Below are 57,671 nucleotides of genomic sequence, written 5' to 3'. Positions count from 1 at the left end.
GGTGCGGGTCGGTGCGTCCTCGCTGAGCAAAAATTCCACCGCCGGGGTGATCGCCTCGGGGCGCATCAGCGCCAGCGCCTGCGGCGGCAGCAGTTCCTCGGTCATGCGCGTCGCCGCGGTCGGCGAGATGGTGTTGACGCGGATATTGTTCTTGCGGCCCTCCTCGGCCAGCACGTTCATCAGGCCGACCATGCCGGCTTTGGCGGCGCCGTAATTGGCCTGGCCGAAATTGCCGAACAGGCCCGATGACGAGGTCGTCAGCACGATGCGCCCATAGTTGCGCTCGCGCATGCCGTCCCACACCGCCTTGCAGCAGTAAAACGTACCGACGAGATGAACATCGAGCACCTTGGCAAAGTCGGCTATGTCCATTTTTGCGAACGACTTGTCGCGCAGGATGCCGGCGTTGGCGCACAACAGATCGACGCTGCCCCACTCCTTCGTGGCCCGCTCGACCATCGCCGTGACTTGTCCGAACTTCGAGACGTCGGCGCCGTCGGCCATCGCGGTGCCGCCGGCTTTGCGGATTTCCTCGACCACGGTTTCGGCCGGGGTCAGCGAGCCGCCGGTGCCGTCGCGCGCGCCGCCGAAATCATTGACCACCACCTTGGCGCCGCGGCTGGCCAGCCCCAGCGCATGCGCCCGTCCCAGACCATTGCCCGCCCCGGTGACGATTGCGACGCGTCCGTCAAACCTGATTGTCATGCGTAAGATTCCTGGATGTGGGTTTTCTCGTCATGCCCGGCCTTGTGCCGGGCATCCACGTCTTGTTCGGTGCTGCATAGCAAGACGTGGATGGCCGGGACAAGCCCGGCCATGACGACGGAGGTACTAAGCGAAATAGATCAGTCCGAGCCAGTTGGCGACCAAAGCGGGCTTTGCTTCACCCTCGATCTCGACAGTGACATTGGTACGCGACTGCAGTTCCTTCGGTTTGCGTAACGTTGCCTCCAGCAGCGTGAAACGGCCGCGGACGCGGGAGCCCGCGCGCACCGGCGACATGAAGCGCAGCCGATCGAACCCGTAGTTGACTCCCATCGTCGTGCCTTCGATGACCGGCATCACCTCATAGGACATGATCGACAGCAGCGACATCGTCAGAAAACCGTGCGCCACGGTGGTGCCGTAAGCGGTTTCCTTCTTGGCGCGCTCGGGATCGACATGGATGAACTGGTGGTCCTCGATCACGTCGGCATAGACGTTGATCCTTGCCTGATCGACCAGGTGCCAGGACGAGACGCCGATCTCCTTGCCGACCATGGCCTGATAGGCTTCAAACGACACCGGCGGCTTCTTCCAGACTTCATTCATTACTCAGGTCTCCAATCCGGCGGTCCGCACCTTCTGCAGTTCCGGAAACTGTTCTTCGCGGAATTCCGTTCCACGCAGCGCATCACTGCGGTTGTCGTCATGCTCCAGCCGGCGCAATTGCACGCGGCGGATTTTTCCCGAGATCGTCTTCGGCAGCTCGGTCACCAGCTCAATGCGGCGGATTCGCTTGAATGGCGCAAGGCGGGTGTGCAGGTGGTTGAAGATCGACAGCGCGGTCTCCGGCGTGCGATCGACGCCCGCGACCAGCAGCACATAGGCCTTCGGTATCGCCAGCCGGATCGGATCGGGGCTGGGAACGACGGCGGCCTCCGCCACCGATTCATGCTCCAGCAGCACGCTTTCGAGTTCGAACGGACTGATGCGGTAGTCGGAGGATTTGAACACGTCGTCGGAGCGGCCGACGAAGGTCAGATAGCCCTCGTCATCGGCGAACACCACGTCGCCGCTGCGATAGAGATCGCCATCGGCGCCGCTCAGCCTGCCGTCCTCGCCTTGATAGCCCTGCATCAGGCCGGCCGGACGGTCGGCGCCGAGCACCAGCGTCACCTCGCCCTCCTTGGTGGCGTGGCCGTCATTGTCCGTGATCTGCACGCGATAGCCGGGCAATGGACGGCCCATCGATCCGATTTTGACCTTCTGGCCCGGCGAATTGCCGGCGAGCGCCGTGGTTTCGGTCTGGCCATAGCCGTCGCGGATGGTCAGGCCCCACGCGGTGCGGACCTGATCGATGACCTCAGGGTTGAGCGGCTCGCCGGCACCGCAGACCTCGCGCAAGGAGACCTTGAAGTCGGCGAGCTTCTCCTGGATGAACAGCCGCCACACCGTCGGCGGCGCGCACAGCGTTGTGACGCCGCAACGGCCGATGGTGGCGAGCAATGACTTGGCGTCGAAGCGCGGCTGGTTGACCACGAACACGGTGGCGCCGGCATTCCATGGCGCGAACAAGCAGCTCCAGGCATGCTTGGCCCAGCCCGGCGAGGAAATGTTGAGATGCACATCGCCGGGCTGCAGCCCGAGCCAGAACATCGTCGATAACGCGCCGACCGGATAGCTGCGCTGGCTGTGCCGCACCAGCTTTGGCTTTGCCGTGGTGCCCGAGGTGAAATAGAGCAGCATCGGGTCGTCGGCGTTGGTAGGCCCGTCGGCTGCGAAAGTTTCGGAGGCGCTGGATGCCTCTTCGAACGGCAACCAGCCGTCGTGCTTTGCCGTCGCGCCGACCACGATGCGCACCAGGCCCTCGGCGCCAAGGCTCGCGAATTTCGCGACCTGATCCTGCGAGGCCACTACGACCTTGGCGCGGCCGCGGTCGAGCCGGTCGCGCAACTCATCGGGGGTCAGAAGCGTGGTCGCTGGAATCACGACCACGCCGAGCTTCATCGCCGCCAGCATGGTCTCCCACAGCGGCACGACATTGCCGAGCAGCAGCAGCAAATGGTCACCGCGCTTCAGCCCCTGCGCGCGCAGGAAATTGGCGACCTGGTTGGAGCGGCGCGACAGCGCGGAAAACGAGAGCTTTGTTTCCTTGTCGCTGGCGGCATCGACGATCCACAGCGCCGCACGGTCCTTGCTGTCGGCATTGCGGGCCAGCTCGGCGTCGAACCAGTCCAGCGCCCAGTTGAACGGAACCGGGTCCGGCCAGCGGAACCCCTTTACCGCGGTGTCGTAGTCAGTGCGGTGCTTGAGCAGAAAGGCGCGCGCTTCCTGGAAACTCGTCATCGGCTCTCCGTTATTTCCCGGCGAGACTCCGAACGTGCTGGATAATCCCGGAAAAATCCACCCCGCCATGGCCGGCGGCGTCGAACGCCTTGTAGATCTCCTGCGCGTGCTTGCCCAGAGGAGTCGCGGCGCCCGCGGCGTTGGCGGCGTCCTGCGCCAGCGTCAAATCCTTCACCATCAGATTGGAGGCGAAACCGGGCTTGTAGCCGTTATTGGCCGGAGAGGTTGGAACCGGGCCCGGCACCGGGCAATAGGTCGTCAGCGACCAGCATTGCCCTGACGAGGTCGAGGCGACATCGAACAACGCCTGGTGCGACAGGCCGAGCTTTTCGGCGAGCGCGAAGGCCTCGCCGACCGCGATCATGGAAATGCCCAAAATCATGTTGTTGCAGATCTTGGCCGCCTGCCCTGCGCCGGCGCCGCCACAATGCACGATCTTCTTGCCCATGTTTTCCAGCACCGGCTTAGCCCCGGAAAACGCCTTGTCCTCGCCGCCGCACATGAAGGTCAGCGTCGCGCCCTTGGCGCCGCCGGTGCCGCCGGACACCGGCGCATCCACCGAAGCCATGCCGTGCCTGGCGGCCAGCGCATGCGCCTGTTTTGCGCTTTCGACGTCGATGGTCGAGCAATCGATGATCAGCGCCCCCTTGGCCATCGCCGGAACCACGTCGGTCCAGACCGAGACCACGTGCTTGCCCGCGGGCAGCATGGTGATGACGGTGTCGGCACCCTTCACCGCGGCCGCGGCGCTCTCAGCGATGGTGGCGCCGTCGCTCCTGGCCTGGTTCTTCGAGGCCTCGACCAGATCGAAGGCGATGACCTTGTGGCCGGCCCTGACCAGATTGGCCGCCATCGGCCCGCCCATATTGCCGAGGCCAATGAATGCGATACTTGCCATCTCGAATCCTCCGCGTGAGCTGTTCTTGTTGTTCAGTTGAACTTCAGTTCGTCGGCGCCAATCTCGGCGAAATAAGGCGCCTGCATCGCCGGCGTCACATCCTCGATCCGCGGCGGCGACCATTTTGGACTGCGGTCCTTGTCGATCACGGCGGCGCGCACGCCCTCGCGGAAATCGTCGCTGGCAAAGACTTCCAGCGCGGCGCGATATTCGCGCACCAGGCATTCTTCCAGCGAGGACGACGCCCGCGCCAGCCGCAACAGCTTTAGCGTGACCACCATGCCGCGCGGCGATTTTTCGCTAAGCGTCTTCAGCGTCGCCAGCGCCAATTCCGACCCATCGCGCTGCAGCGCGGCGACGATATCTTCCATCCGGTCATGGGCGAACCAATCGTCGATTTTTGCCTGCATCGCGGCGACGGGGCCTGCGGTCTCGCCGGTCGCAAAGCCATCAATAAGGGTCTTGATTTCGGCTGATGTTGCTCCGGGCCGGACCTTGGTCAGCGCCTCGCGCAGCGCGGCCAATTTGGCCGACGGCACCACCGCATCGGCAAAGCGGGCGTTGACAGCGTCGGGGCCGTTCATGGTCTGGCCGGTCAGGCCAAAATAGGTTCCGATCTCGCCCGGCGAATGCGAGAGCAGCCAAGTGCCGCCGACATCCGGGAAAAAGCCGAGGCCGACTTCGGGCATTGCGAGTTTTGTCCGCTCGGTCACGACGCGATGGCTGCTATGGGCGGATAGCCCGACGCCGCCGCCCATCACGATGCCGTCCATGAAGGCGACATAGGGCTTTGGGAACTTCTTGATGCGGGCGTTGAGGATGTATTCCTCGCGCCACAATATCTTGCCGAGATCGCCGGCGACTTTTGAGCTCTCCCAGAGCGCGCGAATATCGCCGCCGGCGCAGAGGCCGCGTTCGCCCGCGCCTTCCAGCAGGATCACGGCTACGGCCGGATCGGCCTCGAACTGATCGAGCGCCTTGTCGACGTCGCGAAACATCTCCAGCGTCACGGCATTGATCGCCTTCGGCCGGTTCAGCCGGATCACGCCGCAAGACCCCTCGCGCCGGGCGATCAGGTCGCCCTCCGGCACCTCGGTAGCCGATGTCATCGCGCGCCCTCGATCAGTTTCCGCGACACGATCAGCCGCATGATTTCGTTGGTCCCTTCCAGGATCTGATGCACGCGCAAATCGCGCACGATCTTCTCGATGCCGTATTCGCTGAGGTAACCGTAGCCGCCGTGCAGTTGCAGCGCCTGGTTGGCGACCTCGAAACCGACGTCAGTACCAAAACGCTTGGCCATCGCGCACAGCATGGTCGCATCGGCATCCTTGCGGTCGAGTGCGGCGGCGGCACGCCACACAAAGGTCCGCGCCGCCTCCAGTTCGGTCGCCATATCGGCAAGGCGGAACTGCAGCGCCTGAAATTCGTCGAGGCGCTTGCCGAAGGCCTTGCGCTCCTTCATGTAGGCGAGCGATTTGTCGAGCGCGTTCTGCGCGCCGCCGAGCGAGCACGCCGCGATGTTGATGCGGCCGCCGTCGAGCCCGGCCATCGCGATCTTGAAGCCGATGCCCTCGTCGCCGAGACGATTTTCAACGGGCACCCGGGCGTTCTCGAAGATCACCGCGCGGGTCGGCTGCGCGTTCCAACCCATCTTGCGCTCATTGGCGCCGAACGACAGGCCGGGCGTATCGCCCTCGATCACCAGCGTCGAGATGCCACCCGGGCCATCGGCGCCGGTGCGCACCATCACGACATAGAGATCGCCCTTGCCGGCGCCTGAAATGAACTGCTTCTGGCCGTTCAGCACGTAATGATCGCCGTCGCGCACCGCGCGGGTGCGGAGCGCCGCTGCGTCCGAGCCGGAGCCCGGCTCGGTCAGGCAATAGCTCGCCAAGAGCTCCATGGTGCAGAGCTTTGGTAGCCATTTCTGGCGCTGGGTGTCGTTGCCATAGGCATCGATCATCCAGGACGCCATGTTGTGGATCGAGATGAACGCCGATACCGTCGGGCAGCCCTGCGCCAGCGCCTCGAAGATCAACGCAGCGTCGAACCGCGTCAGATCAGAGCCGCCGACGTCGTCGCGGATATAGACCCCGCCGATGCCGAGCGTTGCCGCCTCGCGCATCACATCGACGGGAAAATGCTTTTCCTCGTCCCAGCGGATCGCATGCGGCGCGATTTTCTCCGCGGCGAATTCCCGCGCCATGTCGCGAACCGCAATCTGGTCCTCGTTGAGAGCGAAATGCATCTCGTTGCCCGCGCTTGTCCTCGGAGTATCACCGTCATGGCCGGGCTTGTCCCGGCCATCCACGTCTTTTCCGCTGCACCTTCAAGTCGTGGATGCCCGGGTCACCTGCGCGAAGACGCGCTTCGCGCTTTTGCCCGGGCATGACGACCTCAGGAGATCACGGCGGTCAGTTCATCGTCGGGATGGAAAACTCCGCGCCCTCCTTCACGCCCGACGGCCAGCGCGAGGTGATGGTCTTGGTCTTGGTGTAGAAGCGGATCGAATCCGGGCCGTGCTGGTTGAGATCGCCGAAGCCGGACTTCTTCCAGCCACCAAACGTGTAATAGGCGATCGGCACCGGGATCGGCACGTTGATGCCGACCATGCCGACTTCGACCTTGGCGGCGAAATCGCGCGCGGCGTCGCCGTCGCGGGTGAAGATCGCAACGCCATTGCCGTAGTCATGATCCGACGGCAGCGCCAGCGCTTCCTTGTAGTCGTGCGCGCGCACCACCGACAGCACCGGGCCGAAGATCTCTTCCTTGTAGATCCGCATGTCCTTGGTGACGTTGTCGAACAGCGAACCGCCGAGATAGAATCCCTTCTCGTAGCCCTGCATCTTGAAGCCACGGCCATCGACGGCGAGCGTCGCCCCCTCCTTGACGCCGATATCGATGTAGCTCTTCACCTTCTCGACGGCATCGCGCGTCACCAGCGGGCCGTAATCGGCCGAGGGATCGACCGAGGTGCCGATCTTGAGCGACTCCACGCGCGGGATCAGTTTTTCCATGAGGCGGTCGGCGGTGGTCTTGCCGACGGGGACCACGACCGAAATCGCCATGCAGCGCTCGCCGGCCGAGCCGTAGCCGGCGCCGATCAGGGCATCGACGGCCTGATCCATGTCGGCGTCGGGCATGACGATGGCGTGGTTCTTGGCACCGCCAAAACACTGGCAACGCTTGCCCGTCTGCGCAGCGCGCTCATAGATGTACTGCGCAATCGGAGTCGAGCCGACAAAGCCGATCGCCTTGATATCGGGATCATCGAGAATGGCGTCGACCGCTTCCTTGTCGCCGTTGACGACGTTGAGGATGCCGGCCGGCAGGCCCGCTTCGATCATCAGCGCCGCCAGCATCATCGGCACGCCGGGATCCCGCTCGGAAGGCTTGAGGATGAAGGCGTTGCCGCAGGCGATCGCCGGCGCAAATTTCCACATCGGGATCATCGCCGGGAAATTGAACGGCGTGATGCCGGCGACGACGCCGAGCGGTTGCCGCATCGAATAGATGTCGATGCCGGGACCGGCGCCTTCGGTGTATTCGCCTTTCATGAGATGCGGAATGCCGCAGGCGAATTCGGCGACTTCAAGTCCGCGCTGGATATCGCCCTTGGCGTCGGGAACGGTTTTGCCATGCTCACGCGCAAGGCAATCAGCGAGCTTGTCGTAATCACGCTGGACCAGTTCGACGAATTTCATCATCACGCGCGCGCGGCGCTGCGGGTTGGTGGCGGCCCATTCCGGCTGAGCTGCCCTGGCGTTCTCGACGGCGGCGCGAACCTCGGCCTTGGAGGCCAGCGCCACCTTGGCCTGGACGTCGCCGGTCATCGGCTCGAATACGTCGGCCGTCCGGCCCGAATTGCCCTTGACCTCTTTGCCGCCGATGAAATGTCCGATTGAACGCATGAATCTTCTCCCTGGGGCCCGGCGAGCCTCGGTCCAGAACCGAGGCTCCACTCCTTGTTTTGACGCGTTTTCTTCACGCGAACCGGTATCCACTTCGCTTGAAAACGCTATGGTTCGCTTTGAAGTCTTTTTGACCCGCATTTCCTAGGATACAAGTCTGATAAATTGCACCATAGATGTGCGGAAATGCTGGATCAAGGCGGCGGTACGATCGATTGGGATGACTTCCGTTTTCTGCTGGCGATTGCGCGCGGCGGAACGGTATCCGCTGCCGCAAAACAGCTTGGGGTCGATCATGCCACAGTGATCCGGCGTGTCGACCGGCTGGAGCGGCATCTGTCCGCAAAACTGTTTGATCGCCGCAAGACCGGCTATTTGCTGACCGAAGCCGGCCAGCGCGTCGCCGACAGCGCGGAGGCGATGGAATCGACCATCGTCGCCAACCAGGAGGCGGTCGGCGGCTCCCGCGCGCATCTGACCGGCACCGTGCGGATCGGTGCCCCCGACGGCTTTGGCAGCCACTTCCTGGCCTCGCGCCTCGTAAAATTCGTCGAGCGCTACCCGGACCTCGACCTGCAGCTGGTCGCCACCGCGCGGCTGTTCAGCCTGTCCAAGCGCGAGGCCGACATTGCGATCAGCCTGACGATGCCGAAGGAAGGCCGGATCGTCGGGCGCAAGCTGCTCGATTACAGCCTCGGACTTTATGCCGCCCCCGCCTATCTCGACCGCGCGCCCGGGATTACCGGGCGCGGCGACCTCGCCGCACATCGCTTCGTCGGCTACATCGAGGAACTGCTGTTCACGCCGGAACTGGATTATCTGCCGCAGGTCAGCCCAAAGATCTCCGCAAAATTCCGCAGCGCCAATCTGATCGCGCAGCTCAACGCCACCATCGCCGGCTTCGGCATCGCGGTGCTGCCGCATTTCATGGCGACGGCGCATCCCGAGTTGCGCCCGGTGCTGCCGGACGAGATCACGATCTCGCGGACCTTCTGGCTGTTGATGCACGCCGACAGCAAGGATCTGGCGCGGATCCGCGCGGTGGCGGATTACATTTATGAGACGGTGGAGAACGAGCGCGCGCTGTTTAGCGGGCGGTGATTTGTAGCGGTGATGCGTAGGGTGGGCAAAGCGCAGCGTGCCCACCATTCCGGATGAATGCCTGGATAGATGGTGGGCACGGCGCAAGTGCGCCTTTGCCCACCCTACGAAGCTAATTCGCCTTCGACTTCACCGCGGGCTTCTTCGCCGCCGCCGCGCGACCGAGCACGGCCTCGCGCCCGGCGGAAAGAATTTCGTCGGAAAACTCGCCATTGCCGGCGATCCGCGACAGCACCAGCGTCCCCATCATGGTCGCGAGCGCCGCGACCGCCTGCTTGCGCGCGACTTTGCGCGGGACGTCGAGAATCTGATCGGCCATCATGTCGATCATCGCTTCCAGCTTGGTCGCAAAAGCCTTCCGCGTCTTCGCGCTCTCACGCGCGATTTCGGCGCCGAGCGTCGGAATCGCGCAGCCATGGCCGGGATCGTCGCGATGAACGGGCGTCAGATAGTTCTCGACGATGGTTGCGAGACGCTTGTCCGGCGGGGTCTCGTCGGCGACCTTGCGCCAGCGCTCGGTCGAACGGTCCATCGCATAGGCAAAGGCTTCGATGACAAGCGCCTCGCGGGAATCGAAATGGGCGTAGAAGCCGCCGTGAGTCAGGCCGGCCTCCTTCATCAGGTCGGCGACGCCGATGCCATGCGCGCCCTTTTCGCGAAGCCGCACGGACGCCTTCTTCACGATCCGCGCGTGGGTTTCCTGCTTGTGCTCCTTGGAATAACGCATCGCAATCCCGTAACCATTAGATGTTTGCAGTCATATAATAGCAGTTGCGCGTAAAAATAGCTGCAACTATTTCGTCTTGGCCTCGCCGCCGATCATCGAGAAGGTGGCGGTCGCGTGCACTGCAAGATTGCCGGCGCCGTCGCGGACAAAGCCTTCGGTATAGCTGGTCTGGCGGCCGAGTTTTATGATCTTGCCTTCGGCCGAGATCTTGCCCGACCTGACCGAGAGCGGCCGCAGATAGGTCAGCTTGAGATCCAGCGTCACCGCGCCCTGCCCGGCCGGCAGCATGGTCGAGATCGCACAGCCCATGGCGGTATCGAGCAGAGCCGCCGCAGTCGCGCCGTGCAACAGACCGATGGTATTTTCCAGGCTTTCATGCGGCTCGAGTTCCATCACGATCCGGCCCTCCTCGACAACGCGCATCTGGAACCCGATCAGCCGCGCCATCGGCGGCGGCGGCAGGATGCCATCGCGGATCGCGCGCATCGCCTCGATCCCGGACATCCCAAACGCCGCCTTCGCGGCCGGGATCGGCGCTTGCCAGTCCACCACCCTCTCCCGGCGCATCGCAGGCGAAAACAGGTCGGCGGTGTCGAGTACGGTCATGGCGGCTCCCTTTAAATGACAGGCATCATATTATACTGGCAGGCTTCCTAGCGCAACGGCTCTTCCCCGGCTCTTGACAAGCCGGCGCATTGTCCGGGAAGTGGGACTAACCGCCTCAACTGAACGAGAGAAATCAGATGGAAATGCTCAATCCCCATTGCGGCGTCGACCGCGATTCCCGCGGCGTGGTGCGGCTGTCGATCTGCAATGCCGGTTCGCTCAACATCCTGAGTTCCGCCGTCACATCAGGCGTGCGCGAAGGCTTTGAGAAACTCGCCACCGATCGGACCATTCGCGTGGTGATCCTGGCCGGCCAGAGCGAGAAGAGCATGATCGGCGGCGCCGACATCAAGGAAATGGCCAAACTCGACCAGAAATCCGCCGAAGCCTTCATCATGCGGCTGCGCGATCTCTGCGAAGCCGTGCGCCAATTCCCGGCGCCGGTAATCGCGCGGCTGCCCGGCTGGTGCCTCGGCGGCGGGCTTGAGGTTGCCGCTGCCTGCGATTTCCGGATTGCCGCGCACGACGCCCATTTCGGCATGCCCGAGGTCAAGGTCGGCATTCCCTCGGTGATCCATGCAGCGCTGTTGCCGCGGCTGATCGGCTGGGGCCGCGCCCGCTGGCTGGTGATGACCGCGGAGAATATCGATGCCCCGACCGCGCTGGCGTGGGGGCTGGTCGACAGGGTCGCGCCGGCCGGCGGCCTCGATGCCGCGGTCGAGCATACGGTCAAGGCGCTGCTCGAATGCGGACCGGAAGCGCTGCGCTCGCAGAAGGCGCTGCTGCGGCAATGGGAGGAATTGCCGCTCAAGGAGTCCGTCAATCTCAGCGTCGGCGTGTTCGGGCAATCCTTTCTGACCGGCGAGCCGCAGCGGATGATGCAAGGCTTCCTAGACCGCAAGCGATAGCGCAGGAGAACAAATGGAAAGGTCGTTCGACGCAATCGTACTCGGTTTGGGAGCAATGGGCTCCGCCGCGACTTACCAGTTGGCCAGTCGAGGCGCCTCCGTTCTCGGGATCGATCAGCTCAAGCCGCCTCATGAGCTGGGTTCGACGCACGGCGATACCCGAATTACGCGCATTGCCTGCGGCGAGGGTCCCGAGTACTCGCCTTTTGCCAAGCGGTCGCACGAGATATGGCGCGACATCGAAAGCCGGACCGGTCGGGATCTTCTCACCCAAAATGGATTGCTGGTGATCTCCGGCAAGGGCAAGCGTGCCGCTGGACATGAAAATCCGGAATTCCTCAAGACCACGGTGGCAGCGGCCGACGAGGCCAATATCCGCTACGAAATTCTGGATGGCAAAACGATCAGGGAGCGTTTTCCCGCCTTCAATGTCAACGACGACGACGAAGCCTATTTCGACGAAGTCAGCGGCTTTGTGCGACCTGAATCATGCATCGAGGCACAGCTTCAGCTCGCGGCCACCTCGGGCGCCATGCTGCGCTTTTACGAGAAGGTGCTGAAATTCGAACCCGATGGCGACGGCATGCAGGTGACGACAGGCGTCAGCACCTATCGCGCCAAAAAACTCATTATAACCGCCGGCCCATGGATCAACCAGGTATTGGGCCTTGATCGGCAATTCAGCATAACGCGGCAGGTGCTTTACTGGTTTGGCCTGAAAAACCAGAACCAATACGCCGAATTTCTTCCAAGCCGATTCCCGGTCTACATCTGGCAGCTTCCGGCACCCCAGAGCATCTACGGCTTTCCCTTGATTGGCCATCCCGAGCAAGGGGTGAAGATCGCCACCGAGCAGTATGTGGATACGACGACGCCCGACACGGTTCGCCGGAGCGTTGGTCAGGACGAAATCACCGAGATGTTCAGGACCTATGTCGGGCCGTTCTTCCCTGGCCTCGACGAAAATTGCGTGAAGACCAAGGTGTGTCTCTACACCTGTGTGAAGAACGCCCGGTTTATCATTGATCACCACCCCGACATCAAGAACGTCATCATCGCCTCGCCGTGCTCGGGGCACGGCTTCAAGCATTCCGCCGCTGTCGGAGAAACCCTTGCGCAGATGGCGCTTGGTCAATCACATCTGGACGTCAGCAAGTTCTCGTTCTCAGGCGCGATCTGAAATCCCGGCGCGCTTTGCAGCAAAAACATGCTGCCTTGCCATCCCGCTTCTTTCAAGCTGTAGTCGGCGCTATCAAGCAACCGGATCGCCACCGGATCAACATAACGGGAAACGCATGAGACCTGCCGGCAAGGGGCCGCTGGATTCGCTCTACTTCAACTATCCGATCTTTCCGGCGCGGCGCGTGCCCGAGCTCGACGGCGTGGCCGTTCGCCATCCCGTTGCGATCGTCGGCGCCGGCCCGATCGGGATGACGGCAGCGCTGGTGTTGGCGCGGTACGGCGTTCGCAGCGTGCTGATCGATCGCAAGGATACCTTTAACGACGGCAGCCGGGCGCTCTGCATCGCGCGGCCGAGCATGCATATCCTGGAGCGGATCGGCGCGGTGGCGCCCTTCCTCCAGAAATCACTGGGATGGCGCTACGGCCGCAGCTACTACCGCGGCGAACAGATCTTCCGGCTCGAAATGCCGCATCCGCCGAATGAAAAATACCTGCCGATGTATAATCTGCAGCAGCAGTATATCGAGCAATATCTCCATGACGCGGTCGCGGCGTGCGACCTCATCGACATGCGCTGGCAGAGCGAGCTTTCCGACATCAAGCCGGACGCGGATGGCGTTTCGATCGGTGTCACCTCGCCCGCCGGCAACTACCGCCTCGACGCTGATTATGTTCTCGCCGCCGACGGCGCGCGTTCGCCGATCCGATCACAGCTCGGCTTGCGGATGAAGGGCGACAATTACGAAGGTCGCTACGTGATCGCGGACATCCGCATGGACCACGACTTCCCGACCGAACGCCGCGCCTTCTTCGAGCCGAGCGGCAACCCCGGCGGCACGGTGCTGATCCACAAGCAGCCGGAAAGGATCTGGCGCGTCGACTACCAGCTCCGCGAAGGCGAAAGCGAACAGGAGGCCATGCGCGAGGAAAACATCCGTGCGCGCGTCGGCGCCATCCTTGGTGACATCGGCCACGACAGACCGTGGGAACTGGAATGGTGGAGCGTCTATTCCGCCAACACGCTCTGCCTCGACGACTACCGGCACGGCCGGGTGTTCTTCATCGGCGACGCCGCGCATATCGTGCCGATTTTTGGCGTGCGCGGACTCAACAACGGGCTCGCGGATTCTGAAAATCTCGGCTGGAAGCTGGCGCTCGTCCTCAACGGCGAGGCTGACGAAACGCTGCTCGACAGCTATTCGCCGGAGCGCCGCGGCGCCACCTTGGACGTGTTCGCCAACGCCACCAAGAGCACGCGCTTCATGACGCCGCCGACCCGTGGCTGGCGGCTGGCGCGCGAGGCGGCGCTGTCGCTGAGCCTGAAGCACGAATTTCCGCGCGGCCTCGCCAATCCCAGGCAGATGCAGCCCTACACCTATTCCGAGAGCCCGCTGACACCCTATGCCATCAGAGATGCCGAGTTTAGGGGCGGCCCCGTCTGCGGCAGCGTTGCGCCGAACGCGAAGCTCCCTGACGGTAGTCATTTGCTGGATCAGGTTGGCATTGGCCTGACTGCCATCCTGTTCTGCCGGGGCGCGCCGTCCACCGACGACATCATGCTCCTCGACCGGCTTCGCAACACGGACAAGCGCCTTGCCGCACTCTTGATCGGAACCAGTCACGTCAGCGACGCCGACGGCGAGATTGCTCGCCTGTACGCGGCGGCTCCCGGCACGCTTTATCTGCTGCGTCCCGACCTGCATGTCGCCGGGCGATGGAAAGCGATCGCCGCAAATGAGGTGCTGCGGACCGCCGCCTTGTGCCTCGGGAGGGCCAGAGCATGAGCACGATGCCACCAGCGGATTTCGAAACCGCCTATGAGACGCTCGCAATGGCCATCGATTCGGCCGGGCCCGAGCGCGAGGCGCTGTTCCTGACCCGGCTGGCGCTGGTGCTCGGCCATGAACTCGGCGACATCGCCGTGTTCCAGAACGCCATCCGGACAGCGCTCGACGGGCTGGAATAGCGCGACGCGGCTCCACACCGCCTGCCCCGATCAACGGATCAATTCAGCTCATCCGAACGCGAGATTTTCTCATGGAATGATCCACTCATTTTCACGAGATCATCCGTTGCAATTTTTGCAGCGCATCATATGATGTTCATAATCTTATTATCCGAACATCCCTGGGAGTTCCGCCATGGCCGCCTCCGATCCCGTCGTCATCCTGTCCGCCGCCCGCACGCCGCTTGGCCGCTTCATGGGCGAATTGTCGCCGTTCAGCGCCCACAAGCTCGGCTCGCATGTGATCGGCGCGGCGCTGGAACGCGCAAAACTGGCGCCGGAGCGGATCGACGAAGTGTTCATGGGCAATGTGCTGCCGGCCGGCCAGGGCCAGGCGCCGGCGCGCCAGGCCGCACGCGGCGCCAAGCTGCCGGATGCCACCGGCGCCACCACCGTCAACAAGGTTTGCGGCTCCGGCATGAAGGCCACCATGCTGGGCCACGACATCATCAAGGCCGGTTCGGCCGAGATCGTGCTGTCGGGCGGAATGGAGAGCATGTCGAACGCGCCCTATCTGCTGAGCAAGGCGCGCGCGGGTTATCGCGCCGGCCATGACCGGATCATCGACCACATGATGATGGACGGGCTCGAGGACGCCTACGAGACCGGCCGCTCGATGGGCGATTTCGGCGAGGCCACCGCGGAAGCCTATCAATTCACCCGCGCCGATCAGGACGCCTACGCGATCGAGACGCTGACGCGCGCCCGCAAGGCGGTGGAAGGCGGAGCGTTCAAGGCCGAGATCGTACCGATCACGGTAGCTGAGAAAGCAGGGCCGCGCCTGATCGCCAATGACGAGCATCCGCTCAAGGTAGATCCCGCCAAAATTCCCGGGCTGAAAGCGGCGTTCCGCGCCAACGGCACCATTACGCCGGCCGCCTCCTCCGCCAATGCCGACGGCGCCGCAGCGCTGATCCTGGCGCGGCGCTCACTCGCTGATCGCGAAGGCCTGCGGGCGTTCGCCGAGATCAAGGGCCACGCCACCCACAGCCAGGAGCCGCAATGGTTCACCACGGCGCCGATCCCGGCGATCCGGAAGCTGCTCGACAAGGTCGGCTGGAGCGTCGGCGATGTCGATCTGTTCGAGATCAACGAGGCGTTTGCGGTGGTGGCGATGGCGGCGCAGCGCGACCTCGGGATTGACAGAGAGAAGCTGAATATCAACGGCGGCGCCTGCGCGCTCGGCCACCCGATCGGCGCCACCGGCGCGCGGCTAATCGTTACGCTGCTGCATGCGCTGGAAGCGCAGAACCTGAAGCGCGGCGTCGCGGCGCTTTGCATCGGCGGCGGCGAAGCCACCGCGATCGCGGTCGAGCGCATCGTTCATTAGCCGGATGTCCGAAAACGAGGGAAGTTCAGCATTTATGTCGCCAAGCGTTTGTGTCAGGATGTCGCGCTCCGCCACATCCTGCAAACCTTCCAATTGAATTGTTCAGAGGCTCAATGATTTCGAACTGGCTGTCCGCCGCCCTCGCCCGCCGCAACATTCATTATGGCTGGGCGATGGTCGGCGTGACCTTCTTCACCGCGCTGATCTCGGCCGGCACCGTCGGCGCGCCCGGCGTCTTCATCGTGCCGCTGCAGAAAGAATTCGGCTGGAGCGCCGCCGAGATTTCCTCGGCGCTGTCGATCCGCTTCATCCTGTTCGGGCTGATGGCGCCGTTCGCAGCCGCGCTGCTGAACCGTTACGGCCTGCGCAATATGTCGCTGTTGTCGCTGACGATCGTGGCCTCCGCGCTGATTGCTTCGCTGTTCATGACACAGGTCTGGCACCTGATGCTGCTGTGGGGCGTCGTGATCGGCCTCGGCACCGGCATGACCGCGCTGGTGCTGGGCGCCACGATTTCGGCACGCTGGTTCGTGGCGCGGCGTGGCCTCGTTGTCGGCATTCTCACCGCCAGCGTAGCGACGGGCCAGCTCGTCTTCCTGCCGCTATTGGCAACGCTGACGGAGCATTACGGCTGGCGCAACGCGCTGGCGCTGATCTGCGTGATGCTGGCCGTCGCGGCCTTTGCCGTGGCGATGATCATGCGCGACCGCCCGAGCGATCTTGGTCTGCGGCCATACGGCGATACGGGCACCGAGCCGATCGTATCGCCGCCGCCGAGCAATGCGCCGATCATGGCCGCCGCGCTCGGCACCTTGCGCGACGCCTCGAAGACGAAAGTGTTCTGGATCCTGTTCGGCACCTTCTTCATCTGCGGCGCCAGCACCAACGGCTTGATCCAGGTGCATCTGATTCCGATGTGCTTCGATTACGGCATTCCGCAGGTCCAGGCCGCGAGCCTGCTCGCCGCGATGGGCATCTTCGACTTCGTCGGCACCATCGTGTCCGGCTGGCTCTCGGACCGTTACGACAATCGCTGGCTGCTGTTCTGGTATTACGGCCTGCGCGGCCTGTCGCTGCTGTTCTTGCCGTTTACGGATTTCTCGTTCTACGGCCTGTCGGTGTTTGCGATGTTCTATGGACTGGACTGGATCGCCACGGTGCCGCCGACGGTACGGCTGACCGCGCAACGGTTCGGGCCCGAGCGCGCCAACCTGGTGTTCGGCTGGATCTTTGCCGGCCATCAGCTGGGCGCCGGCATCGCCGCCTTCGGCGCTGGGCTATCGCGAACGATCTATGCAACGTACGTGCCCGCCTTCTTCGTTGCCGGTGCGCTCTGCATCGTCGCGGCGCTGATCACGCTGGCGATCGCGCGGCCGGCACCGAAGCCGGCGGTGGCGGTGGCCGCGGTCTAGCGCTTTTTGTTTTGACGCGTTTTCTTTACGCGAACCGGTATCCACTTCGCTTGAAAACGCTCTAGTAAGTGATGGTGCTGCGAACCCCCACCATCACCCCATCCTTGATGCGCTTTGTCTGCGTCGCATCGTTCGGATCGGGCGCGCCGCCACCGGGATGGGCGATGTACTGCACAACCGGCTGCAACAGAAAGCCAGGCCGCACTTCGTGCTGGTAGGTGATCTCCAGGATCGCCTCATAATCGCGGACCGGATACGGCGTGCCGGTAAATATCTGCGTGTCGCGGTCGAGCGCGCGGGCGCGATCGGAAATCCGAGCATAGGTCGCGGCGATGCCGAACCTGTCGTTCGGGCGCTGCGTGCTGAATCCGGTGAACAAAAAGCCGCCATCGATATAGGCGCTGACGAGGTTGCGGTCCGACGGGCTCATCGAGGCGCGCATGAAGAAGGCGACGCCCTTGTCGGAGCCCGGCGACGCGCGCATCAACAACTGCTCGTAGACCATGAACACGCCGGGATTCCGCCGTCGCCATGCGGTCTCGCCATTGCTGCTGGGATCGGCCAGCGAAAGGCCATCGGCGGAGAACCGCTGATCCGGAAACGACTTCATGTGGTACCAGCCGCCGCCGGTGATCGTCCCGGGAAGCCGGCTTTCACCAAGTTGAATTTTGTACTTGAGCTGGGCGATCCACCACGGCGGATCGCTGACGCGAAACAACAGCCCGTGGGGATTCTTGATTTGCGGATCTTCCGGCCCTGGCGGAGCCGAGTCGCCGTTAAACAGCGCGAAGTACGCCGTGAGTCGATCCGAGAGTTCGGCTTTCACCCTGATGCCCATCACCGAGAGCGGCGGCGACGGCCCGCCGCTCGGCAAATTGATCCCGGCATGGCCCGGCCAGCCCAGCGCCGAATTGACGAAGATGTCGTCATAGGAACTGTCGATGAACTCGATGTCGGACGCCTGCTGTCCGACGCGGACGGCGAGCTTGCCGCCGAGCAGCTTCTGCTCGACCCAGAATTCGTAGAGCCGCGTCGCCGGCAACGCCTCGACGCCGCTGACCAGCATCAGATTGCCGATATAGCTGCGCGACAGCCCGTCGCCGTGGATCTGGAACATGTTGGCGTGGAAGCTGGCACCGGTCCAACCCGCCACCTTCTCCAGATCGATGGTGGTACCGAGATCGAGCCGGCCGGTGTAGATCGCCCCCGTCCGCATTCCGCCAGTGATATTGGCGAGCCCTTCCCCGATATAGACCAGGCTGAACTGATAGCCGGCATCGGCCAGCAATTCCCGCGTGTCTTTTTTCGCTGCTGGATTCGTGTCGGCATACGCGACTGGTGCAAGTACAAGACAGGCCGCCGTCGCGAACAAGATAACGGCGCGGGAAAGAACGCTGAACATGGTATCGATCCCGCCGCCGCGTGCTTTATTTGAAGAAGCCTGAGCGGCGCATGGCGAGATAGGCCGCTCCGGCGACGCCAACCATGATCGCCGCGGCCCACAAAAATCCGGTTTCGGTGTCGGTGAGCGGCAGGCCTTTCGTGTTCATGCCGAAGATGCCGGTCACCAGCGTCGGAGGCAGCAGCATCGTCGTGACGATGGACAGCGTATGGAGGTGCCGGTTGCTTTCCTCCTCCATCTTGAAATGAATTTCTTCCTCCAGGAGGCGGCTGCGCTCGCGCAGCTCGACGATGTCGTGGTCGAGGCCATCGAGCCGCTGCGCCAGTTTTCCGGCCTGAAGCCGCAGCGCCGGGCTGAGATGTTCAACGCTCTTCTGCTCGAGCCGGTGGAACAGCACGCGCAAGCCCGCCAGCTGGCGGTGCAAGCGCACGCAGGTCCGCCGCGACCGGCCGAGCGCTGCGCGCATTTCCGATCTCGTCTCGCCTGCGAGAATCCGTTCCTCGATATTGTCGATCGCGGTGGCGATCTTGTCGGCCATGCGGTCCATGGTATCGGCGACCTCGTCGACGATCTTCTCCAGTAGTGCAGCGACGGTATCGACGCGATGACCGCTCTCCAGCACGCGGCGGGTGGCATCGACAGCGCAAAGCGCCTGATGCCGGCCACTGATGAGAAGGCGTTCGGTCATCGCGAAGCGAAGAAATCCGGTTTCTTCGGTCGCGGTGTCGATGGTGCGAACGAGATCGGAGAACACCCCGTAGACGCAATGGTCGGAGATGTGGAGTTGCTGATAATTGTCTTTCGACAGCAGCAGCTCGCGCGCCGGCAGTGGCACATCTACTCCCGCCAGCCACGACCGCGCCCGCGCATCGGTCAGGTTGAAATGCAGCCACAGCCGCCCGTCATGACTGAATTCGATCGGCCCGTTGGCTGGCAGTGGCTCAGCGCTGCCGTCGCTGTGCAGACGAAACGCCCACACCAGTCCCGGGATAGCCGAGGCGGCATCCGGGATAGCCAAAACGGCATCCGGGATAGCCGAGGCGGCATCCGGGATAGCCGAGGCGGCATCAGCTATCGGCATGCCGACACCTATTGCAGGCCCGGCCAAAATATCCATCGAAGACATCAGCAGCCCCCCGCCAAACCCTGCGCGGCGGCTCTAGGAGAACTCAGCCGCAACGGCCCTCGTGCATGCCAGGCGATTCAAGTGCGTTTTTGTTACAGTTTGATGTCACCGAGGAGATCGCTCGCGCCGCCTACTCCGCGGCGAGAGCGGTTACCGCCGCCTGTTCGACTTCCTTGTTGTAGTCGTGAACCACGCGGCCGAACGGCAACGTCAGGTCGGCCAAAAAATGATGGGCGCCGACCACCCGGCGCACCGGAAAATCCGCCACCGGCGCGTTGACGTGCGGCACCAGATGCAAGCGCCCCGGCCCGATCCATGAGCCCTTGACGACGATATCGGTGAGATTGATCGCAACGAGCTGGCAGATTTCGAGGCGGCCATCGACCCCCGGGATCATCTTGAGATTGATCTGCGTCTTCGACAGCGTCGCGCGTGTGATTTCGCCGTTGCCGGCCATGCTTTCGTGCTTGTAGCCCATGGTGCCCATCGCCACGAGCTGGCCGGCATATTCCAGCGTGCCGGTGAAAGTGTCCTTGACGATCTCGAGCTTGGGGTGGGCGTATTTCTTCGGAAAGCCCCAGATTTCGCGCCCCGCTGCGATCGGCGGATCGTCGTCGAGATACATCTGCGAGACGAAATTGACTTCCTCGCCATGCAGGCGCGCCGGGATGACAAGCCCGGATTCGGTGTAGCTGCCGAACCCGGAGCTGTCAGGCATCTTGATCCATTCATAGTGCACGATCGGCTGATCGACCGGCTCCAGCGGCTCGGGCAAGCCGGCGCGGATCAGTTCGGGATCGGTCTCATAGCTGATGACGAGAAATTCGCGGTTGACGAAACGATAGGGACCGGCGGGATAGCTTGGCCCTGCGGCCGGCATCGACGGAAACTTGAGCAAGTCTTCCCTGCGCATTGCAATCCCCCTGCTGAAAATCGTCCGGCCGATTGCTAGCGGCCGAAATTGACAGGGATGTGAGGGATTTCCTTCAGCGTCATGACCGCAAGTTTCGACCTCGATTTTTCAGGCGCTGGCAAATACGCGAGGCAAAAGCCGATCGATGCATTTGTCATCATCGCGTCACCAGCGCGCGGAATTGTCGGGCAGTTCTGGAGCAAATGAATATGGACGCGCGAACCCCACATCTCGAACAGACCATTCATGCGCGCGGCTGGCGGCCGGAGCGCTGCGACCGCGTCGCGCTGGTGCTGCAGGGCGGTGGCGCTCTCGGCGCCTATCAGGCCGGCGTCTATCAGGCCCTGCACGAGGCCCATATCGAGCCGGACTGGGTTTGCGGCGTGTCGATCGGCGCGATCAATTCGGCGATCATCGCCGGTAACCCGCCCGAGCGCCGGCTCGAACGCCTGCAGATTTTCTGGGACCGCATCACCAGCCGCAAGATCTGGCACTACACGCCGGACGGCGACATCTATCGCAAGGCACGCAATTTCGCGAGTTCGTTCATGACGACGACGCTGGGCCAGCCCGGCTTCTTCACGCCGCATATGACCAATCCGTGGCTCAGCGCCACCGGCGCCCGGACCGCCACGAGCTATTACGACACCGAGCCGCTGCGCCAGACGCTACTTGAGCTCGTCGATTTCGACATGATCAATGACAAGCGGATCCGGTTTGCGGTCGGCGCCGTCAACGTGCTGTCAGGCAATTTCATCTATTTCGACAACGCCCATGACGAGATCATTCCCGAGCACATCATGGCGAGCGGCGCGCTGCCGCCTGCGCTGCCAATGGTGAAGGTCGGCACCGATCACTTCTGGGACGGCGGCATCGTCTCGAACACGCCGCTGCAGCATCTGCTCGACCAGGAAGACAGCCTCAATTCGCTGGTGTTCCAGGTCGACCTGTTCAGCGCCCGCGGAGCCTTGCCGCGCGACATCCAGGACGTGATGGCCCGGCACAAGGACATCATGTATTCCTCGCGCACGCGCCACAACACCGACGTCTACCGCAAGACGCACAATCTGAAAGCGCGGCTGCACAAGGCGTTGTCGAGAATTCCCGACGACCAGCTGTCCGACGAAGAGCGTCAGATCAAGGCCAGCATCGGCAATCTGCCCGAGATCGCGATCCTGCAACTGATCTACCAGCAGAAGGCCTATGAAGGCGACGCCAAGGACCACGAATTCTCGGGCACGTCGATGCGCGAGCACTGGATGAGCGGCCACGAGGACACCAAGCGCACGCTGAAACGCCGCGACTGGATCCGGATGCCCGACGAAGGCATGGGCATTGTGATCCATGATGTGCATCGGGAGAGCGAGGTGTAGGATTTGGCTACGCGGGGACTCCTCATCCTGAGGAGCGGCCCCTTGGCCGCGTCTCGAAGGATGGCGGCATAACCGGGGCCTCATGGTTCGAGACGGCGCAAGAGCGCCTCCTCACCATGAGGAGCAAACACTTACGGCCTGATCGCCATGTTCGTTGCCGGCCCCGTCGTGAGGACCCGTTCGGCCAGCCGCGCGAATTCGCACAGCAGCGAGCGCGTCTTGCGGGGATCGATCACTTCCTCGACCCAGAATTTTTCGGCCGAGCGGAACGGCGAGCGCAGCTTGTTGAGACGGTCCTCGATCTCTTTCAGCTTTGCGGCCGGGTCTTCCGCCGCATCGATGTCGGCGCGATAGGCGGCCTCGATGCCGCCCTCGAGCGGCAGCGAGCCCCAATAGGCCGACGGCCAGGCGTAACGCATCGAATAGCGGTTGGCCGGCTGATGCACGACGCCGGCGACGCCGAAGGCGTTGCGCACGATGATGGTGCACCAAGGCACGGTGCTCTGGTTGACAGCCGCCATTGCGCGCACGCCGTGCCGGATGGTCGCCGACTTCTCGGCCTCGAGCCCGATCATGAAGCCCGGGCAGTCCATCAGATAGACCACCGGCAGATGGAAGGTTTCGGCAAAGTCGACCCAGCGCACCACCTTCTGGCAGGCTTCCGCGGTCCACGATCCACCGTAGTGGAAGGGGTCGCTGGCGAGCAGCAGCACCGCGCGGCCTTCGAAGCGCGCGAGGCCCGTGATGATCGGGCGGCCGAAATTGGCGTTGACCTCGAAGAACGAGCCCTTGTCGACGACGGCGTCGATGATCGGGCGCATCTTGTAGACTTGGCGGCGATTGCGCGGCACGGCCTTCATCAGTGCTTCCTCGACCCGCTCCGGATCGTCGGTGCAGGGCGTGGTCGGCGACAGCTCGTAGACCGATGACGGCAGATAGGACAGGAAGCGCCGGGCGCGCTCGAACGCCTCTTCCTCGGTATCGACGGCATCGTCCACACCGCCGGCGCGGGTCTGGATGTCGGCGCCGCCCAGTTCCTGCTTTGTCAGATCTTGGCCGAGCCGTTTCACCACCGGAGGCCCGGCGACGAACATCGCCGAATTCCTGGTCATGACGGAATAATGGCTCGCCGCCAGCCGTGCGGCGCCGAGGCCCGCGACCGAGCCGAGGCCGAGCGCCACCACCGGCACGCGCGCCATGTTCGCCGTCGTGAACCAGTACCAGCGCGTGCCGCCGACACCGCCCGGCAGGTTGGCGGCCCCTCGCGTCTCGATCGTCTTCACCGAGCCGCCGCCGCCCGAACCTTCGATCACGCGGATGATCGGCAGGCGGAAATCATGCGCCATCTCCTCGGCCATCAACGGCTTGGCGGAGATCGAAGCGTCGGCCGAGCCGCCGCGCACGGTGAAATCGTCGCCGACGACGACCACCGGACGGCCTTCGACCTTGGCCCGGCCGAACACGCAGTTCGCCGGCGTCAGGTGCTTGAGTTCGCTGTTCTCGTCATATTCGGCGATGCCGGAGATGGCGCCGATTTCGTGGAAGGACTTCTGGTCAACGATCTTGTCGATGCGCTCCCGAACGGTGAGCCGGCCCTGGTCATGCTGACGCTTGACCTTGTCAACGCCTCCCATCTCCCGCGCGAACGCTTCGCGCCGGGCGAGGTCGTCGAGTTCCGGCTTCCAGTTCATTCGTATCCTCCGCCTTGATGATTTTATTCTTGTTATGCACTGACACCGGAAGCGCTTTTCTTTCCAGCCGGTTGGTGAAGATGTCGCCGTCGGCGCCTTCGAGCAGACCGCCGAGCGCAGCCCCCAGTTCGACCATGACAGGCGCCACGTCGCGGTGTACCCGCTTTTCATCGAACATCGCGGACAACAGACCAATCGTCGCCACGACATAGGTTTGATATTGCGGCGACCACAGCGGCACCGCGCAACCGTTGATGTGCGGGCTCCAGGTGCCGCAGGCCACGACATAGCCGTGTTCGCGCAGATGTCGGCGATTGTCCTCGATGCGCGACTTCAGCATCCGCGCGCTATCCGGCATCTCGCGCTCCATTTCCACGATCAGCGCATCGCCGACATCGTCGTCGAGCGCCGCGGTGTAGGCGTGGCCCGCCGCCGTGCTCGCCATCGCAATCCGGCTGCCGGTGGTCTCGTGCAGGCCAAGCGCATTCGCGGCGCGGGCGAACTCGAGATAGACCAACTGAAAGCGATCGGGAATCACGAAACCGACGGTGCCCGGCAATTGCTCGGCGACATCCTGCAACCGCAACCGGATCAGGTTGCGCAGCTGCAATCCCTTCATCATCGAGGTGCTCATCGCCACCGCGCTCGGGCCGATGCGATACTTCTGGTCGCGCGGCAGATAGACCAGCTGGCCCATCCGCGTCAGCGTGTGCGTCAACCGCGACACCGTCGATCGCGGCAACCCGCAGCGATTGGAAATTTCGAGATTGCCGAGCCGGGCTTCGTGACCCTCGAAGCAGCGCAGGACATCGAACGCCCGCGACACTACCTGAATCACATCGCCCTCGCCCGCCAGATCGCTGGCAAGCATTCCCTGTTTGCTAAGCCGCTCCGAGCGTCTTCCCATATTTTTTGGCTCCGTTCCGCCCTGCGGAATAAAATTCCACTTGCAGATCAAGCTACCTCAGGCAATCTGCGGCCACAACAAAAAGCCGTTCGCGGGACGAAATTGTCACGTCACACGGTCCCGGAGGGTGGCATGCCAGAGATCAAGATTGTGACTGAAGTCGCCGGACGCGTGTGCGCGCTGGCCGCAGAAGCCGGAGCGAGTATCGGTGACGGCGACGAGATTGCATTCGTCGAAGCGATGAAAATGGAAATCCCGGTAACCTCGACAATTACCGGGAAAATCAAGGCAATTCTGGTCAAACTCGACGACGTGATCGCTGAAGGACAGGTGGTCGCGATCGTCGAAGCCTAGCCATTTTGCGTCATACTTTTGATGCGTGACGATCTGTCCGCCAGTGCGACTGGCATAATGGTGGACGTGAACGTGCTCGGACGTTGCCATCGCAATGCTGCGATGACATCATCCCAATCAGAAAAAGTTTCATCTAGCGAAACAATTTGGGGGAAACATGAACCGTCGACTTTCGAACTTTGCGCCTGCCGCACTCGCAGGCATCTCGCTCATGGCGTTTGCGCCGGCGCTGGCCCAGGACGTCAAGCTGCCGCCGACCATGACGTTCACCGCCTATGACACCGGTACCGCCGGATTCAACATTGCGGTCGCCGTCGGCAAGATGATGAAGGACAAATACGGCACCGACCTGCGGGTCCTCCCCGCAGGCAATGACGTGGCGCGCCTCGCGCCCTTGCGCGCCGGCCGCGCGGCGTCGTCTGCGATGGGATCAGGCAGCTACTTCGCGCAGGAAGGCGTGTTTGAGTTCGGCGCCAAGGAATGGGGCCCGCAGGCCTTGCAACTGGTGCTGTCGTCGGTTGACTGCAACGGCGCTTCGCTCGGCGTGGCAAAGGACACCGGAGTGAAAGAGGTCAAGGATCTCAAGGGCAAGCGCGTCGGGTTTGTCGTTGGCTCGCCTGCGCTCAACCAGAACTCACTAGCGATCCTCGCGTTCGGCGACCTCAAGCAGAGCGACGTCAAGGCGGTGGAATTCTCCAGCTATGGCGCGATGTGGAAGGGCTTGATCAACAACGACGTCGACGCCGCCTTCGCGACCACCATCACCGGACCGGCAAAGGAAGCCGAGACGTCGCCGCGCGGCATCGTCTGGCCGCCGCTCCCGCACAGCGACAATGCCGGCTGGGAACGGGTTCAGAAGGTCGGGTCCTTCTTCTTCCGCCATGTCGCCACCTGCGGCGCCGGCATTTCCAAGGATAAGCCGATCGAACTCGGAAATTATCCGTACCCGATCTTTGTCACCTACGGCACGCAACCGGCCGACCAGGTCTACGCGATCGCCAAGGCAATGATCACGGGCTACGACCTCTACAAGGATGCCGCCGCCGGCGCGGCCGGCCTTGCGGCCGACCGTCAGACCAAGAAATGGGCGGTGCCCGTTCATCCCGGCGCGGTGAAGGCGCTGAAGGAAGCCGGCCAATGGAGCGACGACCAGGAGACGCACAACAATGCGCTGATCAAGCGGCAGGCCGTTCTGGCCGCGGCGTGGGCCGACTACGGCAAATCCAGCCCGCCGTCGGATGAAAAGGCATTCCTGGATGGCTGGATGAAGGCCCGCGCAGCCGCGCTTGCCAAAGCCAGCATGCCGAACGGCTTCGAATAACCACCGTCTTTCCGATTGAAGGCGAACACCATACTGGGGATCAATGATGTCACCTTCTGCAGCCAATGGCGCAGCAGTCGCTGCGCCCAAGAGAATCGAATTCGACGATCCCCATGCCGCCGGCATCGGAAATTTGCAAGAAGCGGAAGTCTCGCGCGTGCGTGTGTTGCGCGGGGCATGGCGCTGGGCACTGATCGTCGCCACTGCGGTGACGATCCTGCTGTGCATCAACCAGCAATTCACGCTGCGGTTTTTCATCGGATACACCCAACTCAATACCGAATATTTCTACCTGCTGATCGCGTTGATGTTGCCGTTCACGTTCCTGATCTTTCCAAGTTCGGAGCGCTCTCCGCTCGAGCGTATCCCGTGGTACGACATCCTGCTCTTCGTACTGACCTTCGCTGCCTCCATCGTGCTGATGCGCAGCGTCCGCAAGGCAGCGGAGGCCGGCTGGGAATTCGGCGGCGCTCCGAACAGCGTTATCGTTGCCGGACTCGTGATGTGGATCATGCTGATGGAAGCCCTGCGCCGCACCGGCGGCTGGAGCCTTCTGCTGAGCGTATTGCCGTTCACAGTCTATCCGCTGTTCGCGGACGCCAAATGGCTTGGCCCGTTCCGGGGCACGCAGTCGACGCTCGAACAGGCGACGTCCTACCACGTGCTCTCGGGTGAGAGCCTGCTCGGGATTCCGATTCAGGCATTCGCCGATACCGTGATCGGCTTTTTGGTGTTCGGCACCGCGCTGATGATGACCGGCGCCGGCAAGTTCTTCATCAACCTGTCGTTCGCGATGTGCGGAACCTTTCGCGGCGGCGCCGCGAAGGTCTGCATCTTCGCCAGCGGCCTGCTCGGCATGATGTCCGGCTCGATCATTTCCAACGTGCTGACCGCCGGCACCATGACCATCCCGGTGATGAAGAAGAGCGGCTTTCGCGCCTCCTATGCCGCCGCGATCGAAGCCTGCGCCTCGACCGGCGCGGTGCTGGCGCCGCCGGTAATGGGCGCGACCGCCTTCGTGATCGCCCAATTCCTCAACGTCAGCTATGCCGAAGTCGCGGTCGCCGCGATCATTCCGGCGGTGCTGTACTATGCCGGCCTGTTCATGCAGGTGGACTCCTATGCCGCCCGGCACGGCCTGAAAGGCATTCCGCGCTCGGAATTGCCGAAGGTCATGGATACGATCAAAGACGGCTGGTACTACGTCTTCGTCATCGCGCTGCTGATCGTGATGCTGTTGTATTTCAAACGCGAGAGCCACGCGCCGTTCTATGCGACCGCACTGCTTCTTGTTCTGAACCAGCTGTTCTCCAAGGAAACCCGCTGGACGCTGTCCACGATCAACAAGTTCCTTGAGGTCAACGGACGCACCTTCGTCGAGCTGGTCGGCATCCTCGCCGGCTGCGGGCTCCTGATCGGCGCGTTCTCGATGACCGGCGTGGTCTCCAGCCTCGCCAACGACCTGCTGCGGATCGCCGGCGATAATGCCTTCCTGCTGCTCGGCATGTGCGCCTTCACCAGCCTCGTTCTCGGGCTCGGGCTGACGACCACGGCCTGCTATATCTTCCTCGCGATCCTGGTGGCGCCGGCGTTGGAAAAAGTCGGCCTCAACAAGATGGCCGTGCACATGTTCATCTTCTATTGGGGCATGTTGTCGTCGATCACGCCGCCGGTGGCCATCGCCTCCTTTGCCGCGGCCGGCATTGCCGGCTCACCGGCGATGAAAACGGGCTGGGAATCGATGTGGGTCGGGAGCATCATCTATTTCATTCCGTTCTTCTTCGTGATGAACCCCGCGCTGGTGTTGCAGGGCGCCAACCCGTATCTCGAAGGGCTCGGGCTGATGGCGCTGGCAGGCGTCGGCACGCTGTTCATCTGCGGCGGCATTCAGGGCTATCAGGCCTTCGTCGGCGATCTCAGGGGCGCCGGCGCTCTGGAATGGCCGTTGCGGGTGCTGCTGGTGATCGGCGGCTTTGTGCTCGCGACCCCCGGTGGCGGCATTAATCCGCTATCGCAGATCCAGGTCACATCGCTCGGCCTCGCGATCCTGACGCCGACGGTGCTGGCGGCGCTGTTTTTGATCCGCCGCCAAACTATGGCGCCGAACCAGTTGCGCGCCCCGTGATTGCGCGGCAAAACGGTAGGCGATGACAGTATCGCCCACCGGTGCCCTAGCCTGGACCAGTTCGAAACCGCCTTTGCTGCGGTTTCTCGACGGCTGCCATGCAGAGTACCTGCCCGAGACCAGCGGGGCGGTCGCCGACTACATCCCAGAGCTCGGCAAGGCCGACCCTGCCCATTTTGGCATCAGCCTCGCGACCCTCGACGGCCATGTCTACGAGGTCGGCGATACGCAGGTCCCCTTCACCATCCAGTCGATGTCAAAGCCCTTTGTGTTCGCGCTGGCGCTGGACACGCTGGGCGCCGCGCGCGTGGAGAGCGTGATCGGCGTCGAGCCCTCGGGCGATCCCTTCAACTCGATCCGCCTCAACGCCGAGAACCACCCGTTCAATCCGATGGTCAATGCCGGCGCCATCGCCTGCTCCGGGCTGATCTATGAGGCCAAGGGCGACGGCGCGTTCGAGTACATCCGCCAGGCCTTGGGCCGCTTCGCCGGCCGCGAGCTTGGCGTCGACGACGCCGTATATTCGTCCGAGAGCCAGACCGGCGACCGCAACCGGGCGATCGGCTATCTCCTGCGTACCAACGCGGTCATCAGAGACAATGTCAGCTCGGTGCTGGAGGTCTATTTCCGGCAATGCGCGATTTTGGTCAACGCGCGCGACATCGCCGTGATGGCGGCAACACTGGCTAATCGCGGCATCAATCCGGTGACCGGCGAGCAGGTGATGACGCCTTACGCGATATCGCGGACGCTGTCGGTCATGACCAGTTCCGGCATGTATGATTACGCCGGCGAATGGATCTACCGCGTCGGCATCCCCGCCAAGAGCGGCGTCGGCGGCGGCATCCTCGCCGCATTGCCGGCGCGGATCGGGCTCGGCAGCTATTCGCCCAAACTCGACAAGCACGGCAACAGCGTGCGCGGCATCAAGGTCTGCGAGGCGCTGTCGGCGCATTACGACCTGCACATGCTCAACCGCAGCGACAACGCGCGCAACGCCATCATTGCCGATTACGATATCGGCGAAAATCCGTCACGGCGCAGCCGCCGCCCGCACGAGCAAACCATCCTCGCCGCGCACTATCAGGACGTCCGCGTCATCGAACTGATGGGCACGCTGTCGCTATCGAATGTCGATTATATTGCGCGCCGGCTCGTGGCCAAGCCGCGCCCGCAATTCGTCATCTTTGATTTTCGCCGGGTCACGTCGATGACCCCGGCGGGCGCCCGGCTGCTCGCCGAGGAGTTTCGCGAGCTGGCGGCCTACCAGGTCACCGTCATCGTGTCCGGCATCAAGCGGGCCGACGCCGAATGGCAGCCGATCGCGGAGCGGACCGGCAGCCTGCCGAACATGCGGTACTATTTCCTGCTCGATGCCGCGATCGAATGGGCGGAAGACCAGGTGGTGTTTCGCCATGGTGGCTCGATCGATTTTTTCGAGACGACGGAACTGTCCGAACAGCCGCTGCTGGCGGGATTGACGGACGAGGAACTGACCGATCTGAGCTCGCTCTGCACCATCAGGACCTATCAGCCCGGCGAAAAGATCATCGCGTCAGGCGATCTCGCCACCTCGCTGTTTTTCCTCAGGAGCGGTGTGGTTCACGTCACCCTGCCCGACGGCATCCGGCTGGCGACGCTGACGGCGGGAATGCCTTACGGCGAGATGGCCCTGCTGGAACAGCGCCGCTCCGCCGATGTGCTGGCCGATATGTCGGCGACCGCCTTCGAGGTCCCGCTCCGCGATTTCGAACGTTTTCGCGCGCAGCATCCCCGCGCCGGCGAGCGGATCATGCGCAACCTCGCGCAACTGCTCGCCGACCGCCTGATCCTCGCCAACGCCAAGGTGAATTTGCTGACGAGTTAGGGCTGAGGACTTGAGACTTAAGTCTTGCCCCGCCCGCTTTTCTCCGCGGCCCGCCGCAATGCTTCGGCGAGCGCACCGCCGCCGCCCGATTCCTGGGCCTTGCGCGGCGCTGACGACGTCATCGATGCCTTCGAGTATTCGCGCATCTTGGTGTCCGAGAGCTTGGGGCCCTTGTCGCCGACCTCGTCGTCGAGCCGCAGCGTCAGCGCGATGCGCTTGCGGGCGACCTCGACCTCCAGCACTTTCACCTTGACGATGTCGCCGGGCTTCACCACCTCGCGCGGATCCTTGATGAAGGTCTTTGACATCGCCGAGATGTGCACCAATCCATCCTGGTGCACGCCGATATCGACGAAAGCGCCGAACGCCGCGACGTTGGTCACGGTGCCCTCGAGGATCATGCCGCGCTTGAGATCCTTGATCTCCTCGACGCCCTCCTTGAACACCGCCGCCTTGAACGCCGGGCGCGGATCGCGGCCGGGCTTTTCGAGCTCGCGCAGGATGTCGGTCACCGTCGGCAGACCGAACGTGTCGTCGACGAAATTCTGCGGCTTCAACTGGCGCACGATCTCGGCATTGCCGATCAGCGCCTTGATGTCGCTCTTGGTCGCGGTCAGAATCTTGCGCACCACCGGATAGGCTTCCGGATGCACGCCGGAGGCATCGAGCGGATCCTCGCCGCCCTGGATGCGCAGGAAGCCGGCACACTGCTCGAACGCCTTCGGGCCGAGCCGCGGCACTTCCTTCAGCCCCTTGCGCGACTTGAACGGGCCATTGGCGTCGCGGTGCTGCACGATGCTTTGCGCCAGACCCGCGCCGATGCCCGACACCCGCGCCAGCAGCGGCGCGGACGCCGTGTTGGCGTCGACGCCGACCGCGTTGACGCAGTCCTCGACCACGGCATCGAGCGAACGCGCCAGCTTGGATTCGCCGAGATCGTGCTGGTATTGCCCGACGCCGATCGCCTTGGGGTCGATTTTCACCAGCTCAGCCAGCGGATCCTGCAGCCGCCGCGCAATTGAGACCGCGCCGCGCAGGGTGACGTCGAGTTCCGGCAGTTCCTCGGACGCAAAGGCCGAGGCCGAATAGACGGAAGCCCCCGCCTCCGACACCACGATCTTCGACATGTTCAGATCCGGCAGCAACTTGACCAGCTCGGTCGCGAGCTTGTCGGTCTCGCGCGAGGCGGTGCCGTTGCCGATCGCGATCAGATCGACGCGGTGCGCAACCGCCAGCTTGCCTAGCGTCGCCAGCGCCGCGTCCCACTGCCGCTGCGGTTCATGCGGATAGACGGCCGTGGTCGCCACCACCTTGCCGGTGGCATCGACGATCGCGACCTTGACGCCGGAGCGGAAGCCGGGATCGAGCCCCATGGTGACGCGCGCGCCTGCGGGCGCCGCCAGCAACAAATCGCGCAAATTGGAGGCGAACACCCGCACGCCTTCGGTTTCGGCCGTGGTCCACAGCCGCATCCGCAGGTCGATGTTGAGATGCACCTGGATCTTGGTGCGCCACGCCCAGCGTGCGGTTTCGACCAGCCAGCGGTCGCCGGGGCGGCCCTGGTCGGAAATCAGGAAGCGCTGCATGATCTTCAGTTCATAGGCGCTCGGCACGTTGGCGACCGGAACCTGCGCGTCGGGCAGGATCTGCAGCTCGAGGATTTCCTCCTTCTCGCCGCGGAACAGCGCGAGGATGCGGTGCGACGGCAGCTTGTGGAGCGCGCCATTGTATTCGAAATAGTCCTTGAACTTCTCGCCTTCGAGCTTTTTCCCCTTGCGCACGGTCGAGGTCATTACCCCATTCGACCACATTTCCTCGCGCAGCTTGCCGATCAAGTCGGCGTCCTCGGCGAACCGTTCCACCAAAATCGCGCGCGCCCCCTCCAGCGCCGCCGCGACATCGGCCACCTGCTTTTCAGCATCGACGAAACTGGCCGCCACCACCTGCGGATCGTTTTGCGGCTGTGTCAGCAGCAGTTCGGATAGCGGCTCAAGCCCGGCTTCCCTGGCAATCTCCGCCTTGGTGCGACGCTTCGGCTTGAACGGCAGATAGATGTCTTCCAGCCGCCCCTTGCTGTCGGCGGCCATGATCGCGGCTTCCAGTGCGGCATCGAGCTTGCCCTGCTCGCGGACCGAATTGAGGATCGCGACGCGGCGCTCTTCAAGCTCACGCAGATAGGTCAGGCGCTCTTCCAGGGTGCGCAATTGGGCGTCATCGAGCCCGCCTGTGATTTCCTTGCGGTAGCGCGCCACGAACGGGACCGTGGCGCCACCGTCGAGCAACGTGACCGTGGCCTCGATCTGCTGCTCGCGAACGCCAAGCTCTTCTGCGATCTGTCGATTGATGTTTGCCACGCAACCTCTTTCCAGACTGGCCGCGGCGGAATGATGGCCGCGGGACGCCGCTTATGGACTACCACGGATCGATTCATCAACCCGCCCGAGCCGCGAAAACGCAAAGAAATTGATCTGTGGATCAGCATCCCAGAGTGCCGGAATCGTTGGGTCAAGTCCTTATTTGCGGGTCAATATATGTGTGGATCGACGGCCCGGTAATGTGTAGACGGACGCTTCCCCTGGGAGCGTCCATGTCCATTTGCGGTCTAGATTTCGGAACGTCGAATACGACGCTCGGCACCATTGAAGGCGAGGCGCCGGTCCTGGCGGAGCTGGAGGCCGGCTACACCACGATTCCCAGCGCGATCTTCTATGAGGTCGACGGCGCGGTCCTGATCGGGCGCAAGGCCATATCAGCCTATGTCGACGGCGCCCCGGGCCGCCTGATGCGCAGCCTCAAATCCGTGCTCGGAACCTCGCTGATCGACGAGACCACCCGGCTCGGGCGCCAGCGGACCAGCTTCCGCGACGTGATCGCCTATTATCTCGGCGCGGTGAAGCGGCGCGCGGAACAGGCTACCGGCCTCGAACTGCGCGATGTCGTGCACGGCCGCCCCGTGCATTTCGTCGACAATGCGCCCGACGCCGACCGCAAGGCGGAAGAGACGCTGCGCCTGATCGCGCGAGACGTCGGCTTCGACGACGTCACCTTCCAATTCGAGCCGATTGCCGCGGCGCTGGATTATGAGCGCCAGATCGAAAGCGAAGAAGTTGCCCTGATCGCCGATATCGGCGGCGGCACCTCGGATTTTTCGATCGTGCGGCTCGGGCCCGAACGCCACGCCAAGGCCAACCGCTCGAGCGACATTCTCGCCAATGACGGCGTGCGGATCGGCGGCACCGATTTCGACCGCCAGCTCAGCCTCGGCGTCGTGATGCCGCTGTTCGGCTTCGGCAGCGCCATGAGCCGCGCCGGGCTCGACGTGCCCTCGAGCTATTTCCACGACCTCGCGACCTGGTCGAGCATCAACCGCATGTATGAGCCGCGCGTGCTCGCGGACATCCGCCAGGTCCGGCGCGAGGCCAGCGAGCCTGAATTGCTCGACCGGCTGGCGCGCGTGGTCGAGGAACAGCGCGGCCACACGCTGCTGATGGAGGTCGAGGAAGCCAAGATCGCCCTGTCGGACAAGCGCCGCGCCGACATTCCGCTGGAATGGGTGATGCCCGGCCTCAACGCCGGCATCAGCCGCCCCGAGCTGGTCAGCCATACCAGTCAACTGGCCGAGCGTATCGCCGCCCGCATCAAGAATTGCCTCACGCAGGCGGGGCTTGGGCCTGAGGATATCGACGCTGTCTTCCTGACCGGCGGTTCGGTGCAGCTCGCCCATGTCCGCAATGCGATCAGGAAGGCGGTGCCGGCGGCCCGTCTCGTCGAAGGCGACACGTTTGGCGCGGTCGGCAAAGGGCTGACGCTGGAAGCGCTGCGGCGGTACGGGCCGCGGGCCTGAGTTCATCCCACCGAAGACCGCCGCCATTCCATCACGACGAACCAGGGCACCCGTCGAGCCCGCTCCTGATGCGCGGGGTCGCCGGACAACGGTCCGGGCTCTGCGAAAAACGTCAGCTGCAGGCCGCTGTCGAGAAAGGCCGTCATGTAGGCGGCCAACGGCCGGTGCCAGTTCTGGATGCGTATTCCCGCCCATTCGAACCAGAATGGAAACTCTTCGAGGTAACGATCGACGGGAAAGTGAAGATGGCGTCCTTCGGCATCTTTCACCCACCCCTGATCGGCGGCGGCCGACGTGAAGCCGGTGAGATTTGCGATCAGCAGCGAGCCGCCGGGTTTCAGAACCCTGGCCATCTCGTTGATCGCCGTTCTGAAATCGACGATATCGATCAGCGTGAGGTAGCTGACAACCAGATCGAAGCTTGCCGCCTCGAATTCAAGCTGCTCGGCATTGCCGGACCGGTAGTCGCCGGATGGATCGCGCTGCCTTGCGACCTCGAGCAATTGAAGGGTCGGATCGATCCCTGTCGCTGCGATGCCGGCGGCCTTCAGCATTCGGCAGAAGCGGCCCTCGCCGCAGCCCACATCCAGCGCACGCCCGAACCGGCCTGCCGCCACGCGGCTGAGCATGACCGGATCGAGCACGTGCTCGCGGCCCCAATCTCCGCGCTCGCCCATGGAGTCGATCCAGGCTTGCGCTGAAAGCTCCCATCCGTTGCTCATGAGGGCACCCGCATCCGAACACAGTCGTTATTGAATGGAAGCCGACGGCAAACCATCGCCTCAGCGGCCAACCTCGCCAAGTTTGGTGGATGGCTCGTGCTGCGATTCCAGCCGGTTGCCATGGCGGTGAACGAGGCGCCATTCGCCGGCCTCGCGGCAAAAGATATGCGTAACCCGATTGGACCAGCCGGTGATGCCTTCGACGTCGGCGACGCGTTGGTTTTCGAAGGTCTCGATATCGGTCACGTAGAACATCGCAGGGGTGACGACCTTGGAGATATTCTCGTGATGGACGGTTCCGCCCTTGAACCTCGCGCCGGCCCAGTCCCACCGCCGAGACACCGCTTCCCATCCCTTCTCGTAGCCGCCCCAGCCGTAGAAGCTGGTCGCTTCCGAGGTGTGCGAATAAAGCGCCTTAATCGCGGACACATCGCCATTGGCAACTCTGGCCATCGCCTGATGTAGCCGGGCGATGGTCACGCTTACCGAGGCGTCGAGTTCCTCTTCAGTCATACTCTCGCCCACCTATGGAATCACTTCGGTCGCCGGCTGCAGGTCGATCGCAAAGGTTTCCAGGAACTTCGACGTCATGATGTAGAAGCCAACCGAAAGCTGCAGCTCGATCAGCGCGGCCGGCGTCAGTTTCGACGCAATGGAGTTGAAGGTCGCATCGGTCGGCTTGTGCAGCTTGACGATCTCATCGGTGAAGGCGAGCGCGGCGCGCTGCACCTCATTGAAGCATGTGGCCGACTGCCAGTTTTCCAACGCCTCGTTCTGCTCGTCGGTGACGCCGACGTTCTTGCCGATACGCTTGTGCGCGACGATTTCGTAAGGCGCCTCACACAGAATGCCGGTGCGGGTGATGGCAAGTTCGCGCACGACCGGATCGAGCTCACCCTTGTGCCTGATCGCACCGCCCAGCCGGCAATATTGCTCGAAATAGCTCGGCGAATGCGCCATCATTCTGAAAATGTTGGCATTGCGGTTCTTGCCGAGGATTTCGCGGGTACGGTCGTTGTGTTTAGCGGGATCGCTGTATTCGATGCGGGCCATTTCTCACCTTGTTCTCTTTGATTTTGCAGGCGGATCATGCCTTGCGGTTCCCTGCGGATCAACCGGGCGATGCTCGGAAATCGCCACCACGCGCGCAAAATCCGGCTGCGCCTGAGCCAAAATGCCGCCGCATTGCTGTTCAAACTTGGCACGGTCGATGTTCGCTGAGTGGGGACTCAATCGAAGCGAATGATCGTCGCGGGGTGTTCCGAGTAAAAAATAATGGACCGTCCAGCGTGCTTGTCACGCAGCGATGAGTCTTGCCCGAGTCTAGGGAGAAAGCATGAAGCAAGCCACCAAAAGGGCGGCCTCGGAGGCGCTTGCGCAAATGCTGGCGGTGACGGCAATGCTCGTCATCGCCAGCGTCATCTTCTACGCGCGGTGAAACCGCGGCTTGTGAGTAAAAGCGTTACGAAGCAATCCAGAAAACATCCGTTCCGCGTCACTCTGGATTGCTTCGGAGCTTTGCCCTTTGTTTTGACTTCGCGCGATAACGCCCTGCGCTACTTCGCTTTTGCGAAATATGGAATCAGCCGCCCCGCAAAGGGCTGGTAGCGCACGCTGACCTGATCGCCGATGGCGAGATCGTGGTCGCCATGGGCCATCATGCGAAAACCTTCCGGCGTATCGACCAGCAGAATATTGTAGGGAACGTGCGCGCGGGTCTCCGGCGTTGCGGCGCGGCATACCAGCGAGGTCGCGTAGACCGTCCCTGCTCCACTTGCGGATTTCTCCACCGGATCCGGCGCGCCGCAGGCCGCGCAAAAGCTGCGACGGAAATATTGCACCTTCCCGCAAGCGGCGCAGGATTGGTAGACGATGCCTTCGCCGCCCTTGGTCCAATCCGCGTTCATCGCACCCGCTCCAGGAACATGCTGACATGGGACGACAGCACGCCGCCGTCGCCGTGCAATAGCGCGATCGAGGCATCGCGGACCTGGCGATTTTCAGCGCGCCCCGTCATCTGCAGATGGGTTTCGACCAGATGCGCCATCGCGCCGCCGACGCCGCAATGCCCGTAACTCAGCAGACCGCCATGGGTGTTCAGCGGCACCTCGCCGTCGCGACCAAAATACCCTGCCCGCACCTTTGCTGCGGCCTCGCCGCGTTTGGCAAGGCCGAGGTCCTCCAGCAGCATCGCCAGCGTGATGGTGAAACTGTCGTAGACCGCCGCATAGCGCACGTCGGAGATCGCAAGGCCGGATGTGGCTTTGGCTTTCGCGATCGAAATCTCGGCGCCGAGTTCGCTCAAGGCCGGTGCCGCCGTGACATGCTGATGGGTATGCGCCTGCGCGGCGCCACGCACCTTGACGCCGGCTGAACCCGTGCGCTCGCGGCTGACCACAAACGCCGCGCCGCCATCGGACACCGGGCAGCAATCGAGCAGCTTCAGCGGCATCGCCACCGGCTTCGACGCCATCACGTCGGCGACCGTGATCGCTTCATGGAACTGGGCGCCGGGATGGGTCAGCGCGTGCGCACGCATCAGCACCGCGAATTCGGCGAGGTCTTGCTGGGTGACGCCGTATTCGTGCATGTAGCGCGACGCAACGAGGCCGTAATAGGCCGGGATCGTCGGCCCCAGCGTCACCTCATAGTCGGGGTGGCCAACCTGCGCCAGCGCCTGGATCGAGGCGTCGCGGCTTTGCCCCGTCAGGCGGTTTTCACCGCCGACCACCAGCACATGTTTTGCGATGCCGGCATCGACGAGATGATGCGCGAGCATGGTCATCGCGAGCCCGGTGGCGCCGCCGACCTGCACGGCGTGGGCGTAGGACGGCCGGATGCCGAAATGCTCGGCGAACACGGTCGCCAGCATGATGTGCGGCGACACCGTGCTGTAGCCGCAAAGGATGCCGTCGACTTCGGAGCGCTTCAGCCCGGCGTCGGCAATCGCCATCTCGGCCGCCTTGCTCATGAGATCGAGCGAAGACGAGCCTTCGTGCTTGCCGTAGGACGTCAGTCCGACGCCGGTGATGAAGCTCATGACGCCGCCTCCTTACTCGTCGTCATCTCAATACGACTTCGGCAGCCCCAGCACCTTCTCGGCAATAAAGCTGAGAATGAGCTGCGGGCTGATCGGGGCGATGCGCGGGATCAGGGATTCCCGTAAGTAACGCTCGACGTGATATTCCTTGGCGTAACCAAAGCCGCCATGGGTCATGACGGCCTGCTCGCAGGCGTGGAAGCCGGCTTCGGCGGCGAGGTATTTCGCGGCATTGGCCGCCGGGCCGCACGGCAGGCCCTGGTCGTATTGCCAGCCGGCGGAAAGCACCATCAGCCAAGCGGCTTCCAGTTCCATCCAGTTTTTCGCGAGCGGGTGCTGGATGCCCTGGTTCATGCCGATCGGGCGATTGAACACGATGCGGTTTTTGGCATAGGCCGACGCCCGCGACAGCGCGACCTGGCCAAGCCCGACGGCTTCGGCTGCGATCAGGATGCGCTCGGGATTCATGCCGTGCAGGATATATTCGAAACCGCGGCCTTCCTCGCCGAGGCGATCCTCGACCGGAATTTCAAAGTTCGCGAAGAACAATTCGTTGGAATCGACGGGCTTGCGGCCCATCTTCTCGATCTCATGCACGGCAACGCGCTGCTTGTCGAAATCCGTATAGAACAGGCTCAGGCCCTGCGTCGGCGTCTTCACCTCTTCCAGCGGCGTGGTGCGCGCCAGCAGCAATATCTTGTTGGCGACCTGGGCGGTCGAGATCCAGACCTTCTGGCCGTTGACGATATATTTGTCGCCCTTGCGCACGGCGCGGGTTTTCAGCTGCGTGGTGTTGAGCCCGGTATTGGGCTCGGTCACCGCAAAGCAGGATTTGTCGCGCCCGTCGATGATCGGCGGCAGCATGCGCGTGCATTGCTCCTTGGTGCCGAACACGACCACCGGATTGAGCCCGAACACGTTCATGTGCACGGCAGATGCGCCGGACATGCCGGCGCCCGACTCGGAGATCGTGCGCATCATGATCGCGGCATCGGTGATGCCGAGCCCCGAGCCGCCATATTCCTCGGGAATGCAGATGCCGAGCCAGCCGGCATCGGCCAGCGCGCGGTGGAAGTCGGCGGGATAGCCGCCTTCCTTATCCTTCTTCAGCCAATAGGCGTCGTCAAAGCGCGAACAGATTTTCCCGATCGCGTCGCGGATCGATTCCTGGTTGGCCGACAGCGCGAAATCCATCTTTGTGCTCCTGTGTCCTGACGACAGCCACGCCGCGCTACTGCAGCACCATTTCCACCCGGCGATTGCGCGCGCGGCCCGCGTCCGTCGCGTTGTTGCCGAGCGGCGCATAGCTGGCAACGCCGGCCGCCGACAGGCGCTTGGCATCGACCTTGTACGTTGTGCTCAAGGCATCCACGACCGTCTGTGCCCGCGCTTTGGACAGAGCAAGGTTGCCGTCCAGCGCGCCCTGATTGTCGGTGTGCCCCACGATGTGAACCTTGAGCGATCCGTCGGACTGCAACAGCCGCGCCATCTGGTCGAGCTGCGGCTTGGACTCCGGCTTGATAGTGGCTTTCCCCGTATCGAAGTAAAGGCCATATAACGCCACCTTTCCTTCGCTCTGCAGTCCCTTCGTCAACGCACCCGCGTCCACCACAACCTTGTCGGCTTCCATCGCCTTGGTCTCGACAATCTCCACGACCGTGGCGACATACTTGCCGGCCAGGGCGATCGTACCGGGCTTGGCCGAGAGGATCGCCACATGCAGTGTCGAGCCGGACGCCTCCATGGTGCCGTACCAATAGCGCTCGCTGCCGGATTCCTGCCACTGCTGCAGCAAGGTGACCGGGCTCCACCCCTCCAGTTGGGCCTTCGGCAGCGATGGATTTGCCGGCACCTCGCGAAGCTTCCCAAAACTGCTCGAACCGCAATCCTCGGCGCAACCGCCCCGCTTTGCTGCGCCGACGCGCTCCAATGCCTGCTCGTAATTGCGCTGAACTTCCACGACCGACTTGCCGGCGGGCGCCAGATAGAACAAGCGCGTCACGCGACCCTCGGCTCTTGCAACCTCGCCATTCTTGCTGCCGAGCGGGACTGCGACCTGGTCGAAACCCTTCACGTCCTGCGCGACCAGCCAGGAGCCCGCGTAGCGGCTGATCAGCGCGTGATCGCGGGCGTCAGGTGCATCGGCCGGCATGGCGGCATGACCGGCCGCAGACATGGCGAGCAAGATGCTGCTGGCCACGAGATGCAGGCGGGCGAACGCGATCATCAGAAGTTCCCTTGTCAGTTCCAGGAGGTGCCAGGTGGCTCGGTACTACGTGTCGGCAACAGCCTTGGTGACGCCGTCGCGAACCAGGGCCGCAATCTCGTCTGCCGAAAAACCTGCTTCCTGCAAAATCTCGGCGCTGTGCTCGCTGAGGCGCGGCGCCAGCCGCGTCATCTCCACCGGCGTTTCCGACCACCGCGCCGACGACCGCATGTTGCGAATGCGCCCCTCGGTCGGGTGATCGATCACAGGCGCAAAATCGGTCGCGACGATGTGCGGGTCCTGCAGCAGGCTTTCCAGATCATGCATCGGCATGACAGGCACGTCGGCCTTCTCCAGAATGGCAGTCCATTCGGACGTGCTCTTGGTCTCCAGGATGCGCGCCAGTTCGGCATAGACGGTGTCGATATTGGTGGCGCGACCGGCAAAGGTCGCGAATTTGGGATTGGTGCGAAGATCGTCGCGGCCGGTGGCGGCGAAGAAATTCGTCCACTGCTTGTCGTTGTAGACGATCACGCAGATGTAGCCGTCGGAGGTCTTGTAGGGCCGCCGGTCCGGCGACAGATGCCGGGCGTAGCCACCCTTGTCGAGCGGCGGCTCATAGGTGAGCCCGCCCATGTGATCGCCCATCACGAAACTCGCCATGGTCTCGAACATGGGGATATCGACGCGCTGGCCGCGGCCCGTGCGGTCGCGGTCTACCAGGCTGGCGCAGATCGCGCCGACCGCGGTGAGCCCGACGATGCGGTCGACCAAGGCATTCGGAACATAGCGCGGCACGCCGTCGCCGGTCTGCGCCATCAGCGCCGGCAGCGCGGTGGCGCCCTGGATCAGATCGTCGTAAGCGGGTTTGGCGGCATAGGGCCCGTCCTGACCGAAGCCGAACACGCCGGCATAGATCAGGCGCGGGTTGATTTTCGAGACCACGTCGTAGCCGAGCTGCAGCCGCGCCATCGCCTGCGGGCGCACATTGTAGACCAGCACGTCGGCCTTCGCGATCAGTCGCAGCACGGCGTCGCGCCCGGCCGGCTTCTTCAAATCGAGGCAGATGCTGCGCTTGTTGCGGTTGGTGTTGAGGAACACCGGCCCCATGCCGGGATGCCGCGTCGGCCCAATCTGCCGCGTGACGTCGCCATCATGCGATTCCACCTTGATGATGTCGGCGCCGTAATCGCCGAGCGTCTGGGTGGCAAAGGGCCCCATCAGCACGGACGTCATGTCGACGACCTTGATGCCTTTTAGTGGTCCCATGCCCAATTCGCTCCCGGATGTCGTTGTTGCGACCTAGTAACGGGAGGTTTTCCGGAAGATCAAGCGCGCCACGCGTATGGGCGTATGCGTCAAGCTTCGTAGGGTGGGCAAAGGCGCGCTTGCGCCGTGCCCACCGCATCTGTGTCGGTAGAAGTGGTGGGCACGCTTCGCTTTGCCCACCCTACAATTCTGGCGTCTTACTTCCCCGGCTCCAGCACCGAGACGTAATTCGCCACCGCGGCGCCACCCATGTTGAAGATGCCGGCGAGTTTCGGATTCTTCAGCTGCATGCCCTCGGGCGCCTGGCCGACCAGTTGCATCGCGCTCATCACATGCATGGAAACGCCGGTGGCGCCGATCGGGTGGCCCTTGGCCTTGAGGCCGCCGGACGGATTGACCGGCAGCTTGCCGTCCTTCTGTGTCCAGCCTTCCTTGATGGCGCGGGCGCCCTGCCCGCGCGGCGTCAGGCCCATCGCTTCATATTCGATCAGCTCGGCGACCGTGAAGCAGTCATGGGTTTCGACGAACGACAGATCGGAAAGGCTGACGCCGGCCTGCTGCAACGCGCGCTGCCAGGCGACCGTGCAGCCTTCAAACTGCAGGATGTCGCGCTTGGACATCGGCAGGAAATCCTGCGCATGCGCGGTGGCGCGGAAATTCACCGCCTTGCCCATGGTCTTGGCGGTTTCCGAATCCGTCAGCACCAAGGCTGCCGCGCCATCCGACACCAGCGAGCAATCGGTCCGCTTCAGAGGACCCGCGACGAACGGGTTCTTCTCGCTCTCGGCACGGCAGAACTCGTAGCCAAAGTCCTTGCGCATCTGCGCATAGGGGTTAGCGACGCCGTTCTTGTGGTTCTTCGCCGCGATCATCGCCAGCGCGTCGGACTGGTCGCCATATTTCTGGAAATAGCTCTGCGCGATCTTGCCGAACACCCCGGCAAAACCGCCGACGGTGTCGCCGTCCTCGGGCAGATACGACGCTTTCAGGAGATACTTGCCGATCTCCGGACCCGGCGTCCGCGTCATCTGCTCGACGCCGACCACGAGCACGATCTTGGCGGCACCCGCGGCAATCGCGCGGATGCCCTGATGCACCGCGGCCGAGCCGGTGGCGCAGGCGTTCTCGACCCGCGTGGTCGGCTTGAAGCGCAATTTGGGGTCGGCCTGCAGCACCAGCGAGGCGGTGAAATCCTGCGGCGAGAAGCCGGCATTGAAATGCCCGAGCACGATCTCGTCGACATCGCCAGCGGAAATGCCGGCATCGGCCAATGCGTCGGTCGCTACCTTCACCACCAGGCTCTCAACGGTTTCCGCGTCGAACTTGCCGAATGGCGTGTGCGCCCATCCCACGATGCTGGCTGTCATGGTCGTTCTCCCTGTTCCGGTTCGGACGGTTTTGTACCCTATCGGAAAAAATACTTCACGCCGGTTTCAGCGTTTTCATCGCCCGCGCGCACATGGCAGAAATGCCGGCCCAGTTGCCGGACCGTATATCCGCCGCCGGGCACAGCCAGGAACCGCCGACTGCCAGCACGTTCGGCTCGGCCAGCCAGGACGCCGCATTGGCCTCGCCGATGCCGCCGGTCGGGCAAACCCGAATGTTCGGAAACGGTCCTGCGAGGGCGCGCAGTGCCTTGATACCGCCGGACTGTTCCGCCGGGAAGAATTTCACGAGGTCGAACCCGTGCGCCAGCGCCTGCATCAGTTCGGACGCGGTCGCGATACCCGGCGCAAACGGCAGGTCGCTGGCGGCCGCAGCCTTCAGCAGTTCGGGCGTCGCACCGGGGCTAATGCCGAATTTGGCGCCGAGCGCCTCGGTTCGCTTGAGATCATCGCCGTTCAGGATGGTGCCGATCCCGACAATCGCGTCCGGCACCTCAGCGATCATGGCCTTGGCGGCCTCGATCGCCACCGGCGTGCGCAGCGTCACTTCCAGCATGCGCACGCCCCCGGCAACCAGCGCCCTGGCCAGCGGCACCGCATCTTCCAGCCGCTCGATGGTCAGCACCGGTATGACGGTGGCGGACTTCACCAAAGCCGCGAGCTTTTCCTGCCTTGCTGTTACATTCACGCTCATAGGGACGCCTTGCGAGAGGTTATTGGTGTGCCAACGATATCAGGCCGGCATTGCGTTGCGCGGAATAATCGCACCGGGGTGACATACCACGACGCCGGCGAGGCGGTGCCCGGCCCGCGCGGCCTCAACCGGCTCCGCACCCGCAAGCCGTGCGGCGATGTAGGCGGCTGCAAAACTGTCGCCCGCCGCGGTGGTATCGACGACGGGTTTCGTCAGCGGTTCGGCCCTGGTCCGATGCAAGACCCCGTCGAGACGAAGGATGCTCGCGGGTTCTGAAAGTTTTAGAACGACCTCCCCGCCCGGAATGCGCGCCAGCAGGTCTTCGTTGGTCGCATGGGGATAGAGCGGCAGCAAATCCTCGGTCGAGGCCAAGACGATATCGGCGAGATTGAACGCATCCTGATAAACGGTGCGGGCGATCTCCAGGTCCGGCCAGCCGCGGGCGCGGAAGTTGGTATCGAAGGCAAAACGCGCGCCGCTTTCCCGCGCACGCTTGATTCCCGAGAACAGCCGCCCGCGACCAGCGTCATTGTAAAGCGACAGCGTGATCGCCGAGAGATAAACGATGTCGTAACTCGCCAGTGAATTCAGGATATCCGCCGTCTCCGGCAAATCCATCAGGCTGCGGGCGGCGGCGCTGTCGCGCCAGTGAAAGAAGCGCCGTTCGCCCTTGTCGTCGGTCTGGATCATGTAGAGGCCCGGCAATTTGCCTGGCAGCCGGGACACCCGTGCCGTGCCAACGCCCTCGGCTGCCCAGCCCGCGATCATCTCGTCGCTCAGCGTGTCGTCGCCGAGTGCCGTGATGTAATCGGTGCCGGCACCAAGGCGGGCGAGATAGACGGCGGTATTCAGTGTGTCGCCGCCATAGCCACGTGAAAACAGGCCGCCCTCGGCCTGTTTCAGCTCGACCATGCATTCGCCGATGCAGGCTACCCTGGTCATGACCGCATCCATGCGGCAACGCGTGTCGACACGTCAGGCCGCGAACTTGCCGCCGAGCTCATCCGCGATGTGAATCCGGATGATGTCGTCAAAAGTTTTCTCGGCCGTGGTGAAGCCGAGCTTGAGCGCGCGGTCGGTGACGAAATCGCGCGGCCAGCCGCTCACGATGCTGATGATGGTCGGATCGGGCACCCGCTTGATGCGCGCGGTGACATTCTTGCCGGCGACGCGGTCGAGCGCTGCGATCTGTTCGCCGACGGTCACCGACATTCCGGGCATGCTGAGATTGCGCCGCGCGCCCATCGCATTGAGGTCCATGGTGCCGGCGTGCATGAGAAAGCCGACCGCCGATTTCGGCGAGGCATGCCAGTGCCGCACGTCTTCGGTCACCGGCAGCACCGCCTCCTCGCCCGCCAGCGGCTCGCGGATGATGTTGGAGAAGAATCCGGACGCTGCCTTGTTCGGCTTGCCCGGCCGCACGCAGATCGTCGGCAGGCGGATGCTGATGCCATCGAGCAGGCCCTTGCGGGTGTAGTCGTTGATCAGGAGTTCGCAGATCGACTTCTGGGTGCCGTAGCTCGTCAATGGCGTATGGAAGAACTCGTCGCCGATCTTTTCGGGGAACGGCGCGCCGAACACCGCGATCGAGGACGTGAACACCAGCCGCGGCTTGTAGCCGCCGCCGATCGCTCGGATCGCGTCGATCAGGTAGCGCGTACCGTCGAGATTGATGCGATAGCCCTTGTCGAATTCGGCCTCCGCCTCGCCCGACACGATCGCGGCGAGATGGAAGATCACGTCAGGCCGTTCGGCGATCAGCGGCGCCGCGGCACCGGCATCGGCAAAATCGGAGGCGACGACGTTGACCGGGATCGAGGTGGCGGGCTTGGTGGGCGCCACCACGTCCTGCAGCGTCATGCGGCTGATGTCCTGCTTGCCGAGCCGACCGTCGCGCAGCAATTGCTCGGTCAGCTTGCGGCCGACCATGCCGGCGGCACCGAGAATAAGGATGTGCAAGACCCGTCTCCTTCTTGTTCTTAAAACCTGGACGCAGGCAGGCCCATATCGCGGCTACACTCCCATGACAAGCAGATACGGCGGAACACTGAGTTGTGCTCGCCGCAGGCACCGAGTGCGGTGGTCAAATTGCCATCTCGGTCGTCGCGTCGAAGAACCGAAGACCCGCCGGGTTGATGCCGAGACGGATCGTCTGCTGCGGCTTCACCTTGACGGTTGGCTCGACGCTGGCGACCATCGTGCTACCGCCGGCTTTCAAGTCCAGGATGATTTCGGAACCGAGCTGCTCGCCGACCTCCACCACCGCATCGAACGAAAGGTCTTCCGGGTCAGCGCCGGTGGCCATGTGCAGGTCTTCCGGTCGGATGCCGAGCGTCGCGGGCTTGCCCTTGTACGGGCCCATGCGCGCTGCGATCTGCTCCGGCACGCGGATCCTCATCGTCGGATTGGTGGCGTAGACCGCGTTCCCCACTTCCTCGATCATCGTGTCGGCGAAATTCATCGCCGGTGAACCGATAAATCCGGCCACATATTTGTTGGCGGGGTTGGTGTAGAGTTCGAACGGCTCGCCGACCTGCTGGATCAGGCCGTCCTTCATCACGACGACCCGATCCCCCAGCGTCATCGCCTCGACCTGATCATGGGTGACGTAGATCGAAGTCGTGGCGAGGCGTTGGTGCAGCTTCTTGAGCTCAACGCGCATCTGCACCCGCAGCTTCGCATCGAGGTTGGACAGCGGTTCGTCGAACAGGAAGACTTGCGGATTGCGCACGATCGCACGGCCGAGCGCGACGCGCTGGCGTTGTCCACCCGACAGCATGCGGGGCTTGCGCATGAGATGGTCCTTGATGTCAAGGATATCGGCGGCGTTGTTGACCCGCTTGGCGATCTCCGCCTTGTCGAATTTCCTCATCTTCAGGCCGAAAGCCATGTTGTCGTAGACCGTCATATGCGGATAGAGCGCGTAGTTCTGGAACACCATGGCGATGTCACGGTCCATGGGTGGCAGCTCATTGACGATCTTGTTGCCAATCATGATGTCGCCCTCGGAGATCGTCTCGAGCCCCGCAACCATGCGCAATGTGGTGGTCTTGCCACAGCCCGACGGGCCGACGAGCACGACGAACTCCTTGTCCTTGATCTCGAGCGAGACGCCCTTCACCGCATGAAAATCGGCGTAATGCTTGTGCACATGCCGGATCGTTACATTTGACATTGCCGCTCTCTGTCCCCAGTCGTCCAGTTTCGTTGTGCTTTAGTGGCTTGCCCCTCGGCAAGGCACTTCGTCCGCTAACCCTTGACGCTCCCGGTCACGCCAGAAACGTACTGTTCGACAAAGAACGAGTAGGCAATGGCGACCGGAATCGAGCCTAACAGCGCGCCGGCCATCAGCGGTCCCCAGAAGAACACGTCGCCGCGCACGAGTTCCGAGATGACGCCGACGGGCACGGTCTTCTGCTCCGGGCTCGACAGGAATACGAGGGCGTAGATGAATTCGTTCCAACTGAGGGTAAACGCGAAGATCATGGCGGACAGGATGCCCGGCACAGCCACCGGGATGATGATGTACAGCATCGCCTGCCAGCGTGCGGCGCCGTCGATACGCGCGCACTCCTCCAGCTCCTTCGGAACGGATTTGAAGTAGCCCATCATCAGCCAGGTGCAGAACGGGATGAGGAAGGTCGGATAGCTCAGGATCAGCGACCAGGGCGTGTCTCCGAGGCTATAGGTACGGATGATCTCGGACAGTGGAATGAACAGCAGCGTCTGCGGCACCAGGTAAGTGATGAAAATCGTCGTACCGAGCAGAGCCGCGCCCTTGAAGGTCAGCCGCGACAGGGCATAGCCGGCGAGTACGCCGCAAAACAGTGAGATGGCGGTTGCGACGACTGCAATGAAGGTGGTGTTCCACATCCAGATCGCGAAAGTGGTCTCGCCGAACAGATATTTGAGGTGCGCCGTGGTCGGATTCCATGTCCAGAACGGTTTGTAGTTAGCCCGATACCAGGGGATGTAGAGCTCACCGTCGGGTCGGAACGTCGTGATGATCATCCAATAGAACGGGAACAGCAGGAAGATCAGGAAGATCGCCATCGGCAGGCGAAAGAACACCCACCGGCGCCAGGCTGCACCCTCGATCATAGGCGGGACTCCAGGCTGAGTGGAGAGGAGAAGCAATTACTCATCACCGTGTCTCCACCCTGCGGATGTACATCAACTGAAAGATCACAATGCCAAACAGAAGCGGGAACATCGCGAGCGAGACGGCGGCGCCTTGACTGAGCAGGCCGGTGCCGACGCCGAGCTGGTAGGCATAGGTCGCGAACAGGTGGGTCGCATTGGCCGGGCCGCCGCCGGTCATGACATAAACGATCTGGAAGTCGGAAAAGGTCTGGATGACCGAAAACAGCACCACGACCATGGTCACCGGCATCAGCAGCGGCCAGGTAATGTACCAGAACCGCTGCAACGGCTTGGCACCGTCGATGGCGGCGGCCTCACCAAGGTCAGGACTGATGGTCTGCAGGCCCGCCATCAGCGAAATCGCGAAGAACGGCACGCCGCGCCAGATGTTGACGATCATGATCGACAGCATCGCAAGATCGCCGTCGCCGAGCCAGTTGACGCCCGCACCCGCAGCAACGACGCCCAGCTTGAACAGCATCCAGTTCAGCACCGAGAAGGTCGGATCGAACATCCACTTCCAGGCGAAGCAGGCGAGCACGGTCGGCACAATGAACGGCAGCAGGATGAAGGCGCGCGTGAACGCCTTGAACTTGAAATCGCGATTGAGAAGCAGGGCGAGCCAGAGACCCAGGATGAGTTTGAACACCGTCGTGACAAATGTGTAGAGGAACGTGTTGTAGACGACGGCGTGGAAAATCGGGTCCTTCAACAGGCGCGCGAAGTTCTCGAAACCGACGAAATCGCCGATCACGCCGACCTTCGAATTGGTGACGGCCAGCAAAATCCCGCGCATGAACGGGTAGGCGATGAACATCAGCAACAGCGCGATCGTCGGCAACAGAAGCAGCATCGCGAGGTTGCCCTCGCTCTCCAACGGTCGCCATTTCGGCTTGCCGACGATGATACCGCCGCCGGGAACAGACATCTCAGTCGTCGCCATTACATCAATCCAGAATCCAGGTGTAGACGCATGATGCTTCGTCGCCAATGAATGGCGCACCGAGAAAAACGGCAATGCGGAAAGGTCCCTGTCGCCACGAGCGGCGACAGGGGCCTGCTCGCGTCAGGCGCCGTAGATCGATTTCAGCTGGCTCTCGCACGCCTTGACGGCGTCCTCGGCCGACTGGCCCTTGATGGCCGCTGCAAACATGTTGCCGATCAGGTATTTAGACAGCACTTCGGCGGCTTTGGCATTCGGCTCACCGGGATATCCGGGCGCCAAACCTGACTTTCCGATCAACGCGAACGGCGCCATCACCGGATTCTGCGTCCAGACCTTGTGCGTTTCCCATCCGGACGTGGGCGGCGTGTAGAAGCCCTGTCCCGTCTCGAACCACGGCTCGTAGTTGGCCTTGGTCTGCATGAACCGCAGCAGATCCTTGGCCGGCTTCTGGTTCTTCGAATAGGTCGGAATGACGTGCGACTGAACGAGATGAAGACCGAACACGCCTTTCGGACCTGCCGGCAAGAATGCGTGCTGGATGTCGTCCTTGAGCGGCTTGCCGTCGGCCATCTTGTACTGGTCGGGCTTGCGCGAAGCCTCGATGTAGATGGATGCGCCGTTCAGCGTCGTGCAGATGGTGCTGGCCAGGAAGGCGCGGTTGTTGGACGAGTCGTCCCACGCGAGGCCGCCCTCGTCCATCGAATCCTTCCAAAGACCGGTCATGTATTTGACGGCCTCGATGGTTTCCTTCGAGTTGATGGCGACCTTGCCCTTGTCGTCGACCTCGGCCCCGCCGAACGACCACAGGAACGGATACGCGAAGCCGACCGGATCGCCGAACGACTGGCCGAGCGACTGGCCGATCGGAAAGCCCTTGGCCTTCAATTTCTTGCCTGCGTCACGATAGGCGTCCCAGGTCTTGGGGAATTCGGTCAGCCCGATGTCCTTGAACATCGACACGCGCCAGGCGTTCAAGCCGCCGACGTAGTTCATCGGCACGCCGAAGAACTGGCCGCCCGACGAGGCGTTGGCCAATGCGGCTTTGTACCAATCGCCCTGGGCCTTCGCGACATCCGCCGCAACGTCGGACACATCGACGAGGCTCGCCTTGTAGAGGTGAGGATGGTTGTTGTTCAGCATGATCACATCGGGGCCGGCGCCGGCCTGAATGCCCGACGTAATGCGCGCCTGCAGATCGTTGGCGTTGACGGTTTCGAACTTGACCTTGATGCCGAGCGCCTTCTCCGCTTCGGGGAACAGCTTGGTCTTCAGATAGGCATCGCAGGCGGGAACGAAGTCATTCCAGCGCAGAATGTGCACTTCCGGCGTGCCCTGTGCGATGGCCGGCATCTTGACGGACGCCAGGACGGCGGCCATGCCGCCGGTGGTCTTCAGGAATTTACGTCGATTGATCTTGGTCATTGAATCCCCTCCCTGGGAAGCGTGGGTAAGCGTCTCCTGATTTTGAAGCGGGGCTCTTGTGGCCCGTTAATTGAACAAGGATCGAGTGTTGCCGACGGCGCCAACACGAATGTATACGGCGACGGCCGGAAACTCCATCCAGATTCTGTCGTAGGGAATGAAACGCCGTTTCAGTCTGTCAAGCGACAAGCGCTTTAACAAACCGTGCGCGGCACCATTGCGCTACCTTGGAATGGAGCCGCCTTGAGCATTGCGAATTCCCCCTGAATGTATCCGTCTACACCGGCACCGGATATTCAATCTCGGTCTCGATGTTTGCGAGACATGCAGGTCTCTCGATGTAACGTCGGTCTTGTGCTTTTCATTTCCTCCCGGATTCACCCAATAAATCTCAAACCAGCCTGGTTACTCGGATTTTTCCAGGTCATTTACGATGCAGCCGTCAAGTTCGTACGGCTACCGAATCTGATTGTCATTTTCAGGCGTTCAGTCGCTTGCCAGTCGTCTCGTCGAACAAATGCACGAGCGACGGGTCGGGCTTGAGCCGGATCTTGTCGCCCGGATTGAATTGATGCCGCTCGCGGAATACCGCGACGACCTGTTCGCCGCCGAGCTTGGCGAAGACCTGGGTTTCCGAGCCGGTCGGCTCGACCACCACGATCTCCGCTTCGGCGCCATCATCTGCGATGGTGAAGTGCTCGGGCCGCACGCCATAGACGGCCGGCCGGCCCTCGGAATTGGCCGGCGCCGAGCTCAGCGGCAGTTTGACGCCGTTCGGACCTTCGAAGGAGGCCACTCCGTTCGACTTCACTTTGCCTTTGAGGAAGTTCATCGCCGGCGAACCGATAAAGCCCGCCACGAACTGGTTGGCCGGCGTGTCGTAGAGCTCAAGCGGCGTGCCCATCTGCTCGACGATGCCGTCATGCATCACCACGATCTTGTCGGCCATGGTCATGGCTTCGATCTGGTCATGGGTGACGTAGACCGTCGTGGTGCGCAGGCGCTGGTGCAGTTCCTTGATTTCGGTGCGCATCGCAACGCGCAGCTTGGCGTCGAGGTTGGACAGCGGCTCGTCGAACAGAAACACCTGGGGATCGCGCACGATGGCGCGGCCCATGGCGACGCGCTGGCGCTGGCCGCCGGACAATTGCCGGGGATAGCGTTCGAGCAGCGGGGTCAGCGCCAGGATTTCTGCGGCGCGCTTGACGCCGCCATTGATTTCCTCGGCGCTCGCGCCGCGCAGCTTGAGCGAGAAGCCCATATTGTCGGCGACCGTCATATGCGGATAGAGCGCATAATTCTGGAACACCATCGCAATGTCGCGCTCTTTCGGCTGGACGTTGTTGACCACCTTGTCGCCGATCGAAATCGTGCCTGACGTGATGTTTTCCAGACCTGCGAGCATCCGCAGCAGGGTCGATTTGCCGCAACCGGAGGGGCCCACGAGAACAACGAACTCGCCGTCCTCGATCGGAATCGAAACGCCGTGCAAAACCTCAAAATTACCGAACGACTTACGCACGTCGCGAATCTGTACCGACGACATCGAACTTCTCTCCCATCCATTTTCTGTTTTCTGACGCCATCGGACGAAGGCCGGCGTCATGCTGTCTTGTTCGACTTTAATGCCATCCAGCCGAATTCAGCCAAGCATTATCATCCGCAGTCCCGAGGTTTTTAGCAACGCGATGGTAGCGCTGTCAATAATTGTTCATTTGTCTCGTTCGTTGTGATATGAGCGCAGAATGGCACGAAAACCGACAAAGTCTGGCAAAATCCGCCTCACCGAGGTCGCCAAGCTGGCTGGCGTGTCGCCAATCACCGCATCCCGCTTCTTCAGAAACCCGGATGCGCTGTCGCTCGCCAAACGCGAACGCGTCGACAGCGCCGTAAAGGAACTGGGCTACGTGCCCAATCTGGCGGCGCGCGCGCTGGCCTCGCATCGCACTGAAGTCATCGGCGTCGTGATTCCGTCGTTGACCAACAGCGTGTTCGCCGACGTCCTGCGTGGCATTTACGATTCGTCCGAGCAGAGCCGCTACAGCATCCAGTTGACCAATACGCGCTACAGCATCCTGCAGGAAGAGAAGATGCTGCGGCTGTTCCGGGCGCAGAAGCCGGCCGGATTGATCGTGACCGGCATCAACCAGACCGCGGAATCCCGCGCCATCCTGGAGACCATGGATTGCCCGGTCGCGCAGATCATGGAGATCGGGGACAGCCCGGTCGACATGATGATCGGCTTTTCGCATTACGACGCCAGTTTTGCGGCCATTTCGCATATTCTCGAGCAAGGGCGCCGGCGCATCGGCTTCCTCGGCGCGCGGATGGATCCCCGCGTCCAGCGGCGGTTCGACGGCTATCGCGACGCCATGAAGGCGGCCTCGCTGTTCGATCCAAACCTCGTCGTCACAACGACGGTGCCGACCACCGTGACGCTCGGCGGTACGCTGTTCGCCGATCTCATTGCAAAGACGCCCGATATCGATGCGGTATTCTGCGTCAATGACGACCTTGCGCTCGGCGTGCTGTTCGAATGCCAGCGCCGCCAAATATCAGTTCCCGGCGAGATAGCGATTGTCGGCTTCAACGATCTGGAATTCATGGCTTCCGCCGTCCCCTCCCTCACCAGCGTGCGTACCAATCGCTATGAGATGGGCCGTCACGCCATCACCATGGTGATCGACGCAATCGAGGGCCGCCGGCCGCGGGAACCGGTCCTCGACCTTGGTTTTCAACTGATGATCCGCGAAAGTTCGACGCCGCAGACGGCTTGAGCCTTGTTTCGCAGGGCTCATGCGGGGTTGCATAGAAAATGGTAGCGCTGTCTTTTGGCGCGAACTAGGATCGAACAAGAGAGTCAGGAAATTGGATGCGCGGCCGCGTTTGCAGCGGATGAAACTTTGAGCATGGTGGAAACCGCTGCCGTGATTTGAGCCGCCTAAAGCAGTTTGCAGTGCGGGAGGAACCAATGAAAAAAAATGACAACAATGGTGCCAGTAATGGCAAGGGACGGAGACTTCGTTCCCTCGAGTGGTTTGACAACCCGCACAATCCGGGGATGACCGCGCTCTATCTGGAGCGCTATCTCAATTACGGCCTGACGCGCGCGGAATTGCAGTCCGGCAAGCCAATCATCGGCATCGCACAGACCGGCAACGATCTGTCGCCGTGCAACCGCCACCATCTCGAACTGGCGCACCGGGTGCGCGAGGGCATCCGCATGGCCGGTGGCATTGCGATGGAATTCCCGGTGCATCCGATCCAGGAGACCGGCAAGCGCCCGACCGCGGCGCTCGATCGCAACCTCGCCTATCTCGGCCTCGTCGAACTGCTGTTCGGCTATCCGCTGGACGGCGTGGTGCTGACCACCGGCTGCGACAAGACCACCCCGGCCTGCCTGATGGCAGCCGCAACCGTCAATCTGCCCGCTATCGTGCTCTCGGGCGGCCCGATGCTCAACGGCTGGTTCAACGGTGAGCGCACCGGATCCGGCACCATCGTCTGGAAGCAACGCGAACGGCTTGCCGCCGGCGAGATCGACTACAACGAATTCATCGAGATCGTGTCCTCGTCCGCGCCGTCGGTCGGCCATTGCAACACCATGGGCACGGCCTCGACGATGAACTCGCTGGCCGAGGCGCTCGGCATGTCGCTGCCGGGCTGCGCGGCGATTCCCGCTCCCTACCGCGAGCGCGGCCAGATCGCCTACGAGACCGGAAAGCGGATCGTCGAGATGGTCTGGGAGGATCTCAAACCGTCCGACATCCTGACCCGCGAGGCGTTCGAGAACTGCATCGTGGTGAACTCGGCGATCGGCGGCTCGACCAACGCGCCAATCCACATCAACGCGCTGGCGCGCCACATCGGCGTCGAGCTCTCGATCGATGACTGGCAGAAACACGGCCACGAGATCCCGATGCTGGTGAACCTGCAGCCGGCCGGCTTCTATCTTGGCGAGGAATTTCACCGCGCTGGCGGCGTGCCGACGGTGGTTCGCGAATTGATGGCGCACAAGAAAATCCATGAAGCCGTCAAAACGGTCAACGGCCGCACCATGGGCGAGAATTGCCGCGAGGCGACAAAACCCGATGGCGACGTGATCTGGAACTACGACAAGCCGCTGGTCAAGGAGGCCGGCTTCCTGGTGTTGCGCGGCAATCTGTTCGATTCCGCGATCATGAAGACCAGCGTGATCTCCAAGGAATTCCGTGACCGCTATCTCAGCAACGCCAAGGACCTGAACGCGTTCGAGGGCCGCGCCATCGTGTTCGAGGGCCCGGAGGACTATCACGACCGGATCGATGATCCCTCGCTCAATATCGACGAGCACTGCGTGCTGTTCATCCGCGGCGCCGGCCCGATCGGTTATCCTGGCGGCGCCGAAGTCGTGAACATGCAGCCGCCGGCGGCGCTGATCAAACGCGGCATCCTGGCCCTGCCCTGCATCGGCGACGGCCGGCAATCCGGCACCTCGGGCTCGCCATCGATCCTTAATGCCTCGCCGGAAGCCGCCGCCAGTGGCGGCCTCGCGATCTTGAAGACCGGCGACAAGGTCCGCATCGACCTCAACAAGGGCTCGGCGAACATCCTCATTTCGGATGCGGAACTGAAGCAGCGTCACGCCGACCTGAAGGCGGGCGGCGGCTTCAAATACCCGGCGCACCAGACGCCGTGGCAGGAACTCTATCGCTCGACTGTCGGCCAGCAGGCCACCGGCGCCTGCATGGAACTCGCCACGCGCTATCAGGATATCGCAGGCACGGTCGGCGTGGCGCGGGATAATCATTAGGCATCATCGTCATTCCGGGGCGCGAAGCGAACCCGGAATCTCGAGATTCCGGGTTCGATGCTTCGCATCGCCCCGGAATGACGAACAAATCAGGAGTAACCGAGAATGTCTGATCGACTGAAGGGAAAGCGCGCTGTCGTCACCGCCGCGGCGGCGGGCATCGGGCGTGCCTGCGCAATAGCATTCGCGCGCGAAGGCGCCACTGTCATCGCCACCGACATCAATGAAAGCGGCATTGCCACCCTGGGCAAGGAAGGCGTCGCCGAGACGGCCCGGCTCGACGTTCGCAGCACTGCTGGCGTCAACGCCTTCGCCAAGCGCGTTGGAAAGATCGATATCCTGCTCAATGCGGCTGGCTTCGTGCACCACGGAACCATCATGGAGTGTTCGGAAGAAGACTGGGATTTCTCGTTCGACCTCAACGTCAAATCCATGCACCGGACCATCAGGGCGTTTCTGCCAGCCATGATCGCAGGCGGCGGCGGCAGCATCGTCAACATCTCGTCCTGCGCGGCGCTCCGGCCACCGGCCAACCGCTATGTCTACAGTGCGTCCAAGGCGGCGGTTTCGCTGCTCACGCGCGCGGTTGCGCTCGACTTCATCAACCAGGGCATCCGTTGCAACAGCATCTGCCCCGGCACCGTGGAGACGCCTTCGATGCTCGATCGCGCGGCCGCCGCCGGCCCGGATGGACGCGAGAAGTTCGTTGCCCGCCAGAAGATGGGCCGCCTCGGTACCGCAGAGGAAATCGCGGCCATGGCGATCTATCTTGGGAGCGACGAAAGCGCATTCACCACCGGCGTCGACCTCGTCGTCGATGGCGGCTACATGCTCTGACGTCCACGCGACTAGGGGATTCCAGCATGAACAAGATCGATCTGAACGGCCGCTGCGCCGTCGTTACCGGCGGCGCGCAGGGTTTTGGGCGCGCAATCACCGAACGCTTTGTGGCGTCAGGCGCCAAGGTCGCGATCTGGGACTATGACCTGCCGTTCGCGGAACGGACCGCCGCGGAAATCGGCGAGAATGCCCGCGCGTTCAAGGTCGACGTCTCTGACCTGGCCGCGGTCGAAAGCGCGCGCGACGCGACGCTGAAGGCGTTCGGCAAGATCGACATCCTCGTCAACAATGCAGGCATCACCGGTGCCAACAAGACCGTCTGGGAGATGGACCTCGCAGACTGGCGCAAGGTGATGGCCATCAACCTCGACGGTCCCTTCATCTGCTGCAAGGCCGTGGTGCCGGCGATGCTCGCCAACAAATACGGCCGTATCGTCAACATCGCCTCGATCGCCGGCAAGGAAGGCAATCCGAACGCCGCGCATTATTCGGCGTCCAAGGCCGGTGTAATCGCGTTGACAAAATCGCTCGGCAAGGAGCTGGCGGCGCACGATATCCTCGTCAATGCCGTGACGCCGGCGGCCGCGAAGACCGCGATCTTCGATCAGATGACGCAGCAGCACATCGACTTCATGCTCGCGAAGATTCCGAAAGCCCGCTTCCTGCTGGTGCAGGAGCTGGCGTCGATGGTGGCGTGGCTGGCGTCGGAAGACTGCGCCTTCTCGACCGGCGCCGTGTTCGATATTTCCGGCGGCCGAGCCACCTATTAGCAAGCCTCAAGACGGCTGAGTTGCCGCCCTCGCTTGCCGCCCTGACGTCGTCGCGATCCAGATCCCGGCGAAGACCGTCACGATGCCGCCGACCAGGTTCCAGCTGAGCGGTTCGTGGAGCAACACCGCGCCGACCAGCGACGCCGCGACCGGATTGACGGTGACCGATATGGCGACACGGGTCGGCGTCGTGCGCGCCAGCGCGAACGCCCAGAGATAGAATGTGAGCGCGCTGCCGAAGGCTCCGAGATAAGTCGCGGCGAGCCATTGCGGCATCCCGAAATCGGCAACCGGCGCGAAACTGCCGCGCCCGCAGGAAATCAGGATCAGGCACGCCGCGCCGACACCCATGGCCATCGTGGTGAACGGAATCGGCCCCGAGCGCACGATGAAGGGCTTGGACCAGATGCTGTAGAGCGCCATGCACAAGGCCGCGCCGACCATCAGAAGATCGCCGCGCCAGGCGCCAGGCGGCGCAAAGGCCAGGCCCGACAGCAGCGCGATCGCGACGCCGAGCATCGCGACGACAACTCCGAGCGATTTGCGCAACGTCAACGCTTCGCTGCCGAGCGCCGCACCGACGACCATGGTCAGCAACGGAAGAGTCGACAGGGCGAGCGCCCCCCGCGCCGCCGTGGTGAAGATGAGGGAGGCGTTGAACAGCAGCGGGAACAGGGCAAAGAACAGCACGCCCAAGCCGGCCACGGCGGGCCAATCCCGGCGTGCGGGCCAGCGACCGCCCTGCCACAGCGCCACCGGCAACAGCAATACGAACCCAATGCCGAACCGGAACGAGCCGATGGCGAGCGGATCAATCGCGCTCACGAGATAGCGGGTGGCGCCGATCGAAGTCCCGCCAAGCGCGCTGGATAATACCGCCGCCAGCACTCCCCACACTTCTCCCATCAGTCAAATCCTCACTTTACCGGCTTGCGCGCGAGGATAAGGGAGGGGTACTAATCAACAAATGGAATTTAATTGATGCAAGAAATAACGCATTGTGATGACCAAGCCCAACCTTGATCCCGATCTGTTGCTGGCATTCGTCGCGGTGGCGGACCACCGCTCCTTCACGCGTGCCGCCATCATGCTGAACCGGACCCAGTCGGCCGTGAGCATGCAGATCAAGCGCCTGGAAGATCGCCTCGGCGCCGAACTGTTCAACCGGACCAAGGCGAATGTCGATTTGAGCGCCGCGGGCGAAGGCCTGCTTGGATATGCGCGGCAAATTCTCACGCTGAACGAGGAAGCGGTCGGCAAGCTCGCCGAGCGCAAGGTCGAAGGCGTGGTTCGGTTAGGTGTGATGGACGATTACGGCACATGCGTCGTCCCTGCCCTGCTGGCGAGCTTCCTCGCCGGCTATCCGCGCATCCATGTCGAGATGGAAA

At 62.9% G+C, this 57,671-nt stretch carries 51 protein-coding genes (2 of these 51 running past the window's edge); 18 read left to right on the top strand and 33 right to left on the bottom strand.

Translation table 11 applies throughout. The features are described from left to right. The 7 genes from JQ641_RS03650 to JQ641_RS03620 all read right to left on the bottom strand — a co-directional run. Positions 1 to 705, bottom strand: partial view of an SDR family NAD(P)-dependent oxidoreductase gene (locus JQ641_RS03650; RefSeq protein WP_211994475.1) — the 5' portion only. It extends 213 nt beyond the left edge of the window; 705 of the gene's 918 nt are visible here — the first part of the coding sequence; the start codon lies at positions 703 to 705; its stop codon lies beyond the left edge, outside the window. Positions 706 to 831: 126 nt separating this feature from the next. After that, positions 832 to 1,311 carry a MaoC family dehydratase gene (locus JQ641_RS03645; RefSeq protein WP_211994474.1) on the bottom strand — a complete coding sequence of 160 codons (480 nt, stop codon included), beginning with the start codon at positions 1,309 to 1,311 and terminating at the stop codon, positions 832 to 834. Positions 1,312 to 1,314: 3 nt separating this feature from the next. After that, positions 1,315 to 3,048 carry an AMP-binding protein gene (locus JQ641_RS03640; protein ID WP_211994473.1) on the bottom strand — a complete coding sequence of 578 codons (1,734 nt, stop codon included), beginning with the start codon at positions 3,046 to 3,048 and terminating at the stop codon, positions 1,315 to 1,317. Between the two features lie 10 nt (positions 3,049 to 3,058). Continuing rightward, on the bottom strand, positions 3,059 to 3,946 hold the full coding sequence (gene mmsB / locus JQ641_RS03635) for a 3-hydroxyisobutyrate dehydrogenase (RefSeq protein ID WP_211994472.1): 888 nt from the start codon (positions 3,944 to 3,946) through the stop codon (positions 3,059 to 3,061). Between the two features lie 32 nt (positions 3,947 to 3,978). Then, entirely contained in the window at positions 3,979 to 5,055 is a 1,077-nt protein-coding gene (locus JQ641_RS03630; RefSeq protein ID WP_211994471.1) for an enoyl-CoA hydratase/isomerase family protein, read from the bottom strand. Continuing rightward, positions 5,052 to 6,197 (bottom strand): isobutyryl-CoA dehydrogenase, encoded by a 1,146-nt coding sequence (locus JQ641_RS03625; RefSeq protein WP_211994470.1) that lies wholly within the window; start codon positions 6,195 to 6,197, stop codon positions 5,052 to 5,054. The genes JQ641_RS03630 and JQ641_RS03625 overlap by 4 nt, the downstream gene beginning before the upstream one ends. Positions 6,198 to 6,363: 166 nt before the next feature. Further along, on the bottom strand, positions 6,364 to 7,860 hold the full coding sequence (locus tag JQ641_RS03620; RefSeq protein WP_211994469.1) for a CoA-acylating methylmalonate-semialdehyde dehydrogenase: 1,497 nt from the start codon (positions 7,858 to 7,860) through the stop codon (positions 6,364 to 6,366). Positions 7,861 to 8,046: 186 nt separating this feature from the next. Between JQ641_RS03620 and JQ641_RS03615 the strand changes: the two genes are divergently transcribed. Continuing rightward, positions 8,047 to 8,961, top strand: coding sequence for a LysR family transcriptional regulator (locus JQ641_RS03615; RefSeq protein WP_211994468.1), 915 nt, complete (start codon positions 8,047 to 8,049; stop codon positions 8,959 to 8,961). A gap of 112 nt (positions 8,962 to 9,073) precedes the next feature. Here the strand turns inward: JQ641_RS03615 and JQ641_RS03610 are convergent, their stop codons facing one another. Continuing rightward, a complete protein-coding gene (locus tag JQ641_RS03610; RefSeq protein ID WP_211994467.1) occupies positions 9,074 to 9,688 on the bottom strand; it encodes a TetR/AcrR family transcriptional regulator in 615 nt (204 codons plus the stop codon). Between the two features lie 66 nt (positions 9,689 to 9,754). After that, positions 9,755 to 10,294, bottom strand: a complete 540-nt coding sequence (locus tag JQ641_RS03605; RefSeq protein WP_192739693.1) for a PaaI family thioesterase — start codon at positions 10,292 to 10,294, stop codon at positions 9,755 to 9,757. A gap of 137 nt (positions 10,295 to 10,431) precedes the next feature. Here JQ641_RS03605 and JQ641_RS03600 point away from each other — a divergent pair, with 137 nt between their 5' ends. From JQ641_RS03600 to JQ641_RS03575, 6 genes are all read left to right on the top strand, one after another. After that, positions 10,432 to 11,202, top strand: coding sequence for an enoyl-CoA hydratase (locus JQ641_RS03600; protein ID WP_211994466.1), 771 nt, complete (start codon positions 10,432 to 10,434; stop codon positions 11,200 to 11,202). Positions 11,203 to 11,215: 13 nt separating this feature from the next. After that, on the top strand, positions 11,216 to 12,382 hold the full coding sequence (gene solA / locus JQ641_RS03595) for an N-methyl-L-tryptophan oxidase (protein ID WP_211994465.1): 1,167 nt from the start codon (positions 11,216 to 11,218) through the stop codon (positions 12,380 to 12,382). Between the two features lie 115 nt (positions 12,383 to 12,497). After that, on the top strand, positions 12,498 to 14,168 hold the full coding sequence (locus tag JQ641_RS03590) for an FAD-dependent monooxygenase (RefSeq protein ID WP_211994464.1): 1,671 nt from the start codon (positions 12,498 to 12,500) through the stop codon (positions 14,166 to 14,168). Beyond that, positions 14,165 to 14,350, top strand: coding sequence for a hypothetical protein (locus tag JQ641_RS03585; RefSeq protein WP_211994463.1), 186 nt, complete (start codon positions 14,165 to 14,167; stop codon positions 14,348 to 14,350). The genes JQ641_RS03590 and JQ641_RS03585 overlap by 4 nt, the downstream gene beginning before the upstream one ends. A gap of 175 nt (positions 14,351 to 14,525) precedes the next feature. Continuing rightward, complete coding sequence (locus tag JQ641_RS03580) at positions 14,526 to 15,719, top strand: thiolase family protein (RefSeq protein ID WP_211994462.1); 1,194 nt, start codon at positions 14,526 to 14,528, stop codon at positions 15,717 to 15,719. A gap of 113 nt (positions 15,720 to 15,832) precedes the next feature. Continuing rightward, positions 15,833 to 17,131 (top strand): MFS transporter, encoded by a 1,299-nt coding sequence (locus JQ641_RS03575; RefSeq protein WP_211994461.1) that lies wholly within the window; start codon positions 15,833 to 15,835, stop codon positions 17,129 to 17,131. A 61-nt stretch (positions 17,132 to 17,192) separates the two neighbouring features. Here JQ641_RS03575 and JQ641_RS03570 read toward each other — a convergent pair whose 3' ends face one another. The 3 genes from JQ641_RS03570 to JQ641_RS03560 form a co-directional block, all read right to left on the bottom strand. Further along, the gene (locus tag JQ641_RS03570; RefSeq protein ID WP_211994460.1) at positions 17,193 to 18,533 is read right to left on the bottom strand and encodes a carbohydrate porin; all 1,341 of its coding nucleotides are present in this window, start codon (positions 18,531 to 18,533) and stop codon (positions 17,193 to 17,195) included. Between the two features lie 25 nt (positions 18,534 to 18,558). Then, positions 18,559 to 19,614, bottom strand: coding sequence for a transporter (locus tag JQ641_RS03565; RefSeq protein ID WP_211994688.1), 1,056 nt, complete (start codon positions 19,612 to 19,614; stop codon positions 18,559 to 18,561). A 175-nt stretch (positions 19,615 to 19,789) separates the two neighbouring features. Further along, entirely contained in the window at positions 19,790 to 20,572 is a 783-nt protein-coding gene (locus JQ641_RS03560) for an acetoacetate decarboxylase (RefSeq protein WP_211994459.1), read from the bottom strand. 209 nt (positions 20,573 to 20,781) lie between these two features. Here JQ641_RS03560 and JQ641_RS03555 point away from each other — a divergent pair, with 209 nt between their 5' ends. Continuing rightward, on the top strand, positions 20,782 to 21,945 hold the full coding sequence (locus JQ641_RS03555; protein WP_211994458.1) for a patatin-like phospholipase family protein: 1,164 nt from the start codon (positions 20,782 to 20,784) through the stop codon (positions 21,943 to 21,945). A gap of 131 nt (positions 21,946 to 22,076) precedes the next feature. Here the strand turns inward: JQ641_RS03555 and JQ641_RS03550 are convergent, their stop codons facing one another. Together JQ641_RS03550 and JQ641_RS03545 are read right to left on the bottom strand one after the other, a co-directional pair. Beyond that, positions 22,077 to 23,636, bottom strand: a complete 1,560-nt coding sequence (locus tag JQ641_RS03550) for an acyl-CoA carboxylase subunit beta (RefSeq protein WP_211994457.1) — start codon at positions 23,634 to 23,636, stop codon at positions 22,077 to 22,079. Further along, on the bottom strand, positions 23,566 to 24,543 hold the full coding sequence (locus JQ641_RS03545; protein WP_211994456.1) for an IclR family transcriptional regulator: 978 nt from the start codon (positions 24,541 to 24,543) through the stop codon (positions 23,566 to 23,568). Before JQ641_RS03545 ends, JQ641_RS03550 begins: the two co-directional genes overlap by 71 nt. Positions 24,544 to 24,675: 132 nt before the next feature. Here JQ641_RS03545 and JQ641_RS03540 point away from each other — a divergent pair, with 132 nt between their 5' ends. The 4 genes from JQ641_RS03540 (at position 24,676) to glsA (ending at position 30,210) form a co-directional block, all read left to right on the top strand. Next, positions 24,676 to 24,897 carry an acyl-CoA carboxylase biotin carboxyl carrier protein subunit gene (locus tag JQ641_RS03540; RefSeq protein ID WP_211994455.1) on the top strand — a complete coding sequence of 74 codons (222 nt, stop codon included), beginning with the start codon at positions 24,676 to 24,678 and terminating at the stop codon, positions 24,895 to 24,897. A 157-nt stretch (positions 24,898 to 25,054) separates the two neighbouring features. Next, positions 25,055 to 26,218, top strand: coding sequence for a TAXI family TRAP transporter solute-binding subunit (locus JQ641_RS03535; protein ID WP_211994454.1), 1,164 nt, complete (start codon positions 25,055 to 25,057; stop codon positions 26,216 to 26,218). Between the two features lie 46 nt (positions 26,219 to 26,264). Continuing rightward, positions 26,265 to 28,343, top strand: coding sequence for a TRAP transporter permease (locus JQ641_RS03530; protein ID WP_211994453.1), 2,079 nt, complete (start codon positions 26,265 to 26,267; stop codon positions 28,341 to 28,343). A 22-nt stretch (positions 28,344 to 28,365) separates the two neighbouring features. Further along, positions 28,366 to 30,210, top strand: a complete 1,845-nt coding sequence (gene glsA / locus JQ641_RS03525; protein ID WP_211994452.1) for a glutaminase A — start codon at positions 28,366 to 28,368, stop codon at positions 30,208 to 30,210. Between the two features lie 17 nt (positions 30,211 to 30,227). Here the strand turns inward: glsA and JQ641_RS03520 are convergent, their stop codons facing one another. After that, positions 30,228 to 32,564: a Tex family protein gene (locus JQ641_RS03520; protein WP_211994451.1), complete on the bottom strand. Its 2,337-nt coding sequence runs from the start codon at positions 32,562 to 32,564 to the stop codon at positions 30,228 to 30,230. A gap of 233 nt (positions 32,565 to 32,797) precedes the next feature. Here JQ641_RS03520 and JQ641_RS03515 point away from each other — a divergent pair, with 233 nt between their 5' ends. Further along, a complete protein-coding gene (locus JQ641_RS03515; RefSeq protein ID WP_211994450.1) occupies positions 32,798 to 34,054 on the top strand; it encodes an Hsp70 family protein in 1,257 nt (418 codons plus the stop codon). Positions 34,055 to 34,056: 2 nt separating this feature from the next. Here JQ641_RS03515 and JQ641_RS03510 read toward each other — a convergent pair whose 3' ends face one another. The 17 genes from JQ641_RS03510 to JQ641_RS03430 all read right to left on the bottom strand — a co-directional run bounded on the left by JQ641_RS03510 (position 34,057) and on the right by JQ641_RS03430 (position 51,427). Continuing rightward, positions 34,057 to 34,776, bottom strand: coding sequence for a class I SAM-dependent methyltransferase (locus JQ641_RS03510; protein WP_211994449.1), 720 nt, complete (start codon positions 34,774 to 34,776; stop codon positions 34,057 to 34,059). Positions 34,777 to 34,836: 60 nt separating this feature from the next. Next, entirely contained in the window at positions 34,837 to 35,289 is a 453-nt protein-coding gene (locus tag JQ641_RS03505; RefSeq protein ID WP_211994448.1) for a YybH family protein, read from the bottom strand. Positions 35,290 to 35,301: 12 nt separating this feature from the next. Next, the gene (locus tag JQ641_RS03500; RefSeq protein ID WP_211994447.1) at positions 35,302 to 35,829 is read right to left on the bottom strand and encodes a carboxymuconolactone decarboxylase family protein; all 528 of its coding nucleotides are present in this window, start codon (positions 35,827 to 35,829) and stop codon (positions 35,302 to 35,304) included. A gap of 503 nt (positions 35,830 to 36,332) precedes the next feature. Further along, entirely contained in the window at positions 36,333 to 36,683 is a 351-nt protein-coding gene (locus tag JQ641_RS03495) for a Zn-ribbon domain-containing OB-fold protein (RefSeq protein ID WP_211994446.1), read from the bottom strand. Beyond that, positions 36,680 to 37,816 (bottom strand): thiolase family protein, encoded by a 1,137-nt coding sequence (locus JQ641_RS03490; protein ID WP_211994445.1) that lies wholly within the window; start codon positions 37,814 to 37,816, stop codon positions 36,680 to 36,682. The genes JQ641_RS03495 and JQ641_RS03490 overlap by 4 nt, the downstream gene beginning before the upstream one ends. 27 nt (positions 37,817 to 37,843) lie before the next feature. Then, the gene (locus JQ641_RS03485; RefSeq protein ID WP_211994444.1) at positions 37,844 to 39,010 is read right to left on the bottom strand and encodes an acyl-CoA dehydrogenase family protein; all 1,167 of its coding nucleotides are present in this window, start codon (positions 39,008 to 39,010) and stop codon (positions 37,844 to 37,846) included. Positions 39,011 to 39,047: 37 nt separating this feature from the next. After that, positions 39,048 to 40,043 carry an OmpA family protein gene (locus tag JQ641_RS03480; protein ID WP_211994443.1) on the bottom strand — a complete coding sequence of 332 codons (996 nt, stop codon included), beginning with the start codon at positions 40,041 to 40,043 and terminating at the stop codon, positions 39,048 to 39,050. 45 nt (positions 40,044 to 40,088) lie between these two features. Then, a complete protein-coding gene (locus tag JQ641_RS03475) occupies positions 40,089 to 41,291 on the bottom strand; it encodes a CaiB/BaiF CoA transferase family protein (RefSeq protein WP_211994442.1) in 1,203 nt (400 codons plus the stop codon). A gap of 197 nt (positions 41,292 to 41,488) precedes the next feature. Beyond that, entirely contained in the window at positions 41,489 to 42,658 is a 1,170-nt protein-coding gene (locus tag JQ641_RS03470) for an acetyl-CoA acetyltransferase (protein ID WP_211994441.1), read from the bottom strand. A 55-nt stretch (positions 42,659 to 42,713) separates the two neighbouring features. After that, entirely contained in the window at positions 42,714 to 43,364 is a 651-nt protein-coding gene (eda, locus tag JQ641_RS03465) for a bifunctional 4-hydroxy-2-oxoglutarate aldolase/2-dehydro-3-deoxy-phosphogluconate aldolase (RefSeq protein ID WP_349628502.1), read from the bottom strand. A 45-nt stretch (positions 43,365 to 43,409) separates the two neighbouring features. Next, positions 43,410 to 44,312 (bottom strand): sugar kinase, encoded by a 903-nt coding sequence (locus JQ641_RS03460; RefSeq protein ID WP_211994439.1) that lies wholly within the window; start codon positions 44,310 to 44,312, stop codon positions 43,410 to 43,412. A 33-nt stretch (positions 44,313 to 44,345) separates the two neighbouring features. Then, complete coding sequence (denD, locus tag JQ641_RS03455; protein WP_211994438.1) at positions 44,346 to 45,329, bottom strand: D-erythronate dehydrogenase; 984 nt, start codon at positions 45,327 to 45,329, stop codon at positions 44,346 to 44,348. 124 nt (positions 45,330 to 45,453) lie between these two features. After that, on the bottom strand, positions 45,454 to 46,545 hold the full coding sequence (locus tag JQ641_RS03450; RefSeq protein WP_211994437.1) for an ABC transporter ATP-binding protein: 1,092 nt from the start codon (positions 46,543 to 46,545) through the stop codon (positions 45,454 to 45,456). A gap of 74 nt (positions 46,546 to 46,619) precedes the next feature. Further along, positions 46,620 to 47,471, bottom strand: coding sequence for a carbohydrate ABC transporter permease (locus JQ641_RS03445; RefSeq protein WP_211994436.1), 852 nt, complete (start codon positions 47,469 to 47,471; stop codon positions 46,620 to 46,622). 43 nt (positions 47,472 to 47,514) lie between these two features. Further along, positions 47,515 to 48,456: a carbohydrate ABC transporter permease gene (locus JQ641_RS03440; RefSeq protein ID WP_211994435.1), complete on the bottom strand. Its 942-nt coding sequence runs from the start codon at positions 48,454 to 48,456 to the stop codon at positions 47,515 to 47,517. Between the two features lie 123 nt (positions 48,457 to 48,579). Further along, complete coding sequence (locus JQ641_RS03435; protein WP_211994434.1) at positions 48,580 to 49,881, bottom strand: ABC transporter substrate-binding protein; 1,302 nt, start codon at positions 49,879 to 49,881, stop codon at positions 48,580 to 48,582. A gap of 478 nt (positions 49,882 to 50,359) precedes the next feature. Beyond that, entirely contained in the window at positions 50,360 to 51,427 is a 1,068-nt protein-coding gene (locus JQ641_RS03430) for an ABC transporter ATP-binding protein (RefSeq protein WP_211994433.1), read from the bottom strand. A gap of 199 nt (positions 51,428 to 51,626) precedes the next feature. On the opposite strand from JQ641_RS03430, the gene gntR reads away from it, so the two are divergent. The 4 genes from gntR (at position 51,627) to JQ641_RS03410 (ending at position 56,283) form a co-directional block, all read left to right on the top strand. Beyond that, positions 51,627 to 52,658 (top strand): HTH-type transcriptional regulator GntR, encoded by a 1,032-nt coding sequence (gene gntR, locus JQ641_RS03425; RefSeq protein WP_211994432.1) that lies wholly within the window; start codon positions 51,627 to 51,629, stop codon positions 52,656 to 52,658. Between the two features lie 194 nt (positions 52,659 to 52,852). Beyond that, positions 52,853 to 54,673 carry an IlvD/Edd family dehydratase gene (locus JQ641_RS03420; protein WP_211994431.1) on the top strand — a complete coding sequence of 607 codons (1,821 nt, stop codon included), beginning with the start codon at positions 52,853 to 52,855 and terminating at the stop codon, positions 54,671 to 54,673. Positions 54,674 to 54,778: 105 nt separating this feature from the next. Beyond that, entirely contained in the window at positions 54,779 to 55,510 is a 732-nt protein-coding gene (locus JQ641_RS03415; RefSeq protein ID WP_211994430.1) for an SDR family oxidoreductase, read from the top strand. A 26-nt stretch (positions 55,511 to 55,536) separates the two neighbouring features. Then, positions 55,537 to 56,283 (top strand): SDR family NAD(P)-dependent oxidoreductase, encoded by a 747-nt coding sequence (locus tag JQ641_RS03410; protein WP_211994429.1) that lies wholly within the window; start codon positions 55,537 to 55,539, stop codon positions 56,281 to 56,283. A 6-nt stretch (positions 56,284 to 56,289) separates the two neighbouring features. Here JQ641_RS03410 and JQ641_RS03405 read toward each other — a convergent pair whose 3' ends face one another. Further along, positions 56,290 to 57,189, bottom strand: coding sequence for a DMT family transporter (locus tag JQ641_RS03405; RefSeq protein ID WP_211994428.1), 900 nt, complete (start codon positions 57,187 to 57,189; stop codon positions 56,290 to 56,292). A 97-nt stretch (positions 57,190 to 57,286) separates the two neighbouring features. On the opposite strand from JQ641_RS03405, the gene JQ641_RS03400 reads away from it, so the two are divergent. Next, positions 57,287 to 57,671 carry the 5' end (the start) of a LysR substrate-binding domain-containing protein gene (locus JQ641_RS03400; protein ID WP_211994427.1) on the top strand. The gene runs 518 nt beyond the window's last position, so 385 of the gene's 903 nt are visible here — the first part of the coding sequence; the start codon lies at positions 57,287 to 57,289; the stop codon falls past the right edge of the window.

It is taken from the genome of Bradyrhizobium sp. JYMT SZCCT0180 (assembly GCF_018130165.1).
Lineage (GTDB): Bacteria > Pseudomonadota > Alphaproteobacteria > Rhizobiales > Xanthobacteraceae > Bradyrhizobium.
This window is presented reverse-complemented; position numbering and strand designations above follow the sequence as displayed.

Coding starts and splice junctions, on each gene's coding strand:
- JQ641_RS03645 (WP_211994474.1), bottom strand. CDS start 1,311: ATGAATGAAGTCTGGAAGAAGCCGCCGGTGTCGTTTGAAGCCTATCAG.
- JQ641_RS03640 (WP_211994473.1), bottom strand. CDS start 3,048: ATGACGAGTTTCCAGGAAGCGCGCGCCTTTCTGCTCAAGCACCGCACT.
- mmsB (WP_211994472.1), bottom strand. CDS start 3,946: ATGGCAAGTATCGCATTCATTGGCCTCGGCAATATGGGCGGGCCGATG.
- JQ641_RS03630 (WP_211994471.1), bottom strand. CDS start 5,055: ATGACATCGGCTACCGAGGTGCCGGAGGGCGACCTGATCGCCCGGCGC.
- JQ641_RS03625 (WP_211994470.1), bottom strand. CDS start 6,197: ATGCATTTCGCTCTCAACGAGGACCAGATTGCGGTTCGCGACATGGCG.
- JQ641_RS03620 (WP_211994469.1), bottom strand. CDS start 7,860: ATGCGTTCAATCGGACATTTCATCGGCGGCAAAGAGGTCAAGGGCAAT.
- JQ641_RS03615 (WP_211994468.1), top strand. CDS start 8,047: ATGCTGGATCAAGGCGGCGGTACGATCGATTGGGATGACTTCCGTTTT.
- JQ641_RS03610 (WP_211994467.1), bottom strand. CDS start 9,688: ATGCGTTATTCCAAGGAGCACAAGCAGGAAACCCACGCGCGGATCGTG.
- JQ641_RS03605 (WP_192739693.1), bottom strand. CDS start 10,294: ATGACCGTACTCGACACCGCCGACCTGTTTTCGCCTGCGATGCGCCGG.
- JQ641_RS03600 (WP_211994466.1), top strand. CDS start 10,432: ATGGAAATGCTCAATCCCCATTGCGGCGTCGACCGCGATTCCCGCGGC.
- solA (WP_211994465.1), top strand. CDS start 11,216: ATGGAAAGGTCGTTCGACGCAATCGTACTCGGTTTGGGAGCAATGGGC.
- JQ641_RS03590 (WP_211994464.1), top strand. CDS start 12,498: ATGAGACCTGCCGGCAAGGGGCCGCTGGATTCGCTCTACTTCAACTAT.
- JQ641_RS03585 (WP_211994463.1), top strand. CDS start 14,165: ATGAGCACGATGCCACCAGCGGATTTCGAAACCGCCTATGAGACGCTC.
- JQ641_RS03580 (WP_211994462.1), top strand. CDS start 14,526: ATGGCCGCCTCCGATCCCGTCGTCATCCTGTCCGCCGCCCGCACGCCG.
- JQ641_RS03575 (WP_211994461.1), top strand. CDS start 15,833: ATGATTTCGAACTGGCTGTCCGCCGCCCTCGCCCGCCGCAACATTCAT.
- JQ641_RS03570 (WP_211994460.1), bottom strand. CDS start 18,533: ATGTTCAGCGTTCTTTCCCGCGCCGTTATCTTGTTCGCGACGGCGGCC.
- JQ641_RS03565 (WP_211994688.1), bottom strand. CDS start 19,614: ATGCCGATAGCTGATGCCGCCTCGGCTATCCCGGATGCCGCCTCGGCT.
- JQ641_RS03560 (WP_211994459.1), bottom strand. CDS start 20,572: ATGCGCAGGGAAGACTTGCTCAAGTTTCCGTCGATGCCGGCCGCAGGG.
- JQ641_RS03555 (WP_211994458.1), top strand. CDS start 20,782: ATGGACGCGCGAACCCCACATCTCGAACAGACCATTCATGCGCGCGGC.
- JQ641_RS03550 (WP_211994457.1), bottom strand. CDS start 23,636: ATGAACTGGAAGCCGGAACTCGACGACCTCGCCCGGCGCGAAGCGTTC.
- JQ641_RS03545 (WP_211994456.1), bottom strand. CDS start 24,543: ATGGGAAGACGCTCGGAGCGGCTTAGCAAACAGGGAATGCTTGCCAGC.
- JQ641_RS03540 (WP_211994455.1), top strand. CDS start 24,676: ATGCCAGAGATCAAGATTGTGACTGAAGTCGCCGGACGCGTGTGCGCG.
- JQ641_RS03535 (WP_211994454.1), top strand. CDS start 25,055: ATGAACCGTCGACTTTCGAACTTTGCGCCTGCCGCACTCGCAGGCATC.
- JQ641_RS03530 (WP_211994453.1), top strand. CDS start 26,265: ATGTCACCTTCTGCAGCCAATGGCGCAGCAGTCGCTGCGCCCAAGAGA.
- glsA (WP_211994452.1), top strand. CDS start 28,366: ATGACAGTATCGCCCACCGGTGCCCTAGCCTGGACCAGTTCGAAACCG.
- JQ641_RS03515 (WP_211994450.1), top strand. CDS start 32,798: ATGTCCATTTGCGGTCTAGATTTCGGAACGTCGAATACGACGCTCGGC.
- JQ641_RS03510 (WP_211994449.1), bottom strand. CDS start 34,776: ATGAGCAACGGATGGGAGCTTTCAGCGCAAGCCTGGATCGACTCCATG.
- JQ641_RS03505 (WP_211994448.1), bottom strand. CDS start 35,289: ATGACTGAAGAGGAACTCGACGCCTCGGTAAGCGTGACCATCGCCCGG.
- JQ641_RS03500 (WP_211994447.1), bottom strand. CDS start 35,829: ATGGCCCGCATCGAATACAGCGATCCCGCTAAACACAACGACCGTACC.
- JQ641_RS03495 (WP_211994446.1), bottom strand. CDS start 36,683: ATGAACGCGGATTGGACCAAGGGCGGCGAAGGCATCGTCTACCAATCC.
- JQ641_RS03490 (WP_211994445.1), bottom strand. CDS start 37,816: ATGAGCTTCATCACCGGCGTCGGACTGACGTCCTACGGCAAGCACGAA.
- JQ641_RS03485 (WP_211994444.1), bottom strand. CDS start 39,010: ATGGATTTCGCGCTGTCGGCCAACCAGGAATCGATCCGCGACGCGATC.
- JQ641_RS03480 (WP_211994443.1), bottom strand. CDS start 40,043: ATGATCGCGTTCGCCCGCCTGCATCTCGTGGCCAGCAGCATCTTGCTC.
- JQ641_RS03475 (WP_211994442.1), bottom strand. CDS start 41,291: ATGGGACCACTAAAAGGCATCAAGGTCGTCGACATGACGTCCGTGCTG.
- JQ641_RS03470 (WP_211994441.1), bottom strand. CDS start 42,658: ATGACAGCCAGCATCGTGGGATGGGCGCACACGCCATTCGGCAAGTTC.
- JQ641_RS03460 (WP_211994439.1), bottom strand. CDS start 44,312: ATGACCAGGGTAGCCTGCATCGGCGAATGCATGGTCGAGCTGAAACAG.
- JQ641_RS03450 (WP_211994437.1), bottom strand. CDS start 46,545: ATGTCAAATGTAACGATCCGGCATGTGCACAAGCATTACGCCGATTTT.
- JQ641_RS03445 (WP_211994436.1), bottom strand. CDS start 47,471: ATGATCGAGGGTGCAGCCTGGCGCCGGTGGGTGTTCTTTCGCCTGCCG.
- JQ641_RS03440 (WP_211994435.1), bottom strand. CDS start 48,456: ATGGCGACGACTGAGATGTCTGTTCCCGGCGGCGGTATCATCGTCGGC.
- JQ641_RS03435 (WP_211994434.1), bottom strand. CDS start 49,881: ATGACCAAGATCAATCGACGTAAATTCCTGAAGACCACCGGCGGCATG.
- JQ641_RS03430 (WP_211994433.1), bottom strand. CDS start 51,427: ATGTCGTCGGTACAGATTCGCGACGTGCGTAAGTCGTTCGGTAATTTT.
- gntR (WP_211994432.1), top strand. CDS start 51,627: ATGGCACGAAAACCGACAAAGTCTGGCAAAATCCGCCTCACCGAGGTC.
- JQ641_RS03420 (WP_211994431.1), top strand. CDS start 52,853: ATGAAAAAAAATGACAACAATGGTGCCAGTAATGGCAAGGGACGGAGA.
- JQ641_RS03415 (WP_211994430.1), top strand. CDS start 54,779: ATGTCTGATCGACTGAAGGGAAAGCGCGCTGTCGTCACCGCCGCGGCG.
- JQ641_RS03410 (WP_211994429.1), top strand. CDS start 55,537: ATGAACAAGATCGATCTGAACGGCCGCTGCGCCGTCGTTACCGGCGGC.
- JQ641_RS03405 (WP_211994428.1), bottom strand. CDS start 57,189: ATGGGAGAAGTGTGGGGAGTGCTGGCGGCGGTATTATCCAGCGCGCTT.